This window comes from Micromonospora sp. C51 (assembly GCF_018070435.1).
Classification (GTDB): Bacteria; Actinomycetota; Actinomycetes; order Mycobacteriales; family Micromonosporaceae; genus Micromonospora; species Micromonospora sediminimaris.
The window spans coordinates 1-57271 of record NZ_JAGPXQ010000018.1; the positions used below are offsets into that span (position 1 = coordinate 1).

The following is a 57271-nucleotide window of genomic DNA, read 5'->3' on the forward strand; positions in this document are numbered from 1 at the left end:
CACCCACCCACCTCTGTTGATCATGAGGTTAGCGGCACTGTTGAAGATCAAAGCGGCCGCTAACCTCATGATCAACAGGGCTTTGGCAGCGGTCAGATCATGCGGGAGGACCAGAGGAGGCTGAACGCGCCGGCGCAGAGGGCCAGCAGCAACGCGATGCCGGCGTACCACTGGGTGATCTCTCTCGGTTCGGTGCGGAAGCCGATCGAGCTGCCCATGTCCTGGTAGACCTGCTTCAGCTCGTTGACCGTGGCCGCCTCGTAGAAGAACCCCTCAGTGGTCTCGGCCAACTCGGCCAGGGCGAGCCGGTCCACCGGTACCCGCTGCAACTGGCCACCGATGTCGACGTGCCCGGAGTCGGTGCCGAAGGCGATGGTGGAGACCGGCACGTTCGCCGCCTGCGCCGCGGCGGCCGCCTCCTCCACCGACCGCCCGGCCGTGCGGAATCCGTCGGAGAGCAGCACGATCCGGGCCGGCGGGATACCGGCCGCCCCGTCGGCCGGCACCGACCGGATCGCCTCCAGACAGGTGAAGACGGCCTCGCCGGTGGCCGTCGCCTCGGCCAGCACCAACCCCTCGATCGCACTGGTCACGGCCGGGCGGTCCTTCGTCGGCGGCACCAGCACGTTTGCCGACTTGGCGAACGAGACCAACCCCAGGTTGTACGTCTCGGGCAGCTCCGCCACGAACTGCATGGCCGCCTCCTGGGCCGCCTCCAGCCGGTTCGGTGGCACATCGTCGGCCTGCATGGACAACGACACGTCGATGGCCAGCATGATGGTGGCCCGCTCCAGCGGCTCCCGGGTGTCGACCGCGGGCCGGGCCAACGCACCGGCCAGCACCAGCAGGGCCAGCAGGAACGCGGTGGCCGGCAGGTGCCGGCGCCAGCCGAGGCCCTTCGGCGCCACGGTACGCAGCAGGTCCACGTTGGTGAACCGCAGCGCGTAGTCGCGCCGGCGCAGCTGCCGCCAGACGTACAGCGCGGCGAGGGCGAGCACCGGCAGCACGGCCAGCAGCCACCAGGGTTGCAGCAGTCGGATCATCTCGTCGTCCCTCGGGTGCGGGCATGCCGCTGGGCGGCCACGAAGCGCACCATGTCCAGCAGCCAGTCTCGGTCGGTACGCAGTCGCAGGTGAGCGGCGCCGGCGGCGCGCAACGCGGCGGAGATCTCCGCCCGCTGGGCCGCCGCGGCTGCCGCGTAACGGTGCCGCAGGCTCGGGTCGGCGGTCTGCACCTCGTGCAGTTCGCCGGTCTCCGGGTCGACCACCGGGAGCACCCCGACGTCGGGTAGTTCCAGCTCCCGCGGGTCGACCACCTCGATCGCGAGCAGGTCCTGTCGTACCCGCAGCTTGCGCAGCGGACGCGCCCACTGGGCCGGCGGGGCGAGGAAATCGGAGATGACCACGGCGACACCGCGCCGCCGGGGCGGGCGGTTGAGCATGTCGATGAGCGCCCCGAGGTCACCCCGGCCGGGCCGGATCTCGGTGCCGGCGATGGCCCGCAGCATGCCCTGGGCCTCCTTGCGTCCGGACCGGGCCGGCAGACGGACCAGTCGCCCCGGGCCGGCCGGGGGCGGCTCCCGCCGGCCACGGCGGGGCACCGGGACGTCGCCGCCGCTGCCGACGACCGCACCGATCCGGTTGCCACCCCGGACGGTCAGGTGCGTGATCGCGGCGGCCGCCGCGATCACCACGTCCCGCTTGAGCCACCGGCCGGTGCCGAAGTCCAGACTCGCCGACAGGTCCACCGCCAGCCACGTCTCCAGTTCACGGTCGGCCACGGTACGCCGCACGTGCGGGGTGGTGGTTCGGGCGGTCACCGGCCAGTCCATCCGGCGCACGTCGTCGCCGGGGCGGTACTCGCGCGACTCGCCGGCCTCGCTGCCCGGCCCGGGCAGCAGGCCGGCGTAGTCGCCCTGAAGGAGGCCGTCGAGTTTGCGGGTCACCAGCAGTTGCAACCGGGACAGCACGGCACCGGAACGGTTGGTGGCCGCCAGTGGATCCGGCTCACCGGGTCGAGGGGTGGTCGAGGTCACGGCCGCTGCCCGAGCCACCCCGAGGTAGGTGCCACCGCCCCGACGGGCGGGGTGGCCTGCTGCCGGGGCGCCACCGACGGCAGCGGGATGGTCGACATCACCCGGTGCACCACGTGGTCGGCCGGCACGTCGTCGGCGAGCGCGTCGTAACTGAGCACCAGCCGGTGCCGGAGGATGTCCGGCGCGATGTCCTGTACGTCCTGCGGCAGGGCGTAGTCGCGACCGCGGAGCAGGGCCAGCGCCCGGGTGGCCCGGACCAGCCCGAGCGAGGCCCGGGGGCTGGCACCGTACTGGATCAGTTGCGCGACGTCGGGCATGCCGTGTTCCGCCGGCGTACGGGTGGCCAGCACCAGCCGGACCGCGTAGTCGACCAGAGCGTTGTGGACGAAGACCTGGTCGGCCTTGTGTTGCAGGGCGATCAGATCCTCGGTGTCGAACACGGCGGTGGGCTCGGGCGGAGCGACGCCCATCCGGTAGACGATCTCCCGCTCCTCGGCGTCGGTCGGGTAACCCACGATGATCTTCATGAGGAAGCGGTCCCGCTGCGCCTCCGGCAGTGGGTACACCCCTTCCTGTTCGATCGGGTTCTGCGTCGCCATCACCAGGAACGGGTTCGGTACCCGGTGGCTCTCGCCGCCGATCGACACCTGCCGCTCGCTCATCACCTCCAGCAGCGCGGACTGCACCTTCGCCGGCGCCCGGTTGATCTCGTCGGCGAGCAGGAAGTTGACGAAGACCGGGCCCAGCTCGACGTCGAACTTCTCACTGGACTGCCGGTAGATCCTGGTGCCCATGATGTCCGCCGGCACCAGGTCCGGGGTGAACTGCACCCGGGCGAACGATCCGCCGACCACCCTGGCGAGGGTCTCCACCGCGAGGGTCTTGGCCACCCCCGGTACGCCCTCCAGCAGACAGTGCCCGCGGGCGAGCAACGCGACGAACATCCGCTCGACCATCCGGTCCTGCCCGACGATCACGCGCTTGATCTCGAACAGTGCCCGCTCCAGCAGGGAGGCGTCCTGCGCCGGCGTGGTCGGCGGTGCGGGCACCTGTGGTTGCGCCCCGTTCGGCGGCGGGGCGTCGGGCGTGGTCGGCTGGGCCACTGGTCCTCCACAGCGTGATCGGTCGTCGCGGCGTGTGCGGTACCAAGCCTCGCATGCCCGACTGAGTACCGACGGAGGGAGCGACCGATTTCCGCCACGCCGTTCCGGGACGGAGGAATCGCCGATCGCCAGTGGACAAAAGCCGCCCCGGCGTGTGTACCATTCATCCGTCGCCGGGCGGCTTCCCCCGTGGCCGCCCGGCGCTCACTCTTCCCCGCCGTCCTAGACTGAGCGGGATGACCCACCCCGACAGCCCCGCCGAAGCACTACCGTGTTCGGCCCGCGGGTGTCGTGCCGCGGCCCGATGGGCACTGCACTGGAACAATCCCCGCCTGCACGCGCCGGAGCGGCGCAAAACCTGGCTCGCCTGTGACGTGCACCGGTCGTCACTCGGCGACTTCCTCGGCGCACGGGCCTTTCTGCGCGAGGTCACCCCGCTGGCGGGATCGCCTACGCTCGAAGAGTGGACGCGTACAACGAAAAGCCGGCCCGGTGAGCGCGAGGAGTGAGCTTGCGAGCCCCGCAGTCGCGAACGAAAGGCTTGCACCGTGAGCGCGAGGAGTGAGCTTGCGAGCCCCACAGTCGCGAACGAAAGGTCGGCACTGTGAGTGATGACGCGCCTGAGGTCCGGCTGCCGGACGCGCCGACCAGCCCGCTCGAACCGTGGCCGGAAACCGTCAACTGGCAGTCGATCTCGACCGACCTGATCTGGGTGGAACTGCTGCGCCTGGCGGCCGGGGTGGCCGTCGTCTCGGCGGTGCTCGGTGTCGGTTGGGCGCTTACCGGTTCCTGGCCGTTCGGCTTGGCGCTCGGTGCCGTCGGGTTGTTCGCTCTGTGGCGGGTGGTGACCATCGTCCGGGCGGTACGGGCCTGGGGCTACGCCGAACGTGAGGACGACCTGCTGGTCCGGCACGGTCTGCTGGTCCGCCGGCTGTCCATCGTCCCGTACTCGCGGATGCAGTTCGTCGATGTGAGCGCCGGTCCGCTGGAACGGGCGTTCGATCTGGCGACAGTGCAGCTGCACACCGCAGCCGCGGCGAGCGATGCCCGGGTGCCGGGGCTGCGTCCGGCGGAGGCGTCCCGGCTGCGAGACCGCCTGACCGCGCTCGGCGAGGACCGGGCGGAAGGACTGTGAGCGGGTCGGCCGGTCCGGGTCCGGACCGGACCCCGCCCACCTCGGACGAGCGGCAGCACGTCGGAAACGCGGTGGGCGACCAAGCTCCCGGTCCGCCCGCCGGACGCGCTGTGCCGGCGATGCCCGCCGAGGCAGCATCGTCCGACCACGCTGTGCCGGCGGCCGAGGCACCACCACCGGGCGCGGGTCCACCGCCGGGCCCGTATCAGGTAGCCGGGCCGTCATCGCCGTCCGGTGCGCCGCAGCCGCCCGCCGGGTGGGTCGGTCCGCCGCCGCAGGATCCGTCGGCGCGGCAACGGCTGCATCCGTTGAGTCCCGCGCTGCACGGCGCCAAGTCGCTGGTCGTGGTCATCGCCGGGCTGTCCTGGTCGACCCTGTCCCGGGTCGGGTTCGGTTGGTTCGTCGCGATGGTGATCGTGCTCGCGCTCGGCGCGAGCGTGCTGGCCGTGGTCAGCTGGTACAACACCGGCTACCAGGTGGTGGGCCGGGAACTGCGCATCCACGAGGGGCTGCTCTGGCGGCGTACCCGGGCGATTCCGCTGGAACGGCTCCAGGCCGTCGAAGTGGTTCGGCCGCTGCTCGCGCAGCTCACCGGGCTGGCCGAGCTGCGCCTGGAGGTGGTCGGCGGCGGCAAGACCGAGGCGCCACTGGCGTACCTCAGTGTCACCGAGGCCGCGGCGCTGCGACAGCGCCTGCTGACCCTGGCCGGCCACCCCTCCGGTGCGGCGCCGGCGGGCCCGGCGCAGCCGGTGCCGGGCGGTGCCGAGCCACCTCCGCCACCCGGCCGTCCGCTGCACGCGGTGAGCAACCGGGACCTGCTGATCAGTCAGCTGCTGACCCCGCAGGCGTTTCTGCTGCCCTTCGGCGTGGCTTTCGTGGCGACGCAGTTCCTGTCCGAGGGGTCCTGGTCCTTCATCGCGGTGGCGAGCACGCTCACCGCGATGGCCGGGGTCCTGCTGCAACCCGTCCGACGGGTCCTCGACGACTGGCGGTTCCAGCTGGCCCGCGACGACGACCGGCTGCGCATCCGCAACGGCCTGCTGGAGACCAGGTCGCAGACCGTACCGTTGCACCGGGTGCAGACCGTACGGGTGACCTGGCCGTTGCTGTGGCGGATGAAGGGCTGGCTGCGGCTGCGGCTGGAGGTGGCCGGTTACGCCGCCGGCGAGGCCGACGAGCGCAACCGGCCGGACCGGCTGCTGCCCGTCGGAGACCAGCCGACCGGCGAGATGATCGTCGCCGAGGTGCTGCCCGGGGTCGCGCTGTCATCGTTGCCGCTGCGGCCACCACCGGCCCGGGCCCGCTGGGTCAACCCGCTGAGCCGCCAGGTGCTCGGCGCCGGCCTGACCGAGCAGGTGCTCGCCGTCCGTTCCGGCCTGCTCACCCGCCAGCTGACGATCGTGCCGTACGCCCGGTTGCAGAGCGTCCGGGTGGTGCAGGGGCCGGTGCAGCGCATGCTCGGGTTGGCCACCGTGCACGCCGACACCGCGGGTGGGGCCGGCGCGGCGGCGGCGGACCGGGACCTCGCCGACGCCTGGGCCTTGGCGGCGGAGTTGACCGCCCGGGGTCAGGCCGCCCGCCATGCGGGCTGACCTGACGCGGCGACGGAGTCAGCGGGGAGCGGGAACGGCGGAGGACGTCACGGGTGCCGGCTCGGCGGTCGAGGTGTCGGTCGGGGCGGCGCGGGCCTTTCGGCGGGCCCACCAGCGTTCGGCCCACCCGACCACCAGGAAGGTCATCCCGACGTACGCCCAACCGACCAGCACGTCGATCACGTAGTGCTCGCCGCTGTAGACCAGCGTGAAGGTCATCGCCAGCGGGTAGGCCAGCAGCAGCGGCCACCAGCGGCGCCGGACGTTACGCAGGAAGAACAGCACCACGAACAGGGCGAAGGCGGTGTGCAGCGACGGCATCGCGGCCACCGGGTTGGAGGCCAGCTGCCCGGCGTTGAGCAGGTTGCCCGCGCCGTGCATGCCGAACGCCTTCCAGCCCCGGGTGGAGATCCGGGCGACCTCCTCGATCAACCCGTTCTGCGCCGCCCACCACGGTGGCGCGGCCGGGTAGAGGAAGTAGGTGATCAGGCCGGTGGCGCAGAGGAAGAACCAGCGACGCATGAACGCCGCCCACCGGCTGCGCTCGACCATCCAGAGCACCGCCGCGGCGGCCAGCGCCGCCACGAAGTGCGAGAAGTACACCCAGCTGACCAGGACGTCCCACCAGCGCACCTCCGGCTGGTACAGGTGCTGCTGCAACCAGACGGTCGGCACCTGACCGTCCATGGCCCAGCCGAACATCAGACGGTCGGCCAGGATCAACTCGTAGGCGTGCGGCACGGTCCCGTCGTGGTAGGCGAACCCACGGGAGAGGTTGTAGGCGACCAGTAGCAGCACCACCGGCACCCAGTCCCGGGCGAAGCGTAGGTGGCTGCGCCAGGGGCGGGCGGAGTACCAGGCGATGGTGCCGGCCCAGATCCAGAAGAACGCGTACACCGGGTCGGTGGGCAGGCCGATGACGAGCCAGCCAGCCACGAAGGCGACGCCCCAGACCGACATCGCGATCACGCGGCGGCGCCCACCGTCGCGCGGGGTGGGCGGCTCGGTGGAGGCTGGGGGCTGGGGGTCGGTGACGGCAGACATCGCGGACAAGGTTAGCGGCGACCCGCGCCCGACCGGCGGCAGGAGCACCTGCGGTGCCGTGGCGGGCGTGGCGCATCTGCCCGGCCGCGTGGCCCGAGCCCCGCCGAGGACCTACGCTGTGGCCATGCAGGAGCTACCGGATCAAGCCCTGGCCCCGGGTCTGACCGCCCAGGTCGAGTTGACCGTCACCGACGCCGACACCGCCCAGGCGGTCGGCTCCGGCGACGTTCCGGTGCTCGGCACGCCACGGGTGCTCGCCCTGGCCGAAGCGGCGACGGTGGCTGCCACCGCCGGCCACCTGCCGAACGGCTCGACCACCGTGGGCACCCGGGTGGAGCTGGAGCACCGGGCCGCGACACCGGTGGGCCGCATGGTCGCGGCGCAGGCCCGGCTGACCGAGGTGGAGCGGCGGCGGCTGGTGTTCGAGATCACCGTCACCGAGGGCGGGCAGACCGTCGCCGAGGGGCGGGTGGAGCGGGCCCTGGTCGACCGGCACCGGTTCCTGGCACGCGCCGATAGGCCAGCATGACGACCACCGGCCGGTTCGTCGAGGTCGCCGACCGGGTGCTCGTGCTGCGTGAGCCGGTGCTCGCGGTCAACGTGACGTTGGTGCTGGGCGACGGCGCGGCGCTGCTGGTCGATACCCTCTCCACCGCCGGGCAGGCGACCGAACTGGCCGCCGCCGTACGCGCGGTCACCACCGATCCGCTCACGCTGGTGAACACCCACCACCACTACGACCACTGCTTCGGCAACGCCACGCTGGCCGGTGAACCGGCCCGCCCGGTCTGGGCGCACGAACTGGCCGCCGCGACCATCCGCGACGAGGCGGACCGGCTGCGCCGGGAGGCGTACGCGGAGTTGCATCCCACGCATCCGGAACTCGCCGCCGAGCTGGCCGACACCGCGCTGCTGGCGCCCACCCACACGGTGCGCACCGAGGCGATCCTCGATGTCGGTGGCCGACAGGTGGTGCTCCGCCATCCCGGGCGGGGGCACACCGACGCCGACCTCGTCGTCCAGGTGCCCGACGCCGACCTGCTGGTCGCCGGTGATCTTGTCGAGCAGGCCGGTCCCCCGGCGTTCGAGGACTCGTACCCGTTGCAGTGGCCGGACGCGCTGGCTGAGCTGTCGCGGTCGATCTCACCGGCGACAGTGGTCGTGCCCGGGCACGGCGAGCCGGTCGACGCGGAGTTCGTCCGGGCCCAGCACGCTCAGCTGGTGGAGCTGGCCTGGCTGATCCGGGCCGGGCACACCGGCGGCGCACCACCGGAGCGGGTGGCCGCCGACGCCCCGTTCCCGGCCCGTCACGCGCTGACCGCCGCCCGGCGCGGGTACGCCGAACTCGACGGCACCGCCTGACCTCGTTCCCACGATCGACGCCGCCGGTCGGCCGGCCGGTGGATCTTCCGGCCAGCCGGGCTGATGGTCAGTCACCGAAGCGTTGTCGCACCTCGGCGCGGGTGGGCATGGCGACCGCACCACCGGGACGTTCGCAGACCAGGCCGGCCACGCGCAGGGCGTAGCCGACCCGCTCGTGCCAGCCGGACGGTCCGACCGGCTCGCCGTCGGTCAGCAGGTCGGCGACGAGGGCGGCCATCACCGAGTCACCTCCGCCGGTGGCATCGACGGCGTCGACCTTCGGGGCGGGTACGCGTACCGGATCGGCGGCCGCGGCGGCGACCACCGCGCCGGCCGCGCCGAGGGTGACCACGACCGTGGCCGCGCCGAGTTCGCGCAGGTAGACCGCCACCGACTCGACCGGTTCACCTGGATAGAGCAGCTCCGCGTCGGCGGCGCTGAGCTTGACCAGGTGCGCCCCGGCGGCGAATTCGGCGACCACCTCGCGCAGCCCGGCCAGCGCCTGCGGGCCGGCCAGCAGCCGGGGTCGGACGTTCGGATCGAACACCCGCAGCCCCGGGGCAGCCGCCCAGGCCCGGCGGGCGGTGGCCAGCGTCGTCGGCGCCAGCAGCACGATCGAGCCGCAGTAGAGCACGTCGGCGCCCTCGACCAACGTGACGTCGAGTTCGTCGGGACCGAGCAGCGCGTAGGAGGGCGGCTCGCCGTAGAAGCGGAAGTCCGGTTCCGCGCCGGAGAAGGTGGCCACGGCCAGCGTGGTCGGCACCGCGGCGGTCACCGCGCCGGTCAGGCCCACCTGCTCGGCAGTGAGAAAGTCGCGGATCCGACCGGCGAGCACGTCGTCGCCGAGCGACCCGACGAACTGCACGGTGCCACCGAGCCGGGCGACACCGACGGCGACGTTCAGCGGTCCCCCGCCGATCGCCTGCCGGTAGACCGGCGCGCCGTCGCACTCGGTGTCCAGCAGGTCGACGAGCGCCTCGCCGAGCACCACCGCGTATCCCATCGTCAGGTCCTTCCGTCTGCCGTACGTGATGCCAGGCTGGCACAGCGGGTGTGTGCCGGGGCGTGGAAGCCACCGTATTGGCGCGACCTGGGGGCCGCGCACCGGGTCCGTTTCACACATCGAGGGGTGGCTATTGCGCGGAGCGGGCCGGCGTGGTGGGATGATGATGCCGGGTGGCGCGGGGCTGCGCGTCCACCGGTGCCGGGCTTCACATCGCGCGAGGGCATTCACGCGTCGACACTCCGCTGGCGACAGCGTGCCGGGCTGGGCCATCCGTCCCCATCCGCACGGTCGCCGCGTAGCCGCATTTTCGCCCGCAGCAGCGGGGGCGGCACCACACCCGCCACCCGCGCGTTCGGCGGGGCGCACCCACGTGGTGCGCTCCCGAGTCAGGAGAAACCCGTGCACCGTCCACGCTTGGCCGCGCTGCTAACCGCGGCCTTCACTCTTCTCGCGGGTGCGGTCGTCGTGACCGCCAGCCCCGAGCCGGCCGCCGCGCACGGCGCGGCGATGACGCCGGGCGCCCGCACCTTCCTGTGCTGGCGCGACGGCCTCACCCAGACCGGCGAGATCAGGCCGAACAACCCGGCCTGCGCTGCCGCCGTCGCGCAGAGCGGGACGAACTCGCTCTACAACTGGTTCAGCGTGCTGCGTTCGGACGCCGGCGGTCGCACCACCGGCTTCATCCCGGACGGCCAGCTGTGCAGCGGCGGGGCCACCGGCTTCCGCGGCTACGACCTGGCCCGCAACGACTGGCCGCTGACGCACCTGACGGCCGGCCGGTCGATCGAGTTCAAGTACAGCAACTGGGCCCACCACCCGGGCACGTTCTACTTCTACGTCACCCGGGACAGCTGGAGCCCCACCCGGGCGCTGGCCTGGAGTGACCTGGAGGCCCAGCCGTTCCTGACGGTGACCAACCCGCCGCAGCGCGGCGCGGTCGGCACCAACGACGGCCACTACTACTTCACCGGCAACCTGCCGTCGAACAAGAGCGGCCGGCACATCATCTACTCCCGGTGGGTCCGCTCGGACAGCCAGGAGAACTTCTTCGGCTGCTCCGACGTGGTGTTCGACGGCGGCAACGGTGAGGTGACCGGCATCGGCGGCAACCAGACCACGCCGCCGCCGAACCCGACCACCCCGCCGCCGAACCCCACCACCCCGCCGCCGAACCCGACCACGCCCCCGCCGAACCCGACCACCCCGCCGCCGGGCCCCGGTGGCTGCACCGCCACGGTCAAGGTGACCAGCAGTTGGTCCGGTGGGTTCCAGGGTGAGGTCGAGATCCGCAACACCGGCACCTCAGCGCTGAGCGGCTGGACCGCGAACTGGAGCTGGCCCGGTGGTCAGCAGATCAGCCAGGTTTGGAACGCCACCCAGACCACGTCCGGATCTTCGGTGACGGCCCGCAACGTGTCGTACAACGGCTCCGTCGCGGCCAACGGCAGCACGACGTTCGGCTTCCTCGCCAGCGGCAGTGGCGCGACGCCGACGGCGACCTGCGCCAGCAGCTGATCCAGCACCACGAAGAAGGGGGCCCTTCACGGGGCCCCCTTCCGCATGTCCGCGTCTGCCGTCAGCGCACCATGGAGCCGACGACGGGCTTGGTCAGCAGGGCCGACTGGTTGCGCTGGATGCCCGGGTCGAGGGTCTTCGCGACGAAGATCGCGTGCCAGATGCAGAAGATCAGCACCGTCCACACCTTGCGGGAGTGGTCGAACTCCTCCCGCTTGTGCTCTTCCAGCAGGCGCAGCGCGTACGACAGGTCGAGCAGGTCGCCGGCGCCGGAGGTGGACAGCACGTGCCGGGCCCACTCGTACATCTCGCCGCGCAGCCAGACCCGGGTCGGGGTGGGGAAGCCCAGCTTCTTGCGGTTGACGATGGCCGGCGGCACCACGCCCTGCAACGCCTGACGCATGGCGTACTTGGTGGCGTCGGAACGCGGCGGCAGCTTCAGCTCGACCGGGATCTTCGCCGCCACCTCGAACACCGCCCGGTCGAGGAAGGGCACCCGTACCTCCAGCGAGTGCGCCATGGAGATCCGGTCCGCCTTGACCAGGATGTCGCCGCGCAGCCAGGTGTAGAGATCGACGTACTGCATCTTGGTGACGTCGTCCAGCTCGGTGCACTCGGCGTAGATCGGCGCGGTCACGTCGGTGTAGCGCACCGAGGGGTCGTAGCGGCGCAGCAGTTGCTGCTTCTCCTCCTCGGTGAACATCCGGGCGTTGCCGTAGTAGCGCTCCTCGATCGGCGTGGTGCCGCGCTCCAGGAAGCTCTTGCCCTTGACGCCCTGCGGGATCGCCCGGGAAACCGCCCGCAGGCCCTTCTGCACCCCGTCGGGCAGCCCGTTGACGCCGCTCAGCGAGAGCGGCTCCCGGTAGATCGTGTAACCGCCGAAGAACTCGTCGGCGCCCTCGCCGGAGAGCACCACGGTGACGTGCTCGGCGGCCTTCTTGGCGACGAAGTAGAGCGGCACCAGCGCCGGGTCCGCGACCGGGTCGTCCAGGTGCCAGACGATCTTCGGTAGCGCCTCGATCATGTCCTGCGGCCCGATCTTGGTCGGGATGGTGGTCACGTCGAGGTGCCGGGCCGAGTCCTGGGCGACGTCGATCTCGGAGTAGCCCGGCACGTCGTAGCCGACGGTGAAGGTGAGGATGTTCGGGTTGAACTCCCGCGCCAGGGCGACCACCGCGGTGGAGTCGATGCCGCTGGACAGGAACGAACCGACCGGCACGTCGGAGCGCATGTGCATGCGTACGCTCTCGCGCAGCGTCTCGCGGATCTCCTGGTAGAGCTTCTGCTCATCGGAGACCGGCGCGGGCCGGAACACCGGCCGGTACCAGCGCCGTACGTCGATCCGCCCGCCCGGAGTCCAGGTGAGGTACTCCCCCGAGCCGATCCGGTTGATCCCCCGGTGCAGGGTGCCGGGCTCGGGTACGTACTGCAGGGTCAGGTAGTGGCTGAGGTTGGCCGGGTCCACCCCGGCGTCCCCGGCGTACGCCGACTGGGCGAAGGGCAGCAGGGCCTTCTTCTCCGAGGCGAGGTAGAGCCCGTCGGCGGTCTCCAGGTAGTGCAGCGGCTTGATGCCGTAGTAGTCGCGAGCACCGAACGCGCGACGTTCCTGCCGGTCCCAGATGACGAAGGCGAACATGCCCCGCAGCCGGGTGAGCACCTGCTCGCCCCAGTAGTGGTAACCAGCGACGATGACCTCGCCGTCACCGTTGGTGGCGAACCGGGCACCGAAGTCGCGGATCAACTCCTCGCGCAGCTCGATGTAGTTGTAGATCTCCCCGTTGAAGGTCAGCAGGTACCGCCCGTCGGCGTAGGGCAGCGGCTCGTGGCTGAGCGCGACGTCGATGATCGCCAACCGCTTGTGGGCGAACACCCCGTCCGCGTACCGGCCGGAGGCGTCGCCGACCACCTCGACCCCGGTCTCGTCCGGGCCGCGGTGGTGCAGGCATTCCAACGCTCCGGCGATGTTGTCGCGGTGGGCGGCGGCATCGCCGCGCGCACTGAAGAAAGCCAGGAGTCCGCACATGTCCGTCATCTTTCCACGCGTGCTGATCGGCCGTCGCGGCACTGTCGGGTCACCGGGACGCCCTACCGGCGGGTCGGCCACGACCGCCTTCGCGGTACCGTCGGGACCAGCAATGAGGCGAAGGGAGCGGGGCAATGACCGAGGAACGCACCGACGGTAAACCGACGGACGGCACCGAGTCGCACGACCCGGATTTCCCGCCCGCGTTCCTGTCGTTCATGCGGCAGGGCTGGCGGGACACCACCCTGCCGGTCGGCCCGCGGCCGGAGGTGCCGAACTACGCCAAGCGCCGAGCCGCTCTCTCGGCGGCCTTTCCGGGCGAGACGTTGGTGATTCCCACCGGCGGCGAGAAGGTACGCGCCAACGACACCGAGTACCGGTTCCGACCGGGCAGCGACTTCGCGTACCTGACCGGAGACCACGACCCGGACAGCGTGCTGGTGCTGCGGCCGACCGGCTCGGGCCACGACGCCACGCTCTACATGCGGCCCCGCTCCTCGCGGGAGAATGACGAGTTCTTCCGCAGCCGTCACGGCGAGCTGTGGGTGGGCCGGCGACACACCCTGACCGAGAAGTCCACCGAGCTGGGCCTGCCCACTGCCGACCTGACCGAGCTGGAGGCGGCGCTGGCCGGGCTGGCGCCCGCGCGTACCCGGGTGCTGCGCGGTTTCGACGCGCGGGTGGACACCGCGGTGCGGCCCTGGGACGGCCCGCGCGAGGAGGGGCAGCCGGCCCGCGACCGTGAGCTGGCAATCGCCGTCGCGGAGCTGAAGCTGGTCAAGGATGAGTGGGAGATCGCCCAGCTGCAGGAGGCCATCGACGCCACCGTACGCGGCTTCGAGGATGTGGCCCGGGTGCTGCCGGCCGACCGGGGCGTCTCCGAGCGGCTGTTGGAGGGGGTCTTCGCGCTGCGGGCCCGGCACGACGGCAACGACATCGGCTACGGCTCGATCGTCGGCGCCGGTGAGCACGCCACGATCCTGCACTGGGTACACAACCACGGCGTCACCCGTCCGGGTGAGCTGCTGCTGATGGACATGGGTGTGGAGGGACGCCACCTCTACACCGCCGACGTGACGCGGGTGCTGCCGGTCAGCGGGCGGTTCACCCCGTTGCAGCGCCAGCTCTACGACATCGTGTACGCCGCGCAGCAGGCCGGCATCGAGTTCATCAAGCCGGGGGTGGCGTTCAAGGACGTGCACCGCACCTGCATGCGGGTGCTCGCCGAAGGGCTGGCCGAGTTGGGGCTGTTGCCGGTGAGCGTGGACGAGGCGATGGACGACAACTCCACCGTCTACCGCCGGTGGACCCTGCACGGTTTCGGGCACATGCTCGGCATCGACGTGCACGACTGCACCAACGCCCGCAAGGAGATGTACCGCGACGGCACCCTGGGCGAGGGGTACGTGCTCACCGTCGAGCCCGGGCTGTACTTCCAGCCGGAGGACGAGCTGGTCCCGGAGGAGCTGCGCGGTATCGGCATCCGGATCGAGGACGATGTCCTGGTCACCACCGCCGGCGCGGTGAACCTGTCGGCGGGCCTGCCACGCCGGGCCGACGAGGTGGAGACCTGGCTGGCCGAGCAGCGCGAGGCCGGGCCGCGACTGCCCGGCTGACCGGAGCGCCGACTGATCGAGCGGCACGCGTAGGCCGCGTTCCCCAGGCTCGCCGAGTTGTGGAACCGGAACCAGGAGGGCGGGCCCCCGCCGAAGCGACCAGAGTGTCGTCGCTTCAGCGTGGGGCCCGCCCTCGTCTGTCCGGCGGATGAAGCGTTCGTCCTGGTCAACCGCTTTCAGCCAGATCTCGCGTGATCAGGCGCCGATGCCCGATCAGGTGCCAATGCGGGGTTATTTCGGGTTCATCCCTCTCGCGAGGAACATTCTCATACGGTGGTCATCAGAGGCTGCAACCCATTTGTAGCTGCTCGCACCCATTCGCTCGGTGCGAACCAGTCTGGTAGCAGGAAAGGGCGGAAGGCTCTGATGTCTGATGACGTGACCACTTCCTACGGTGGGCCGCCCCCGGCACCACCACCCCCGGCACCGCCGGGACTTCGACGACGAAAACTATGGCTCACCGCGGGCGTCGCCGGTCTGACCGGCGTGGTCGGTCTGGCCGCGCTGGGTGGGGTGGCCGCCCGCGACGACCGATCCGGCACGTCGGGCCGGACGGACGCGCAGTCCAACGCCCGGCAGAACGTCAGTGACGCCGGGACGGCCGACGCGACCGAGAACGGCGACACCAGGGACGAATCGGCCGGCGACCACGTCGGCCGCAAGGGTGCCGGGCGCAAGGACGGTGGCGGTGCCGACAAGGACAGGGTTGACGAGGTGCCCTGCGACACCGACAAGCTGATCCAGGCCATCGTGCACGCCAACCAGAACCACGGCGGCGTACTCGCCCTGGCCCGGCACTGCACGTACGAGCTGACCCGCAGCGATGACGGCAACGGGCTTCCGGTGATCACCAAACCGATCACCTTGAAGGGCGACGACAGCAAGATCGTGCGGGCCGCGACCGCCGAGCGGTTCCGCATCCTCAACGTCGGCCGAGGTGGTCACCTGACCCTGAAGGGTGTGACGGTCAAGGGCGGCCAGACCGCTCCGGGCATGACGATCGCGGCGCCGGTCACGGGACTGGAACTCGGCACCGTGAAGCCCGCCGGGACCGCACCGGCGGCCGGGGCCAAGGCCAAGGCGGCCAAGGCCGGGGCTAAGCCCACGACCGACGGCGCCAAGGCGGCCGGGGCAAAAGCGGCACCCGCGACGAAGCCGTCAGCGGCGGCCAGGGCCAAGGCCGCCGGGGCGGACGTCGCTCCGCCGAGCATCGCCGCCGACGGCGTCGACGGGGGTGGAATCCTGGTGCAGCAGGGCGGCACCGCAGACCTGGAGCACAGCCGGATCGTGCAGAACCAGGCGACCCGCAACGGCGGTGGCATCGCCAACTACGGCACCACCACGATCCGCCACAGCACCGTGGAACAGAACAGTGCCGGTAGCTTCGGCGGCGGCCTGTTCAGCACGGGCACGCTCCGGGTCGAAGAGTCGAAGATCGTGTACAACAACTCGGGTGCCGGGGGCGGCGGCGTCGCCAACGGTTCCACGCCCAACGGCTTCGCCGGCACGGGCGGCACGGTCTGGATCTGGAAGAGCACGATCAGCCACAACCGGACCGGAGTGCTCGGCGGCGGCGTCTTCGTCAACGGCGGCGACACCACCGCCGTCCAGAGCGAACTCACCGACAACACCAGCAGCCTCGACGGCGGCGGCCTGGTCGCTCTCGGCGACAGCCGGCTGAGCCTGGAACACACGCTGGTCGCCCGGAACTTCGCGAACGACGATGCCGGCGGCCTCGGGATCGCCGAGGATTCCACGGCGGTCATCGCCCACAGCGTCGTCAAGGAGAATGTGGCCGCCAACGGAGCTGCCGGCGGCCTGTTCAACGACGGCGCCTCGGTAACCCTGCGCGACTCCGAGCTGTGGGCCAACCAGGCCTCGGGTACGGCTGGTTTCGCGGGCGGCCTCGCCAACCAGGACGGGGTGACCACGCTGATCCGGACCAAGGTCGCCGACAACGTGGCCACCAACGCACCCGGCGGCATCTACACCGACAACGACCAGGTGGAGATCGACCGGAAGTCGGCGGTCACCGGCAACCGACCGACCAACTGCATCGGCAGCCCGGTCATCCCCGACCGCTGCTTCGGCTGATCCATCGCCGAGGCGAGCGACGAGCAACAGGACAGCACCACCACATAGAGGGGCTCCTCCGTGGCGCTCGGCGCTGCGGAGGAGCCCCACCTTATCCCGCTTCTTCCTCCTCCAGGGTCGTCAGCGCAGCTCAGAGCAGGTCCGGGCGGAAGGCACCCCGGAGTACCGATCAGCGCGGGCCTGGGGTAGCTGGCCACCGACGTACCTAATGTGGGGTTATTTCGGATAAGCACCTGAGGCGAGGAACATTCTCATACGGTGGTTCTGGGAGCTACAACCGATTTGTAGCAGGGGACGCTCGCCTGTGCGTGACGACCCTGTCTGGTACGACGAGAGGGCAGAGAGCTCCGATGTCCAACTACGTAGCTAAGAACAACGCCAGCGAGTCGGAGGCGACGCCCAAGCGGCGTCGTAAGCTCTGGCTCGCCAGTGGCGTCGCCGGGCTCACCGGCGTGGTCAGCATCGCCGCCGTCGGGGTCGCCACCGGCGCCGGCGCGGTTGGTACCGATGGTCTGCGCTGGTCCACCGCCCAGCAGGTCAGCAGGGACGGCGACCAGAACGCGGTCGCCCCCGAGGGGCACAAGGGCAAGAAGGAGGACCGGGCCGACAACGCCGCCGACGAGCGGGCCCGGCACGACCAGAAGCGGGACGACGAGAAGAGGGATCACGGCAAGGATGTGCCCTGCGACAGCGACAAGCTGATCCAGGCCCTGGTCTTCGCCAACGAGAACCACGGCGGCGTGCTGAACCTGGCCAAGGGGTGCACCTACTCCCTGACCCGTTCCGACTACGGCGACGGGACCGGCCCCAACGGTCTTCCGGTGATCACGGAGAACGTGGTGCTCAAGGGCCACGACACCAAGATCGTCCGGGACGCCACGGCCGAGGAGTTCCGGATCCTCAACGTCGGTCGCGGCGGAAACCTGACCGTCAAGGGCCTGACCATCAAGAACGGCCAGACCCGGGCGCTGCCGGTCAACGGCGACACGCCGGAAGCCGTCTGGTCGCGGTTCTCGAACTCGGTGGAGGCGACCAAGGCCGCCGAGGCGAAGCAGGAGTACCTGCCGTTGCTCCAGGCCAAGCCGAAGGGCATCGCGCTCAAGGCCAAGGCCGCGAGCGCGCCGTCGGTGCTGGCCGATCCGGAGTCCAACGACGGCGGTGGCGTGCTCGTGCAGCCCGGCGGCACCGCCTCCTTCGAGGAGACGCACATCGTCGCCAACCAGGCCGGCGGCGTCGGCGGTGGCCTGGCCAACTTCGGCAAGGCCAGCCTCTACCACACCACGGTCGCCGACAACACCGCCTTCCTCTACGGCGGCGGCATCTTCAACGCCGGTGTGCTGCGGGTGGCCGCGTCGACCGTGAAGAACAACGACGCGATCATCGGCGGTGGCGGCATCGCCAACGGCGCGGCGTTCATCTTCCGTCGGGACATCGACGGCGGTACCGCCTGGATCGAGAAGACCGAGATCACCAGCAACGAGGTGCTCGGCTTCGGCGGTGGCGTGCTCGACATCGAGGGCAACACGACCGTCCGGTACTCCAAGGTCACCGGGAACACCGCGGTCCTGGCCGGCGGCGGCGTCACCGCGGCCGGTGACGACAGCACCCTCGAACTGGCTCACGTCGAGGTCGCCAAGAACACCACGGTCGGTGTCGGCGGCGGCATGGCCCTCGGCTTCGGCGCGATCGCCAACGTCGAGGAAACCAAGATCGTCGAGAACAAGGCCGGATTCTTCGGCGGTGGCGTGTTCAACGGCACCGGTGAGGCGACCTTCCGGCACAGCGAGATCAGCGGCAACCGGGCAGTCGGCCCGCTGGGCGTCGGCGGCGGCATCTTCACCGTCGCCGGTGTGATCGACCTGGAGAAGACGAAGGTGGCGCACAACTTCGCCACTCTCACCGCTGGCGGCGTCTTCAGCTTCCTCGGTGAGGTGAACGTGGACGACAAGTCGGCCATCACGGCCAACAAGCCGACCAACTGCGCCGGCACCTTCACCCCGATCCCGAACTGCTTCGGCTGATCAACCGGGTGACCGGCTCCGCCGGACCGAGGTGAGGGACTTCGGCCCCGCCGGGACGATCCAGAAGGATCGGACCGGCGGGGCCGGAGCGTGTCGCGCGTCGTGTCTCCGGGTGCACTACCGCTGGACGAACACCGCCACGCTGCGTCCCGGCACGGTGAACGTGCCACTGGAGCGGTCGAAGGCCGCGGTACGCAACACCGGGTCGGCCGAGGAGCGCAACACCGGATGCAGCGTCACGTCCGCCCCGCGCAGTCCGGTCACCCGCTGCGTGGCAGCCTCCGGGGTGGCGTTGAAGACCACCGTCACCGACTTCCACGCCCCGCCGAGCCCACGGGCGTCGAGGGTCATGGTGAGCACACCCGGGGTCTCGTCCGCGCCGGACAGCGGGAAGGCGACCCGCTGCTGCACCTGCTTCGCGGTGGGCAGCCCGAAGACCGGCGACGAGGCTCGGATCCGCAGCAGTTCGGCGTAGCGGGCGTCGGTCAACTCGACCGCCGCGCAGTCCGGCACCAGCTTCGGATCGGCCAGCAGCGGCTTCGCGTACGGCCACTTGTCCCGGTTGTCCTCGGCCGGCGGCAGCCCGATGCCGAAGCCGTTGCCCTGGGCGCAGTCCCACCGGATCTGGTTGAACCAGTCCCCCGAGTTGTACGAGTTGCGGTCCAGCGACTTCGACCGCAACCGCTCGGTGCCGGTGGTGACGAATCCGGTGCCCTGGCCCATCACCACCGTGCTCAGCGCCAGCACCTGCATCCGGGCCCGATCCGTCGCCGAGGTGGTCTGCGGCAGCTTGTACGCCAGCGCGTCGTACAGGATCTCGTTGTCGTGCGCGTCGACGTAGGTGACCGCCTCCCCGGGCGCGTCGGTGTAGCCGGCCGGCGAGCCGTTGTAATCCACGTCGGCGCCGGTGACCTGCCGGCCCGCCGAGTCGACGAACCGGTAGCCACGCAGGTTGCCGGTCAGCCCCACCTTGACCAGGTCGTGCTGACGCAGCAGCCGGGCCCGCTGTTCCTCAGCCGAGCCGTTGACCGGGTCGCCATTGGGATCGGTGAACAGGCCGGAGGCGAAGCCCTGCTGGCGCGGGTTCTCGTCGAACGGGCCGCCGCCGCGTACCGCGTCGCGCAGCCGGTCGTTGAACGTGCCGATCCCGGTACCGGCCATGTTGGCCTGCGTCGCCTGCACGAACCGGGCGTCGTCGGCCACCTCGCCGAAGTTCCAGCCCTCGCCGTAGAGCAGGACGTTCTTCCCGTCCACTCCGTCCCGGGCCATCGTCAGCTTGTCCAGTGCGGCGCGTACGGCCAGGATGTTCGCCTTCGGGTGGTGGCCCATCAGGTCGAACCGGAACCCGTCCACCTTGTACGCCTTGGCCCAGGTGACAAGCGAGTCCACCACCAGCTTGCCCATCATGGCGTGCTCGGGCGCGGTGTTGGCGCAGCAGGTCGAGGTGGCCACGGTGCCGTCGTCGAGCAGCCGGTGGTAGTAGCCGGGGACGATCTGGTCCAGCACCGACTTCGGGTCGGTGCCGGCGGCCGAGGTGTGGTTGTAGACCACGTCCATGACCACCCGCAGGCCCGCGCCGTTGACCCCGGCCACCATCTGCCGGAACTCGGTGCTGCGCCGGGCGCCCTCGGGGTCGACCGCGTACCCGCCCTCCGGGACGGTGTAGTGCAGCGGGTCGTACCCCCAGTTGTAGCCGTCGGTCTCCTTCACCGCGGCCACGCACTCCTGCTGCCGCTCCGAGTCCGGCGGCAGGGCCGCCAGGTCGCAGTCCGGCTGCCGCTGGTCGGCCCGGCGTTCGGGGATGGTGGCGAAGTCGAACGCGGGCAGCAGGTGCAGGTGGGTCACCCCGGCGTCGCTGATCGCCGTCAGGTGCCGCATGCCGGCGGTGGCCGGGTCGGTGAAGGCGAGGAAGGTACCCCGGTGCTGCGGCGGCACGGTGTCGTCGGCGATGGAGAAGTCCCGCACCGACAACTCGGAGATCTGCACCTTGGCCGAGGGCACCGCAGCCGGCTTGCGCAGTCGCGCCCAACCCGCCGGAGCGAGCTTCGGGTCGGCGAGGTCGACGAGCTGGCTGTGCGTGGAGTCCGCCGCCAGCGCCACCGAGTACGGGTCGGTGACCGACGCGGTGACGAGCTGCTGCGCTGCCGGCTGCCACGCCTGCACCCGGTAGCGGTAGTACTTGCCGCTCCAGGAGCGCTGCCCGCGTACCGACCAGACGCCGGTGCGGTCGTCGCGACGCATCGTCACCTGTCGCGCGGTGGCCGTCGGCGAGTCGTACAGCTCCAGCGACACCGTCCGGGCGGTGGGCGCCCAGACCGACAGGGTCGGCACGCCGCCGGTGAACGTGGCACCGAGCCGGGCGGAGGTGGCCCGCGCGTAGACGTCGTCGAGCACCCCCGGGATCTGCACGCCGGTGGCACCGAGCAGGGTGCCGTCGGCGGCCCGCTCGGTCACCAGCAGCTGCCCGCGCAGCGCCGCCGGCACCTTGGCCAGGTCGCGTCGGTCCAGGGTGAAGGCGCGGTGGTCCCACAGGTGCGGGAAGGTCGCGCGCTGAGCCTCCGTCAGCCCGTTGCGCTGGGCGGCCAACGGCAGCGAGGTGTACGTCCCGACCAGCTCGCCGTCCACCACGCGTACCCCGCCGGCCGCTGCGGTCACCAGGGCGTACGCCCGACCGTCGGTGGGACCGGCGCGCCAGGCGACGGTGGACCTGTCGATCCAGTGCGCCCGCTGCTTGGTGATGTCGGTGTCCCTGCCGGTGCCGGTGGCCGTCGCCGGCAGCAGCCGGCCCGGTGTGGCGGCGAGCAGCCACACCTCCCGTCCGGCGTCGGCGAAGTCGAGTCGCTGGTCCTGCGGCAGGTCCTTCTCGTCGCCGCGGTGGATGATGTAGCTGAGCCCGGTCGCGCCCTCGGCCAGCGGCACCCGGAACTCTGCGCCGAAGGAGTCGACCCGGGTCGGCGGCATCGGCTTCGCCCAGTCGGTGGGGGTGGCCGCGCCGTCCCACAGGTGCAGGCCCCAGCCGTCGTAGTCGCCGTCCGGCCGGTGGTAGTGGATGACCGCCGTACCCTCCTCCACCGGCGGGGCCGGTTCGCCCGCGGCCTCCTCCCGGGTCAGGTATGTCGCCGGGTCGCCCTGCTTGACCCAGACCTCGCCGGTCTGCGTCACGTCGACGGTCCGGTCGTTGTCGACGTCCTTGTTGCCATCGGCGTCGACCACCAGGAAGCCGACCGACTTGGCCCCCGGCTTGAGTTTCACCCAGGCGAACCGCCCGTACGCGTCGGTGCCGGCGAACGGCTGCCCCTGCGGCCACTCCGTGGCGTACTCCGGGTCGATGTCACCCCAGGCGTACAGCCCCCAGTCGTCGTAGTCGCCGTCCGGGCGCTGGTGATGGACCACCAGCCAGTCCCGCGACGAGCCGGATTCGTCGGGGGTGCCGACGGTGGCGGTGGCGCGGGCGGACGCGGTGCGACCCCGACCGTCGCGGACCACCGCCTTGTATTCGATCTTCGTGCCGGCGGCCAGACCGGTCAGGTCGTGGTGCACGGTGTAGGGCGCGCGATGAGCCGAGCCGAGCAGCGTCCATTTGCCGCCGGCCACCCGGGCCGCCATCGTGACGTGGGCCAGCGGGTCGCCGGTGACCTGGGCGGTCACCTCGGCCCGAGTGGCCGGCGACCCCTCCGGGGCGGTGATGGTGATGCCCGGCCTGGTGTCGGGCAGCGCAACCGGCTTGCCGGCCCGGTGCACCACCGCTGACAGGGGCGGCACGGTCAGGGTCAGCTTCCCGTCGCCTGCGGCCACCGGGCGGGCGGTGGCGCCGTGAATGCCGGTGAAGGTGGCGCCGGCCGACCAGGTGTCCACGGTGACAGTCTGCGCGGTCGTGGCGTTGTTGACCGCCACCAGGTACTCGGTGCGGTGGTCCGGATCGAACCGGGAGAAGGCGAAGACGCCGGGGCCGTCGGCCGCGTACCGGGTGACCTGCACTCCGTCGCGCAGGGCAGGGTGGGCCTGGCGCAACCGGCCCAGGTCGGCGATGCTGCGGTAGAGCGGGTGCGTCCGGTCGAACTGGTCGACCGCGTGGGTGCGGTCGGTGCCGAGCAGATCGTCGTCGAGGTAGTCCGCGGTACGCGAGGCGAACATCGGCTGCCGGGCGTCCTTGTCACCGCCGCCGCCGGTGAAGCCCTGCTCGTCGCCGGAGTAGATCACCGGCTGACCGCGGGTGAGGAACATCAGCTCGTGGGCGAGTTGGTCCCGGCGCAGGTGGGTGGCCGGGTCGGTGGGACCGTTGGCGATGAACGACCCGATCCGGCCCATGTCGTGGTTGCCGAGGAAGGTGGTCAGTCGGCCGGCGTGGGTGTCCCGGGCGGCGTAGAGGTCGTCGCGGGCGTAGAGGTCGGCCAGCGCCCTGGCCGATCCGTCGTTCGCGGTGTAGCCGCGCGCCGCCTCCTGGAAGCCGAAGTCCAACGTGGCGGGCAGCCCGCCCTGCCGCACGTAGCTGGAGGCGATCTCCGGGTCCGCGCTGTACACCTCGCCGAACATGAAGAAATCCTTCTTGCCGGCCCGGGCCGCCGCCTGCTGCACGCCTTGGCTGAACTGCGGCCAGAAGTCCATGTTGACGTGCTTGACCGTGTCCAGTCGGAAGCCGTCGACACCGGTCGACCGCACCCAGTCGGCGTAGATCTTCGTCATGCCGCGAACCACCTCGGGCCGCTCGGTCCACAGGTCGTCGAGACCGAAGAAGTCGCCGTACTCGCTGTTCTCTCCGGCGAAGGTCGAGTCACCACGGTTGTGGTACACGGTGGGATCGTTCAGCCATGCCGGGACCTTGACCTTCGCGTCGGCCCGGGTCTCGAAGGTCGGGGTGTACGGGAAGGAGTCCCGGTCGACCTTTGGGAAGTCTCGGCTGCCGTCGGCGAAGTTGCGATCCTCGAACGGCCGGCCCTGCGCGTCGCGGTAGGGCGCGGTCGCCTTGTCGACGTAGGTGTACGTGTCCTCTTCGTAGGCGATGACGTCGGCGGTGTGGTTGACGATGACGTCGAGGTAGACCTTGATGCCACGCCGGTGGGCGAGCTGGACCAGCTTCTTCAGGTCGGCCGGGCTACCGAAGTGGGGGTCGACCTGGGTGAAGTCGGTGATCCAGTAGCCGTGGTAGCCGGCCGACACGTCGTCGCCTTCGCCCTGCACCGGCCGGTTCTTGAAGACCGGCGCGAGCCAGATGGCGGTGGTGCCCAGCCCCTCGATGTAGTCGAGTCGCTCGGTCAGTCCCTTGAGGTCACCGCCCTGGTAGAACCCCTTGTCCGTCGGGTCGTACCCGGTACGCAGCCGGTCGCCGACCAGGCCGCCCCGGTCGTTGCGCGGGTCTCCGTTGGCGAATCGGTCCGGCAGCACGAAGTAGAACTGCTCGGCCTCAACCTGGCTACGGCCGGCGGCGAGCAGGGCGGTGGCGGAGGGTTCGGCGTGCCAGGTGACGGCGCCGGTGGCGCTCGGTGCCCCGGTGCCGACGGGCCGGCCGGCCGCGGCGGCGGGGGTCACCGCGACAGGCGTGCCGACCAGGGTGACGGTGAGCAGGAAGACAAGGGCGAGCAGGAATGTGCGGGGTGTCGGCGGGGGCTTCATCGACGGCCTTCCTCTGGTCGCTGATTGGCCCGCACGCTAGCCCTTGCCGAAAGATTCTGCAATACCTTGCAAACAGACCTGCAACAAGGCAGACACTTGCGCAAGACCGGCAGACCCGTCCCCGTTGGAGGCTAACGGCTGCGGCAGGTGCGTCCGGAGACGCGGCAACTCGCGGGCCGGGAATCGGCCGACTCGATGTGGAAGCGCAGGTACACCGATGATCCGCCAACCAGGTCGGGCCCGCTGCGATAGGTCAACGTCCCGTCCGCACCGCTGAACGTCCCCTGTGGAACACCCTCCAGCCAGGCGGTCACCACCCGCCCGCCCGGGTAGGCCACCCGCGCCACCCAGTCCAGGTCATGGTGGGAGGTGTTGCGGATCGACACCTCGGCGATGAAGCCGCCGTGGAACGTGTGCAAGACCCGGTAGCGGGCCTCGATCGGCGCGGGCGGCGGTGCCGGCGTACGGGACGGTGCGACCGATGGCGGCGCGGCCGGCGGCGGCGTCGTACGTGCCGCGCTGGGGGTCGGGCTCGGTGGATCGGTCCGGCGTGGGGAAAGCCCCGGCACCGCCACCGACGGTGGCGCCGACACCTCTCGACCTGCCGACGAGGCGCGCTCGGGTATCGGCGCGGCGGCGACCGGTGGCTGTCCCGGCGGCACCGGCTGGAAGTCCGGCCCGGGGCCCCGGTACGCACCGACCGCGATGACGAGCAGCACCACCATGATGACGACGCCGATCGACACCAGAATCCACGGCGAGGAAGCCACGGCGGTGGAGCCGTGCGGCGGAAACTGACGGGGAGCGCGACGCGTACCGGACATGTCTCTCCTCAGCGGGCAGCCCGGCAAGCGTAACGATCTTCAGCCGCGCCGGAAAGTGCCCGACGAATCACCAGTTGTCCTAACCGATCCCGCAGCCGGTTCCGTTGACCGTGCACCGGCTCGGATACTCCCCGCCCCCGGTACGCGTGAACCGCAGTTGCACCGACTGCTGGGCCCCGGCGGCGAGCTGACCGGTTCCGCCGAGCAGATACCAGCCAGGGCCCCTGATGGTCACCGATACCCCCGGGCCGCTGGAGGCCCGGATTCCGGTGACACCGCCGCTGAAACGCAACTCCACCTGCCAGTCGTCCGACCCGCTGGTGCCGTTGCTGACCACCAACTGGGCCTCGAAGTGATCCGCGTCGCCGCTGTCGAGCACCCGGTAGCTGGCGGTGACCGCCCCACCCCCGTCGGCCGGCGCCGCCGGGGCGGACGCGCTCGGCGACCCGCTGGCCTCCGGCCGCGCGGACGATCCGGTACGCGACGGATCGGTCGGCGGTGCCGGTGACCCGGACCGCGTGGGTGAGCCGGACGGTGTGACCGGGGCCGTCGCGGTGGGGCCGGTCGAGGTCGTCGACGGTGCCGTGGGCGCTGCCTCTCCGCTCTCGACGGCAGCTGTCGGCAGGCCCATCGGCGGGCCCGGCGTCCATGCCGATGGACGCTCGGGACCGCGGAACGACAGCAGCGCGACCACGAGCAGCACCGCCAGCACCGCGACGCCGACCAGCACCACCACCCAGGGCGCGGAGGCGATCATCCTGGGCAGGGCGTACCCACCGACTCCCCCACTGGCGGCGTCAACGTTCCGGTCACCGGTGGTATCACCACCCTGGTCACCGGTGGCATCGTCGTTGGCATCACCGGACGGCTGCACTGACATTGAGGTCCCCACTCGTCGTCGCCGACGGGCCAGCCTAGTCACGCCGGGCCGGGGCGCGAAACGGGCCGGTGACAAAGCCGCCCGACCCGCCCGACGCACCCGACACATCGACGCGCCGCACCTGGCCGGTCGGCGGCCGGGGCCGTACCGCTGGCTCAGCCCGTCCGCACGACAGTGCAGATCGCTGGCCCCTCCTCGGTGCTGCGCAGCAGGTAGCGGTACCGTTCGCCGGGCACCTGCCGGCCCTGGCTGTCCAGGAACTCCCAGCGCACCGCGACCTCCACGAGCAGGGCGGAAATCTGCTGCACCTGCTCGATGTCGGCGTGCGCCGCGACCAACTCACGCTCGGCGTAGTCCGGCGCGGCACCCACGAAGGACAGTGCGACGGCGGCCGGGGAGTTGAACGAGAAGCTGTAGGTGTCGGCCACCACCAGCCCGGGCAGGGCGTAGCAGCCGGCGATGGCCGGCAGGTCACCGGCGGTCAACGCCACGCCGTACCGGTCGAAGAAGTCGGTCAGCAGGTCGAGATCGGTGGAAGCAGTCACGCCGCAAGCAATTGCCGGGGGGTGCCTCGACGAAACCTCAACGGGGTGGGATCCGCACCTCGATCTCGCTGCCCAGCCGGGCACCCCCGTGCAGCCCCAGGTCGTCCCCGCTCCAGAACCGACCCGGGTCGTACCAGTTGGGCCGGCGTCCGACCGGCAGCAGACCCATCGCCTCGTAGGTGACCGCCACAACCTCCGCGCAGTACGCGGTTTCCAGGTCCAGATCCCGCGCTGCCGGAACGCGTCGCCGGGAGGCCGGCAGTGGCAACCGCGGCGACGGTACCCGCCCGCGCATCCAGCGCCAGGCCAGCTGGGCGGTGGACGGAAACGGTGTGCCGTCCAGCCGGGCGATGGTCCGCAGCACCGACCGCTCCATCTCCGCGTCGGCCGGCGGCTCGAGCTGGCGCAGCCAACCACGCTGGCCGTACCGGTTGGCCCAGACACAGGCCGCGTCCCGCAGGTCGTGCAACTGCACACCACGTTGGTGGGTACCGCTCCACAGGTCCGGTAGCGACCGACCCAGCTCGGCGTGCCACATCAGCGGTGGCATGTCGTCCAGCACCACCGCCATGCCCACATGGTTGACCGGGCTGTTGGTGGTCAACTGAATGGCCCGGTCAGGCACGCTGCGGCCACGGAAGACCCACAGATCGCCGGTACGGGTCAGCTCCACCGCCTCGTCCAGGCTGATGCTCATAGGGGACTACCCTAAGCGGATGCGGCGACGGATGCGGTGGTGGAAGGTCCTCGGGTTGGCCGGTCTGGCCGGTGTCGCGGCCTCCGGCGTGGTGATCGCCCGGGCGGAACGGCGGCGGCGCGCGTACACCCCGGAGGAGATCCGGGCCCGGTTGCGCGACCGGCACGCGGAGGCCAGCTCGAACTCCCCGGCCGACGAGGCCGGCTGAGTCGCCCTCAGTCCACGTCGATGTGGTTGCGGTCCCAACGGCCGCCGACCGGTTGGCTGTCCAGCCGCATCGCTCCCTCGGCGTTGCCGGCGAGGTCGTTGTCCTCGACCCGGCAGGAGACGCATGCCCCCTGATCACTGATCCACATGCCGTAACTCTGCGTCTGGTCGTCGCGGTTGTCCCAGATCCGGTTGCCGCGCACCATCGCCGACTCGAAGTGGGCGTTCACCGTGAAGCCGGCCCGTACCGGCGCCGCCGCCGGCAACTCATAACGTGCGCCAGGTGGTGGCACGTCCTCGTTCCAGGCGATCGCCGCATCCGGCCGCAGATCCGCCAGGTCCAGTTCCATCTCGGTGTTGCCGACCACCAGCGCCAGTCGGGACCCCACCTGGAGCAGCTTTCCGCGATGCCCGTCGGGTGCCCATGCCGCCGTCCGGTCCGACACCGCACGCCGGCCGTACCGCACCGACTCACCGGAGCCGGTGGCCGCCGGGGCGCACTGCCGCCCGTTGCTCCGGATCCGGTTGTTCGTCACCGCGGCGTCGACCATCGGCCGGTCCACCCGGATTCCGTCCAAACCGTTGTCCCAGAACTCGTTGCTGTCGATCACCACGTCCGAGGCCGGGCCTTCATAGCCGTCGCCCAGGCTGTGCTGGTGGTACCCGTACCAACCGTTGCCGCTGATCCGGTTGCCCCGGATCGTGTACGGCCCGGGGGTGTTGCCCATGCTGATCCCGTCGCGGACATTGCGGTCGATCACGCAGTCGCTGAGGATGCCACCTCGACCGGCGATGCCCGCCGTGCCATTGGCGGAGACGTCGAAACCGGCCTCCAGGTTCCCGGTGAGCGTGCAGGCGGAGACGATCAGGCCGTCGGCGCCCCAGTCCGAGATGCCGAACCGGTTGGCCTGGCTGTGACAGCCGATGATGCGGTACCCGCGCGGCGGCGTCCAGTACGGCTTCTGCAGTTCCAGGAAGATCCCGTTGGTGCCGTTGCCGAGGGTGGTGCAGTTGCTGATGGTGCACCGTTCCACCGCACCCCAGCCGCCGATGCCGATGCCGATGCCCGCGCCGCCCATCTCCTCACCGTTGTCCAGCCGACCACAGCCGACCACCACCACGCCGTCGATCAGACTGTCCTGAAGGAAGTCACAGCCGAGTCCGGTGGCGCCGGTGTGGTGGATGTACAGATTGCGGAAGACGCCCCGCACGACGTACTGCAGGCCGAGCCCTTTGGCCAGGTAGCTGTACTCCGCCATGGCCACGCCCGAGCCGTCGATCTCGAAGTCGGCGAAGGTGCAGTCGGCGATGTGCCGGTCCCGGTCGGCACCGTGCTGCACCGTGGTCCAGAAGGCAAGCGGTGTCGGGTCTGCCCGGTTACCTTCGTTGCTCAGCACGAACCGGGTGGCTCCAGGCCCCGCGCCGATAAGTGACACGCCGCTGCGCCAGATCGTGCCCGTGTCCCTGATCGAGTAGATGCCCGGCGGGCAGTAGATGACCCGCGCTCTGCTGTCGGCGGCGTACCCCTCACCCAGGCGGTCGACCAGCGCAGACAGCGCAGGCTGGTCGTTGGTGACCCCATCACCCCGAAGTCCGAAGTCAAGCGCGTCGCACCACAGCGGCGCCCCGGCGACCGGCGACAGACGTTCCCGGATGGCGACGGACCGGTCCTGCTGCCGCACGGCCTCTCCCCTCGGTCGTGACCTCCTGACCGCCGCCGCTTTCCCCTTCCCCCCGCCCGAAAACGCCCCGCCATGCCCACCCCGGGCCCCGGCTCAGGCAGGCGGGGCCGGCCGATGTGGCAACCATCGACCGTATGTCCGTTATTACACGGTTTGCGGTGACCCGGCTCACGTCTCGGACGGAATCGCGGACCCGGTCCGGTGGTTATACATGGCGTAACCACGAGCGCCCCCGAGCGCCGCACCCGGGCCCGGTCGGAATGACCTCCCGCCGCCGGGCGTTACACCCCCGGGACGCCGAAGGGCAGCCGCCTCCGCCGCGAGGATCCCCCGGAATGACCCCGGCCCACCCGGCGTTACACCCTCCCGGACATGCCGTCCCGAGCACCGAACGCCGGACGAGCGCGTAGCACGCCTTCCCCTTTCAACGCGAGGCTTGCCCGCTTCCCCCATCGCGGGCGCAGCCGCGCGCACCCCCGACCGAAAGGTGTGAAACTCATGGCTACCACCATCCTGCGCAAGACCGCTCTGACCATCGCCGCGGCCGCCGCCACCGCCGGTGGCATCGCCGGCCCCGCCGTGGCCGCCCAGGCCGCCCCCGCGACCAAGCCGGTCGTGCAGGTGCAGGCCGAGCGCAAGCCCGGCGGCGAGCGTCAGCTCGACGTGCGCTACCAGGCCCAGGACACCTTCTACTACTGTGGCCCCGCCGCCACCCGCAACGCCCTGTCCGTGCAGGGTAAGAACATCGACCAGCACGACATGGCCGAGCGGATGGGCACCACCGAGGCCGGCACCAACTCCATCAACGACATCACCCCGGTGCTGAACAAGGAGACCGGCAAGGACGTCTACCGGTCCGTCGAGATCGCCGGCGCCAAGGCCGACACCAAGCAGGCCGACAAGCTGCGCGAGGACGTGATTCGCACGGTCGACAACGGTCGGGCCGTGGTGGCCAACATCGCCGGCACCGCCACCGACACCGACGGCACCGCCCACAGCTTCGAGGGTGGCCACTACATCAGCGTCGTCGGCTACCGGGACGGTGGCGAGCAGGTGAAGATCGCCGACTCGGCCGACCCGAACCAGGCCTCCTACTGGCTGACCACCGAGGACCTGGCCAACTGGATCGCCACCCGCGGCTACGCCACCTCCTGACCAACCGAAAACACCACGAAGGGCCGACCCCACCCGGGGTCGGCCCTTCGTCGTCCCCACACCACACCACCCCTGCCCTGCCCCGCCCCACCCGGCTCCGCCGGATGCGACAACATCGGGGATGTTGCTGTGTCACGCCACGGCCAGGCGGCAACATCACCGATGTTGCTCCCTGACCACGCCCCGGCGCTCAGACACGGTCAGGGAGTGGTGGGGGTGAGGAACTCCAGGCGGTTGCCGTGGGCGTCGTGGGTGTGGAAGCGTCGCAGGCCGGGCAGGTCTTCGTCGCCCCAGGTGACCGGATGGCCCGCGGCGACCAGCCGGGCGGCGAGGGCGTCGAGATCGGGCCGCAGCAGGGCGGGGTGTGCCTTACGCGCCGGGCGGAAGTCGTCCTCCACACCGAGGTGCAGTTCGGCACCGTACCCCTGGAACCAGCAACCACCGCGGGCCGCGAGGGCGGGCGGCTTGGGTAGCTCGGTGAGGCCGAGGATGCCGACGTAGAAGGCCCGCGACAGGTCCTCCGAGCCCGGCGGGCAGGCCAGCTGTACGTGGTGGATCATGTCCGCACCTCCCGTCCTCACGATGACACCGGGTTGCGTGAATAGCAAGACGGACGTACGGTTTTATTGACGGCGAGAATCGGCGGTAAGTGTTGCCTAACCACGGCAGCACTCCGACCGGTGCGAAAGACTGCTCAGGACTACTCACGGTCGCTGGTGTGAAGGAGTACGACGTGGCGAGCCTCGACACCTTCGGTGCGAAGACCCAGCTACGCGTCGGAGACGCGAGCTACGAGATTTTCAAGATCAGCAAGGTGGAGGGCCAGGAACGGCTCCCCTACAGCCTGAAGATCCTGCTGGAAAACCTGCTGCGGACCGAGGACGGCGCGAACATCACCGCCGAGCACATCCGCCAGCTCGGTGCGTGGGACCCGACCGCGGACCCGAACGTCGAGATCCAGTTCACCCCGGCACGGGTGCTGATGCAGGACTTCACCGGCGTACCCTGCGTGGTCGATCTGGCGACCATGCGTGAGGCCGTCCGCGACCTCGGCGGCGACCCGACCAAGGTGAACCCCCTCGCCCCCGCCGAGCTGGTCATCGACCACTCGGTCATCGCCGACCTGTTCGGTCGCGAGGACGCCTTCGAGCGCAACGTCGAGTTGGAGTACACCCGCAACAAGGAGCGCTACCAGTTCCTGCGCTGGGGCCAGAGCGCGTTCAACGAGTTCAAGGTGGTCCCGCCCGGCACCGGCATCGTGCACCAGGTCAACATCGAGTACCTGGCCCGCACCGTGATGGAGCGCGGCGGCCAGGCGTACCCGGACACGGTCGTCGGCACCGACTCGCACACCACCATGGTCAACGGCCTGGGCGTGCTGGGCTGGGGTGTCGGCGGCATCGAGGCCGAGGCCGCCATGCTCGGCCAGCCGGTCAGCATGCTGATCCCGCGGGTCGTCGGGTTCAAGCTCTCCGGCGAGATGCCGGCTGGCACCACCGCCACCGACCTGGTCCTGACCATCACCGAGATGCTGCGCAAGCACGGCGTGGTCGGCAAGTTCGTCGAGTTCTACGGCCCCGGCGTGAGCGCGGTGCCGCTGGCCAACCGGGCCACCATCGGCAACATGTCCCCGGAGTACGGCTCCACCGTCGCGATCTTCCCGATCGACGCTGAGACCGTCCGCTACCTGGAGCTGACCGGCCGCGACGCGCAGCAGGTCGCGCTGGTCGAGGCGTACGCCAAGGAGCAGGGCCTCTGGCACGACCCGGACCACGAGCCGGTCTACTCCGAGCAGCTGGAACTCGACCTGGGCACCATCGAGCCCTCCCTCGCCGGGCCGAAGCGCCCGCAGGACCGGGTGCCGCTCGGCAACGCCAAGACCCTGTTCCGCTCGGCGCTCACCGACTACGTGTCCGCCGACGAGACCGGCGGCGACCCGGGCCGCAAGCCGGGCGTCCCGCAGCAGGAGCAGCCGTACGGCGTGACCGGCCACGCCGACGAGGCCAGCGCCGAGTCGTTCCCGGCCAGCGACTCCCCGGCCAACGGGATCGACGACCCGGCCGACGCGCCCCGTGAGCTGGTCAACTCCGCGGTGGGCTCTGGCGGACGGGCCAGCAACCCGATCCGGGTCACCGGCGCCGACGGCACCGAGTTCGAGCTGGACCACGGCGCCGTGGTGATCGCCGCGATCACCTCCTGCACCAACACCTCCAACCCGCAGGTGATGATCGGCGCGGCGCTGCTCGCCCGCAACGCCGTGGACAAGGGCCTGAACCGCAAGCCGTGGGTGAAGACCACCCTCGCGCCCGGCTCCAAGGTCGTGATGGACTACTACGAGCGGGCCGGTCTCACGCCGTACCTGGAGAAGCTCGGCTTCCACCTGGTCGGCTACGGCTGCACCACCTGCATCGGCAACTCCGGCCCGCTGCCGGAGGAGATCTCCGCGGCGGTGAACGAGGCCGACCTCGCCGTCGTCTCGGTGCTCTCCGGCAACCGGAACTTCGAGGGCCGGATCAACCCGGACGTGAAGATGAACTACCTGGCCTCCCCGCCGCTGGTGGTGGCGTACGCCCTGGCCGGCACGATGGACATCGACCTGGCCAACGAGCCGCTCGGTGAGGACAGCGAAGGCAACCCGGTCTTCCTGCGCGACATCTGGCCGAGCACCACCGAGATCCAGGACGTCATCGCCTCCGCGATCGGCGCCACCGGCTTCAGCGCCGCGTACGCCGACGTCTTCGCCGGTGACGAGCGCTGGCAGTCCCTGCCGACCCCGACCGGAGACACCTTCGCCTGGGACGGCGACTCCACCTACGTCCGCAAGCCCCCGTACTTCGAGGGCATGGGGCGCCTGCCGGCGCCTGTTTCCGACATCGGTCCGGCTCGGGTACTGGCCAAGCTCGGCGACTCGGTGACCACCGACCACATCTCGCCGGCCGGATCCATCAAGGCCGACTCCCCCGCCGGGCAGTACCTCGCCGAGCACGGCGTGCCGCGCCACGAGTTCAACTCCTACGGCTCCCGCCGGGGCAACCACGAGGTGATGATCCGGGGCACCTTCGCCAACATCCGGCTGCGCAACCAGCTCGTCCCCGGGGTGGAGGGCGGCTTCACGGTCAACCACCTGACCGGGGAGCAGACCTCGATCTACGACGCCTCCATGGCCTACCAGGAGGCGGGCGTGCCGCTGGTCATCCTGGCCGGCAAGGAGTACGGTTCCGGCTCGTCGCGGGACTGGGCGGCCAAGGGCACCATGCTGCTCGGGGTGCAGGCGGTCATCGCCGAGTCGTACGAGCGGATCCACCGTTCCAACCTGATCGGGATGGGCGTGCTGCCGTTGCAGTTCCCCGCCGGGGAGAACGCCGAGTCGCTGGGGCTGACCGGCACCGAGACGTTCACCATCACCGGGGTGACCGCGCTCAACGACGGCGACACTCCGCGCACGGTGAAGGTCACCACCGACGGCGGTGTGGAGTTCGACGCGGTGGTGCGGATCGACACCCCGGGTGAGGCGGACTACTACCGGCACGGCGGCATCCTGCAGTACGTGCTGCGGCGCATGATCGCCAACTGACCGCGATGCCATGAGGGCTCCCACCCGTCGGGGTGGGAGCCCTCACGTCGTGTGGTGTCCCGTCAGTCGGCGCGCCGTGCCTCCCGAATCTTCATGGCGTGCTCCACCAGCGTGATGAGCACCTGCTTCACCGACTCCCGCTGCCGGGCGTCGCAGAGCAGCACCGGCACCTCGGGATCGAGGTTCAGCGCCGCCTGCACCTCGTCGAGCCGGTACTGGCGGGCTCCCTCGAAGCAGTTGACCGCGACGAGGAACGGCGTCCCCCGACCCTCGAAGTAGTCGATGGAGGGGAAGCAGTCGGCCAGCCGACGGGTGTCGGCGAGCACCACCGCGCCGATCGCGCCGAGCGCCAACTCGTCCCAGACAAACCAGAACCGGTCCTGACCCGGGGTGCCGAAGAGGTACAGCACCAGGTCGTCGCTGATGGTGATCCGGCCGAAGTCCATCGCGACGGTGGTGGTCCGCTTCGTCTCGACGCCTTCCAGGTCGTCGATGCCCACTCCCGATTCGGTAAGCACCTCCTCGGTCCGCAGCGGACGCGTCTCGCTTACCGCGCCGACCAACGTGGTCTTACCCACCCCGAACCCGCCGGCGATCAGTATTTTGATCGCTGTGGGCAGAGCCGCCGTGTCCGACGGCCGCTCAGCATGCCCGTAGTCCATTGATAACCGCCTCGAAGATGCTGTGTGCCGACGATCGCCAGGTGCAACGGGCCCAGGCCGGCGGGCCGGTGACCGGGCGGGCCCGGCCGCCGGTCACCGCGTTCCCTCCACCGTCATCCGGCCTACTGTTCCCCGTTGGCCTGCTCGGCTGGCCGTGACGGCGAGGCGACATACCTGCCGACCCGGGTGATCAGCATGGCCATTTCGTACGCGATCAGCCCGACGTCGGCGTCCTCACTGGCCAGCACCGCCAGACAGGCGTTACGCCCGGCGGCTGTGACGAACAGGAACGACGACTGCATCTCGATGATCGTCTGCTGCACCTGCCCGCCGCCGAAACGCTTGCCGGCGCCGCGGGCCAGGCTCTGGATGCCGGCCGCCATCGCCGCCAGGTGCTCACCGTCGTCGCGGCTGAGCCCCTGCGAGGAGGCCATCAGCAGACCGTCGGCGGACAGCGCGACCGCGTGTTCGGCCTGCTTGACCCGGCCAACCAGATCATCCAGCAACCACGTCAGGTCGGCACTCGAAGCCGTCTTCTGCGCCACTTCGTCGTCCTCTTCTCCCCCGGCTCATCGCCGCGCTCACTTGGGCCTGACCGTTCTCCCCGGCTCGCCGGGCAGCGCACCTCGGTCAGGTCGCCTGTTGATCGGCGTCCTCGGGCTCATCGTCGGGCCCGGACCGACCGCCAGCACCGAGCAGCCGTGCGGCATCGGAACGTCCGCGCCGGGTGCCGGTCTGGTACGAACTCATCATGCGCCGCACCTGTTCGGGCTCGCGGACCACGTCCTCGTCCGCTTGCACCGCCTCGGGCTCGGCCCGCAACGCCGGAGCCAGGCTCGCCTGGCGTACCCGGACCGGCAGGCCCGACTCGGTGCGGGTCGGCTCGATCTCGGCAGGCATGGGGCCGCCCGGGGTCACCGGCTCGGCCGGCTGACCGGCGGCGGGGCCTTCACCGCTTCCGGTGCCGGGATCGCTTGTCCGGTGCGGCGGCCACGGTGGGCCGTCGCCGGACGGTGACGTGACCGGCAGTCCGATCGGAATTGTCGGTCCGTCCCAGGCAACGGAGCGCCCGGCACGGGACCGAGACATGCTCGGCAGCCCGGCACCGTCGGCACCGTCACCGCCGCTTGAGTGCACAATCTCCGCCGGTGTCTCCCGGCCGGTACCGATCGCGCCACCGTCGCCGGTGGGCTGTGCCGCGGCGTCCGCGGGTCGTCCCCCCGTCATGCTCGGCTCAGCCTCGTCAACGATCAGATCGCTCGGGATCAACACCACGGCGGTCGTCCCGCCGTACGCCGACTCCTTGAGCCGGACCCGCACGCCGTGCCGGTCGGTCAGCCGGCTCACCAGGTAGAGGCCCAGCCGGGACGTGTCGGCGAGGTCCAGCTCGGAACGGTCCCCGATGCGGTGGTTGGCGGCGGCGAGGTCCTCCTCGGTCATGCCCAGACCACGGTCCTCGATCTCGATGGCGAAGCCGTTGGCGACCAGTTCTCCGCGTACCTCGACGTTGGTGTGTGGCGGAGAGAACGACAGTCCGTTCTCGATCAGTTCGGCGAGCAGGTGGATGACGTCACCTACGGCCCGCCCGGCCAGCGACACACCGCCGATCGAGAGCAGGGTGACCCGGGTGTAGTCCTCGACCTCACCGACCGCACCCCGGACCACGTCCACCATCGGGACGCTGCGGCGCCACGCCCGGCCGGGGGTCGCGCCGGAGAGCACGATGAGGTTTTCCGCGTGACGTCGTACCCGGGTGGCCAGGTGGTCGACGCGGAACAGGTCTGCCAGTTCCTCGGCGTCCCGCTCGCGGCGTTCCATCGCGTCGAGCAGGGTGAGCTGGCGGTGCACCACGGCCTGGGTACGCCGGGCCAGGCTCAGGGACACCTCGCGCGCGGACCCACGCAGCTCGGCCTGCTCGACCGCGGTGCGGACGGCACCCTCCTGCACCACGTTGAAGGCCCGACCCACCTGGCCGAACTCGTCGTCATCGAAGCGCAGCGCTGGCATCTCCTTGGCGACGTCCACCTGCTCACCGCGCCCGAGCCGCTCCGCCACACTCGGCAACCGTTCGTTGGCGAGTCGGAACGCCGCATCGCGCAGTCGTTGCAGCTGCTGTGCCAGCGCCCGTGCCGTGGTGATCGAGACGACCACCGAGGCGATGACCGCGAGCAGGCCGAGACCCGCGACGAGGACCAGCCGGACGATGACACCGATCGCGACCGGCGTGGCCCGCTTGACGATGTCGTCACCGCCAGCCAGCACCACGTCACCGATCTCGATCAGCGCCGGAGCGGTGGTGTCGGACCAGTCCGAGGTCGAGAACGGCAGTCGGTAGGTGGTGCCGTTGCCGGTCATCACCTGGGATTCCAGGTCGGCCAGTCGCCGGAAGCTCGCCCCGGTGACCATCTGCTCGTAGCGGCGCTGATCAGCTTCGGGCAGCCGGACGATCGCCTGCTCGGCGACGAACTGACGGGCACCGACGACCCGGGTGAACTCGGCCCGCTCGACCGAGGTGATCCGGCCTGCGGCGAGCACGCCGGCCAGCATGGCGTCCTCCTGGGACAACAGCTCCCGGGCACGGTCGAGCCGGATCAGTTGTGTGGTGTCCTCGGCGATCTGCTCGTCGTCGAGATTGCCGAGTTCGTCGTACACCTGGTAGATCGACTCGATCAGCTCGGTGAACCTCGCACCGGCGTCGCCGCGGCCGATGTTGCGCCCGTCGACGGCAGTACGCGTGTCGGGCAGCGCGGCCAATCGCCGCTCCAGCTCCGCGATACGGTCGTGCAGCGCATCGCTGCCGAACACGCCGACCTGCCAGTCGTCGGTCGACTCGACGAACTCGGCGGCCAGTCGGTCGGTACGGGCACGCAGCCGCGTCAGCTCGTCAAGCTGCGCCTCCCGCGGGCGTCCGAGATAGACCAGCGAGGTGCGCCGTTCCAGCTGCAACTGCAACAGCAGCGGCTCGGTGGGATCGAACACCTGCGCGTCGAGCGCCTGCACACCGAACAGGTTCGCTCCATCGCGGACGGTAACCCAGGCGGCGAAGCTCCAGAGCGCCACCAGCGCGGCCAGCAGGGCCACCACCTTGGCACGCAGCTTCGTACTGCGGGAACCCATCACACCGTCCCTGGCCCTGAGCTAGTTGACCGGTCAGTCAGGAGCGAGCCACACAGCACACCGGCCCCGGCGCAACCTAACAACGTCACCGCAGCAACTCAAGCGCTGGTGATCATGTGCTGGTCGACCCGGGTCACCCCGACCGCGGGGTACCCGGTCCGGCGGCCAGAGCGCCGGCCGCCGGGCCGGCCGCACCGTCGCCCGCACGATGAGCGGCGGTGGGCGGCTGCCGGGGCGCATCGGCCGCTCTGTGCGATTCGCCGACGGGAATGCGAGCCGTGGTCGGCCCCGCTGTGCCAGGCTCAGGGACATGGACGACAAGACCATCCTGAGCCGGATCTCGGATCTGGTTGACGAGGAGCACCGGCTGCGCGCACAGGCGCAGGCCCACGAGACGGGCACCGACGACGACGCCCGCACCCGCCTGCGGGAGCTGGAGGAGTCCCTCGACCAGTGCTGGGATCTGCTGCGCCGCCGCCGTGCCGCTCGGCAGGCCCATGGCGATCCTGAGGCCCAGGGCGCCCGCCCGACGTCCGAGGTCGAGCGCTATCTGCAGTGAATCCCGCTCGCCCACGCCTCGCGACGGGCTCCGGGTGGCGGTGGCCACCACCCGGAGCCCGTCGGTCAGGCCAGACCGGCCTCGCGGCACAGCAGTTCGGTGAGCACCGTCGGGTCCACGAGGTCCGCTGGCAGTCCCCGGGCGGCGAACCAGGCGGCGACGATCCGGACATCGCGGGCCAGGAACTCCCGCCCCTGCGGGTTCACCACCACGTCGACCACCTGCGGAAGGTCGATCAGCGCCAGCCGCCCCGCGTGCACCAGCAGGTTGTACGGCGACAGGTCGCCGTGCGCGTACCCGGCCCGGGCCAGGACGACAAGTGCGTCGACCAGTTGCCCCCACAGCTCACGTAGTTCGGCCGGTGCTGGGCGCAACTCGGCCAGCCGGGGTGCGGCGCGTCCCTCCTCGGCGTCGCCGAGGAACTCCAGCATCAGCTCGGTGCCCCGCAACTGCACCGGGTACGGCACGGTGATGGTGCCGTAGCGCTGGCCGATCTCCCAGAGCCGGCTCAGGGCGGCGAACTCCGCCGCCGCCCACTGTCCGGCGATCATCTGCCGGCCGAACGCGGTCCGGCCGGTCATCGCCCGCATCTCACGTGACCGGCGCACCCGGCGCCCTTCGAGGTAACCCGCGTCCCGGTGAAACAGCCGGTGCCGAGGATCCCGGTATCGTTTCGCCGCCAGCAGGCAGGACCGGTCGGTGCCGGGGAGACCCCGGCGCACCAGGTGAACGTCGGCCTCCTTGCCGGTCTTGAGCACACCGAGCTCGGTGTCCTTCGCCGCCAGCTCGGTGACCAGCCAGTGCGGGTGGGGCTGCGGGCCGTGCAGCGCATCGTCCCAGGAGGACCACGTTTCGTCGGTACCCGGGTCGGGCTCGTCGGGGTCGGTGGGAGCGGGGCCGGTCGCCCGGCCGCGCTTCAGGAAGTGCGGTTCGTCGTCGTCGAAGCGGCGTCGGCCGCGGGTTCGGCGCTCGGGCGCCGGAAAGTCGTGATCGCGCATGGCGCTGGTAATCCCTTGGTCGAGGTGTGGGGAGGCAGGAAGTGACCTGCGAAGACGGCCATGACCGACCCCCTTTCCTCGACCGGGCGCACGCCCGGAGTGCACGATGCGTGGACCATGCTCGTGGGCGGGTCCGACCGGGTCAACCGAATTAGCGCGACTCAGGCACCCATGATCTCGGCGATGGCGGCGATCACGGTGTCCACCGTCGCCGTGGGTGCGAACCGGGCGTCGGTCCAGGGTCGCCCCCGGTGCAGCCAGATGCTGGGCAGGCCGACGGCGGTGGCTCCGCCGATGTCCGCCTCCGGGCCGTCCCCGACCACCCAGGCGCCGCGGAGCGGCATTCTGGCCCGCTGCGCGGCGAGCGCGAAGATGCGGGGGTTGGGCTTGCTGACCCCGGCATCTTCGGAGATCACCCAGTCGGCGATGTACCGGTCCAACCCGGTGCGGCGGATCTTGGTGTCCTGCTGCCGAACCGCGCCGTTGGTCACCACGACCGGCATCCAGCCGGCGTCGTCGGCGATCCGTAGGGCGCACGCCACCAGCGGGTCCAGCCGGGTGAACTCGACCACCCCGTCGTGCAGTTCCTCCACCAGGTCGATGGAGGGGATCCGCAACCGATAGCGGTCCCGGATCGCGTCCGCCACGTCCCAGCGGTCCGTCAATCCGTCGGCGTCGATTGATAGCAACCACTCGATGTCGTGCGGCGGCGCCCCGATGCCGTCGAGGAAGCGCTCTGCCCAGGTGCGGAACGGCCCGGCCCGATCGAGCAGGGTGTTGTCCAGGTCCAGCAGGAGCAGCGGCACTCGGGCACCTTACGGGAATCGGGTACCTCGCCGACAGGGCGGAAGGTTACGCGGTGGTGTCGGTCCGGAACAGCCGTCGCATGCGGCCGACCACCCAGGAAGCAAGCCGTACGTACGGTTTGCGTCAGTCGAGGGGAACTGACACGATCGACACGTGCCCAGAGTAAGCCAGGATCAGCTCGACGCCCGCCGCCAGGAAATCCTCGCCGCCGCGCGAGCCTGCTTCGCCCGGCACGGCTACGAGGGCGCGACCGTGCGACGCCTGGAGGAGGCCACCGGCCTCTCCCGTGGCGCCATCTTCCACCACTTCCGGGACAAGGACTCCCTCTTCCTCGCCGTCGCCGAGGACGACGCGGCCACGATGGTGGAGACGGTGGCCCGCAACGGGCTGGTCCAGGTCATGCGTGACCTGCTCGCCCGGGCGGTCTCCCCGGACACCACCGGCTGGCTGGGCAGCCAACTGGAGGTGTCGCGACGCCTGCGTACCGACCCGACCTTCGCCACCCGCTGGGCACAGCGGTCGGCCGCCATCGCCGAGGCGACCCGGGACCGGCTGGCCCGTCAACGGGAAGCCGGCGTACTCCGCGAGGACATTCCCATCGACGTGCTGGCCCGTTTCCTCGAGCTCGCCTACGACGGGCTGGTGCTGCACCTGGCCATGGGCCGACCCGCCGGTGACCTGGGCGCGGTGCTCGACCTGGTCGAGGAAGCGGTGCGCCGACGCTGAACCCGTCAGGTAACGAGAAGATAACTCGGCCGTACGGGCAGCCGGATGCTGGCATCGCCGCTCCACAATGAAGCCGCGTTCCCTCGCGTGACAGGAGCAGGCCATGACGGGTTTCGCGGTCGATTACGACACCTGGGGAGTTCCCGGTCCCACCTTCATCACGCTCTACCTGGTGGCCACGGTGATCGCCGTCACCGTCGTGCTGATCCGCCGCCGGGCGTTGCTGGGCGGCCGTGCCGCTCCCCCCGCCGACCAGCTGAACCCACAGCAGGTCGCCTACCTCAACGGCGGCGACGACTTCGCCGTCTGGACCTCGCTGGGCACGCTGCGCAGCCAGGGCGCGATCGGCGTCCACCCGGACCGTCGGCTGACCGCCGACGGTCCGCTGCCGCCCGCCGCCACCCCACTCGACCGGGCCATCCACTACGCCGCGACGCAGCGCACCCCGGCTCGGGAGGTACGACGCACCGAGTGGGTCGAGCGGGCCCTCACCGAACTGCGCGACGGGCTCGACAAGCGCGGTCTCGCGATCGGCCCGGACCGACGGGCGGCCCTACGCCACGCTCCGCTGCTGCTGGTCGCACTGCTGGCGCTCGGTGTCGCCCGGATCGTCGCCGGGCTCGCCAACGATCGCCCGGTCTGGTACCTGGTGCTCACCGTCGTCGCGCTCGGCGCACTGACCACCGTGCTGCTCGTCCGGGTGCCCCGCCGTACCCGGGCAGCCGAGGCCGCCCTGCGGACACTACGCCAGCGCAACCGGCACCTCGCACCCACCGCGAACCCGGCGTACGCCACCTATGGAGCGGCGGGAGCCGCCATGGCGGTGGCCCTGTACGGCACCGCGTCGCTCTGGGCACTCGATCCGACCTTCGCCCAGCAGGCCGAGATCCAACGCCAAGCCGTGGCCGGCGGCGCGACGTCCACCGGCGGGTGTGGCGGCGGGAGCACCGCGGGAGCAGGCGACGGCGGCTGCGGTGGAGGTGGGGGCTGTGGTGGCGGCGGGTGCGGCGGATGAACACCCCGCGTGGTGTGGGGATCGGCTGGCGCCCGGAAATCGCCGGGTTCGTCGCCGAGCTGCCCGGCCTGCGCTTCGTCGAGGTGATCGCCGAGTCGGTACCGGCCGCCGGACCACCCCCGGACGACCTGATCGAGCTGCGCGACCGCGGCGTCACCGTGGTGCCGCACGGCGTGCGGCTCTCCCTCGGCGGCGCGGAACCGGTCGATCCGACCCGGGTCGCCCACCTGGCGGCCGTCGCGCAGCAGCTGGCGGCTCCCCTGGTCAGTGAGCACATCGCTTTCGTCCGGGCTGGCGGCCTGGAGGCCGGCCACCTGCTACCCCTGCCCCGCACCCACGAAGCGGTCGACGCGATCTGCGCCAACGTCGCCCGCGCCCAGGCGGACCTGCCGGTGCCGCTCGCGCTGGAACCGATCGCCGCCCTGTTCGACTGGCCGGACGACGAACTCGACGAGGCGGCGTTTCTCAACGAGATCCTCGACCGCACCGGAGCCCTGCTGCTGCTCGACGTCGCCAACGTGTATGCCAACGCCCGCAACCGCGGCACCGACCCGCTCGCGCTGCTGGACCGACTGCCGCTGGAACGGGTCGCGTACCTGCACGTCGCGGGCGGCGCCGAGGGTGGTGGCTTCTACCACGACACGCACACCGATCCGGTCGGGCGGGAGGTGTTGGAGTTGCTCGCCGAGCTGTGCGCCCGGCACCGCCCACCGGCGGCCCTGCTGGAACGCGACGGACACTACCCGCCGGCGGCCGAGCTGCGCACCGAACTGGACGCCGTCGCCGCCGCCTGCGGCTTTCCGGTGGTGACGTGACGCCGACCGGGGCGGGGCCGGCCGGTCCGGCCGGAAAACCGGTCGGATCGCTCGCCTCGCGACAGGCGGAACTGGTCGCGGCCCTGGTGGCCGGCGGTCCGCCGCCGCCCGGCTTCGCAACCGGTCCGTTGGCCGCCGCCCGTGCCGCGTTGCTGCGCAAGCGGGCCGGCGAGGTCGCCCGACACTGGCCGTTGCTCGCCGCCGGGCTCGGCCCCACCTGGCCGACGGTGTTCGTCGAGTGGGCGGCCGACCGACCCACCGGCGGCGGGTTACGCGACGGCTGGGACCTGGCCCGTGCACTGCACGCCCGCGCCGCCCTGCCGGCACTCGGCGCCGAGGAACTGGCCGTCCGGGAGGCGCAGTTCCGCTACGACGGGCAGCGGGCACCGCGCCGCCGCCGGGCACCCGCCGTCGGCCGGGTCGGCGGCGTGCTCGCCCTTCAGGTCGCCGGCCGGGTACGCCTGCTGCGCCCGGCCCGCCCCTGAACCTGACCCACGACCGGGGCTGTTTCCGGCCCGGCGGGCTGGGGCAGGATCGTCGGCATGGATCTCGGACTGACCGATCGGGTGTACGTGCTCACCGGCGCCTCCCGTGGGCTTGGTTATGCCACCGCGCAGTGCCTGGTGGCCGATGGTGCCCGGGTGGTGCTCTCCGCCCGGCACGCCGACGCGGTGGAGGCCGCCGTGGCCAGCCTCGGCGGTCCCGACCGGGCCGTCGGCGTCACCGCCGACCTGGCGGACCCGGCGACCCCCGAACGGCTGCTGACCACCGCACAGCACCACTTCGGCCGCGTCGACGGTGCCCTGGTCTCCGTCGGCGGACCGCCCGCCGGCAGCGCCGCGTCGGTCGACGACGAGCAGTGGCGGCAGTCCTTCGAGACGGTCTTCCTCGGTAGCGTCCGCACCGTACGAACGGTCGCCGCCGCCCTGCCCGACGGTGGCGCCATCGCGCTGGTGCTCTCCACCTCGGCGCGCGGCCCGGTACCCGGACTGGGCATCTCCAACGGCCTGCGGCCGGGTCTGGCCGGCGTTGCCAAGGATGTCGCCGACGAGTACGGCCCCCGGGGCGTACGGGTGGTCGGGCTGCTGCCGGGACGGATCCTGACCGACCGCAACCGGGAACTCTTCGCCGCCTCCGGCGACCCGGAACGGGCCCGGACCGAGGTGGAGGCCGCCATCCCGCTGCGCCGCATCGGTGACCCCGCAGAATTCGGCCGGGTCGCCGCCTTCGTGCTCTCCCCCGCGGCCAGCTACCTCACCGGCGTCACCGTTCCGGTCGACGGCGGCGCGCTGCGCGGCCTGTGACCGCCGGGCAGCCACCCCGCCGCGACCGGCGGGCCGCCCACGGCCGGCCGGGGCGGGACGAGCCCCAGCCACGCCGGTACCCACGACCGAGCCGGGAGGAGTTGGCCGCCGCAGCCGACAAGACCATCCCGGACATCATCGGCGTCGGGCTGGATGTGCTCTTTGTCGGGATCAACCCGGGACTCTGGTCGGCCGCGACCGGGTGGCACTTCGCCCGCCCCGGCAACCGGTTCTGGCCGGCGCTGCACCGGGGTGGCTTCACCCCCCGACTGCTGCACCCCAGCGAGCAGGACGAACTGCCGGCCCTCGGGCTCGGGATCACCAACATGGTGGCCCGGGCCAGCGCCCGAGCCGACGAGCTGACCGCCGCCGAACTGGTCGACGGCGCACGGCAGCTCACCGACAAGGTGGCCCGTTACCGGCCGCGCTGGGTCGCGGTGGTCGGGGTGACGGCATACCGGATCGGCTTTGCCCGACCGAAGGCGAGGTTCGGGCCGCAACCGGAGCAGCTGGCCGATGCCCGGCTGTGGGTGCTGCCCAACCCCAGCGGCCTGAACGCCCACTACACCCCGCAGACCCTCGGTGCCGCCTTCGCCGAACTCCACTCGGCCACCCTCGACCGAGCAGGAGACACGCCCTAGTTGGCGGCGGCGGGCGGCATGGCCTCGTCGGCGATGTACTCCCGGGAGGGGATGACCACCGGCTCGGGCCCGGTGGCGTCGGCGTACGGCGTGGGTGAGTCCGCCACCGCGAACTGGGTGCGGTACAGCTCGGCGTAGAGACCGCCGACCGCGACCAGCTCGTCGTGGCGGCCCCGCTCCACGATGCGACCATCGTCGAGGACCAGGATCTGGTCGGCGTCCCGGACGGTGGAGAGCCGGTGGGCGATCACCAGGGCGGTACGCCCGGTCAACGCCACCGAGAGCGCCCGTTGCACCGCCGCCTCGCTCTCCGAATCCAGGTGTGCGGTCGCCTCGTCGAGAATCACGATCGACGGTGCCTTGAGCAGCAGCCGGGCGATGGCGATGCGCTGCTTCTCGCCGCCGGAGAAGCGGTATCCGCGCTCACCTACGGTGGTCTCGAGCCCGTCCGGCAGCGACCTGACCAGGTCGGCCACCTGCGCCCCGGCCAACGCCGCCCACAGCTCGTCGTCGGTGGCATCCGGCTTCGCGTAGCGCAGATTTTCCGCGATGGTCTCGTGGAACAGGTGCGAATCCTGGGTGACCACCCCGATCTCGTCGCGCAGCGAGTCGAGCCGGGCGTCCCGGACGTCGACTCCGCCGACCAGCACCTGCCCGTCGGTCACGTCGTAGATGCGGGAGATCAGCATGGACAGCGTGGACTTGCCGGCGCCGGAGGGCCCGACCAGGGCCACCATCTGCCCCGGCTCGACGCTGAACGAGACGCCCTTGAGCACCGGTTCGTTGACCGTACGATCCAGCGCGGCGACCTCCTCCAGCGACGCGAGGGAGATCTCGGCGGCGCTCGGGTAGCGGAACCGGACATCGCGGAACTCGACTGTCCCCGCGCCCTCGGGGATCCGCACCGCGGCGGGTCGCTCCTTGATGCCGGGTTGCAGGTCGAGCACCTCGAAGACCCGGTCGAACGAGACCAGCGCGCTCATCACATCCACCCGGACGTTGCTCAGCGCGGTGAGCGGGCCGTAGAGGCGGGTGAGCAGCAGCGCGAGGGTCACCACGGTGCCGGCGCTGACCTGGCCGCTGACCGCGAGCCAGCCGCCCAGGCCGTAGGTCAGGGCCTGGGCCAGCGAGGCCACCAGCAGCATGGCCACGAAGAAGGTCCGCGAGTACATCGCGGAGGTGATGCCGATGTCGCGGACCCGTTCGGCGCGGGCGGCGAAGCGGGCCGCCTCGGCGTCGGGTCGGCCGAAGAGCTTAACCAGCAATGCCCCGGCGACCCCGAACCGCTCGGTCATCGTCGCGTTCATCTTGGCGTCGAGGTCGTACGACTCACGGGTGATCTCGGCCAGCCGCCGGCCCACCCGACGCGCCGGGATGATGAACACGGGCAGCAGCACCAGCGACAGCGCCGTGATCTGCCAGGAGAGGGTGAGCATCACCGCGGCGGTGAGGACCAGCTGGATCACGTTGCTGACCACGCCCGACAGCGTCGAGGTGAACGCCCGCTGGGCACCCATCACGTCGTTGTTGAGCCGGCTGACCAGCGCGCCGGTCTGGGTCCGGGTGAAGAACTGCAACGGCATCCGCTGCACGTGGTCGTAGACGCGGGTACGCAGGTCGAGGATGATGCCCTCGCCGATGCGGGCCGAATACCACCGTTGGGCCAGCGACAGGAGAGCGTCGGCGACCGCGAGCGCGGCGATGAACATGGCCAGCCGGATCACCAGCGCGCCGGCCTCGGCGCCACCCCGGGTGATCGCGTCGATCACGTCGCCGGCCAGCAGCGGGGTCGCCACCCCGATCACCGCGGCGACGATCACGGTGAGCAGGAAGACGACGATGTCGCGTCGATAGGGGTGGGCGAAGGCGACGATCCGGCGGGCGACACCGCGCTTCAGCCGGTGCGCGGCGATGTCGTCCTGGCTGCGCATCGAGCGGAGCATGCTCCAACCGCCCATGCCACCAGCGGCCATGTGGTTGGACACGCTCACCTCCGGATCAGGACGTCGTACACCGTCGGGTCAATTCTCCCGACGCCTACGACAACCACACGAGTAACCCGGATCTTCCCGAGCGGTCCTTACTATTCCCCCCGGCCGGCGAGATCCCGTAGCCGTCGCGTCTGCGCCTCCCGCTCGGCGCGCTGCTGCTCGGCGTGGGTACGCCCGGCAGCCCCGGCGAGCAACGCCTTGATCTCCACGACGGCGTCCCGGTTGGGGGCGAGCAGCCCGGCGGTCAGGTCACGCACCGCGTCGTCCAATTCCGCAGCCGCCACGACCAGGGTGGCCAGGCCGATCCGGTCGGCCTCGGCGGCGTCCATCCGCCGCCCGGTGGTGCAGATCTCCAGGGCGCGAGCGTAGCCGACCAACTCGACCAGGCGCTTGGTGCCGGCCAGGTCAGGGACCAGGCCCAGCGTCACCTCGGCCATGGAGAACGTCGCGTCCTCGGCCAGCACCCGCAGGTCGCAGGCGAGGGCGAGTTGGAAACCGGCGCCGATGGCGTGCCCCTGGACGGCGGCGATCGAGATGACGTCCGGGCGGTGCAGCCAGGTGAATCCGCCCTGGTACTCAGCGATCTTGTCGGCGCACTCCCGCTCCGGCAGGGTGGTCAGCTCGGCGAAGGAGCCGGGCCCGGAGGCACCGGCGACGGCCAGGTCGAGACCGGCGGAGAAGGCACGCCCCTCGCCGCGTACCACGACCACCCGCACGTCACCGGGAAGCTCCCGGGAGAAGTCGCTCATCGCGCGCCACATCGCCGGGGTCTGCGCGTTGAGCACGTCGGGCCGGCACAGGGTGACCGTGGCGACCGGCCCGTCGCATTCCAGCCGGACCCCGGTCGCCTCGGCGGTCACCGGGCGGCCCGGGTCGCGGTGGTGGTGGTGGTGGCGGTGCTGCTGGACGACGCTGACGGGCGGGTCACGCCTTCTTGCGGCGCCGGGCGCCGCCGCGCTGCCGCAGCTGCACCCCGGACTCGGTGAGTACGCGGTGGATGAACCCGTACGATCGCCCGGTCGAGGCCGCGAGCGCCCGGATGCTCTCGCCCCCGGTGTACCGCTTGACGAGGTCCTTCGCGAGCGTCTGACGCTCGGCTCCGACGATCCGGCGACCCTTCTCAGTGCTGGTGGCTGTGCCAGTGGCTGCCATGCTGTGTCCTCACGTCCCAGACTGTGCGGTTCGGATACGGTCCCACCTATTAGACCGTCTCGAACGATCATGCGCCAGATATCAACTATTCGCCAACCGACACGCTATGCAATGTCAGGTTCCCGATAGGTGATGCCGCACGGGGCTCAGGCCAGCTCGACCAGTTCCAGCAGGTCGTCGCTCCAGGCATCCTCGTCACCGTCCGGCAGCAGGATCGCCCGGTCCGGCTTGAGCGCGAGCACCGCGCCCGGGTCGTGCGTGACCAGCACGATCGCGCCGGGATAGCGGGCGATGGCGTCGAGCACCTGCTCCCGGCTGACCGGGTCGAGGTTGTTTGTCGGCTCGTCGAGCAGCAGCACGTTGGCGCCCGAGCAGACCAGGGTGGACAGGGCCAGCCGGGTCTTCTCCCCGCCGGAGAGCACGCCGGCGGGCTTGTCGACGTCCTCGCCGGAGAAGAGGAACGCCCCCAGGATCTTCCGCAGTTCGGTGTCGGTCTGCTCGACCGCCGCCGCCCGCATGTTCTCCAGCACGGTCCGTTCCACATCGAGCGTCTCGTGCTCCTGAGCGTAGTAGCCCAGTCGCAGCCCGTGACCGGGGCGCACCTCGCCGGTGTCCGGCTCCAGCAGGCCGCCGAGCATCCGCAGCAGGGTGGTCTTGCCGGCGCCGTTGAGCCCGAGGATGGCCACCCGGGAACCTCGGTCCACCGCCACGTTCACATCGGTGAAGATCTCCAACGAGCCGTACGACTTGGACAGGCCGGTCGCGGTCAGCGGGGTCTTGCCGCACGGCGCCGGTGCGGGGAAGCGCACCTTGGCCACCTTGTCGGCGACGCGGACCTCCTCCAGGCCGGACATCAGCCGTTCGGCGCGGCGGGCCATGTTCTGCGCGGCGACCGTCTTGGTGGCCTTGGCCCGCATCTTGTCGGCCTGGGCCATCAGCGCGCCGGCCTTCTTCTCGGCGTTGGCCCGCTCCCGGCGGCGGCGACGTTCGTCGGTCTCCCGCGCCTCCAGGTACGCCTTCCAGCCCAGGTTGTAGACGTCCACCACGCTGCGGGTGGCGTCCAGGAACCACACCTTGTTGACCACCGACTCCAGCAGGTCGCCGTCGTGGGAGATCACGATCAGGCCGCCCTTGTGGTTGGCCAGGAAACCCCGCAGCCAGGTGATCGAGTCGGCGTCGAGGTGGTTGGTGGGCTCGTCCAGCAGCAGAATCCCGCCGCCGTTCTCGCCCGCGTCCCGGAACAGGATCCGGGCCAGCTCGATCCGGCGACGCTGACCGCCGGAAAGGGTGCCGATGGTCTGCGCCAGGGCGCGATCGGGCAGCCCCAGGTTGGCGCAGATGCGGGCCGCCTCGGCCTCCGCCGCGTACCCGCCGAGCGCGGCGAACTGGTCCTCCAGCGCGCCGTAGCGGCGCACCAGGCGCTCGTCGGCATCCTCGGCGAGCCGCGCCTCCAACTCCTTCATCCCGGCCATCAGCGCATCCAGCCCGCGGGCGGACAGCACCCGGTCGCGGCCGGTGACGTCCAGGTCACCGGTACGCGGGTCCTGCGGGAGGTAGCCGACGGCGCTGCGCCGGTCGACCTGCCCGGCGTACGGCTGGCCCTCCCCGGCGAGCACCTTCAGCGTGGTGGTCTTTCCGGCGCCGTTGCGCCCGACCAGGCCGATCCGGTCACCGGGCTGCACCCGCAGCGTGGTGTCGGACAGCAGGATCCGGGCTCCGGCGCGCAGTTCCAGGCCGGTGGCAGTGATCATTTCCAGGTACTCGCTCTCGGGATCCGAAGGGCTGACTCAGGGCACACGAAAGCGCCGGCGGATCCTGGTGACCCGTCGGCGCGGGGCGTTCAGCCTTCGCAGCGCAGCACGGCGTCAAGTGTACCGGGCCCTGGCCGGCGCCCCACGCGGATTACCGACCAAGATCGTCGGGTACCGGATCGCCGACCGGACCCGGTTCCGGCCCACGAGCCACTGACTGATCGGGGTCACCCATGGAGCTGAACGAGAACGCACGGATCGACACCAGCCAGGTGGAGGACCGGCGAGGCAGCGGCGGAGGCGGCGGGATGGGCATCCCCATTCCGATCGGCGGCGGGCGCGGCGGCATCGTCGGCATCGTCATCGCCGTGCTGGTGGCCCTCGTCGGCGGCGGCTTCGGCCTGAACGCCATGACCGGTGGCGACCAGCAGGGCGACAACGCCGCGTTGGAGCAGCGCTGCGCCGCCGAGAACGCTCTGGAGCAGCTCGACTGCCGCAACACGCTCTACGTCAACTCGATCCAGGCGTACTGGCGCACCGCCCTGCCGCAGGCCCTCGGCGAGCAGTACCGCCCGACCCGCACCGTCTTCTTCAGCCAGGCCGTGAACACCGCCTGCGGCCAGGCCGACTCCGGCGTCGGCCCGTTCTACTGCCCGGCCGACTCGCTGGTCTACATCGACCTCTCCTTCTACGAGGTACTCGCCACCCAACTGGGTGCCGAGGGCGAGTTCGCCCAGCCGTACGTGCTGGCCCACGAGTACGGCCACCACGTGCAGAACCTGCTCGGCACCAACGAGCAGGTGCGCCGCCAGCAGCAACGCGACCCGGGCAACGCCAACGACCTGTCGGTACGCCTGGAGTTGCAGGCCGACTGCTACGCGGGCGCATGGGCGAAGAACGCCACCGGCACCGCCGACGAGAGCGGCCAGAAGATCTTCACCAGCATCACCGAGCAGGACATCGCCGAGGCCATCGACACGGCCGAGGCGATCGGTGACGACGCCATCTCCAAGCGCGCCGACCGGCCGGTCAACCCGGAGGAGTTCACCCACGGCTCGTCCGCCGACCGCAAGCGGTGGTTCAACCAGGGCTACGAGAGCGGCGACCCGGCCTCCTGCGACACGTTCAGCGGCGCGGTCTGACGAACCGGGCCCGGTCACCGGTGACCGGGCCCGCAGCCGCACGACGCGCCCCGTCCGCCGGGCCGGGTGCTAGCGGCCGGCTTCCGGCTGCGGTTCGCGAACCAGAATGCGAACCGCCCGGGCGGCGGTCACCGCGGCCAGCAGCACCGCGTGCCGAGGTTCGGGGACGTCGAGCAGGCGGTCGGCGCGCAGCGCGGCCAGCGGGGCGAGTCGACGGTCGGCCAGCACGGTGTCCACGGCCCGCCGGTCCCCACCGGCGACCAACGCGTCCAGCCGGTCGACCGTCGGCAGCAGCAGCCGGACGGCCAACTCGACAGCGTCGGCCAGCGCCGCCTTGGTCTGGTTGTCCCGGCGGCGCGCGAAACGCTGCTGGGACCAGCCGCCGGCGGCGGTGCGCCCCTGCACGTAGCGGGTGTCCACCTTGTGCACCGGCAGCCGCTCCCCCTCGGCGATGCCCACCGCCACCGCGCCCTTACGGACCAGCAGCAGCCCGAGCCGGCGCGGCACGGTGACCGCCGCCACGAAACCCGCCAGATCGGTGGCGGGCGACGAACCCGGGGGCGCGTGCAGTTCCGCGGTGGCACCGTCCGGAGCGGACAGCAGCAGGCCGTACTCCTGCACGCCGACGGTGGGCGGGCCGTGTCGGTCGGCGAAACCGGCGACCCAGCGGGCGGCCCGGCCCGGATCGACCTCCACCCACCGGCCGCCCCCGGCGGCGGGTCGGCTGCTCATCACCCGACCGTACGGCACGGCCAGCTCGGGTCAGCCACCGAGGAGCATGGCGACGGCCAGCACGGTGATGATGGCGCTGGACAACAGGGCGGTGACCAGGCGACCACGGTCGCTGGTCAGCACCTGCCCGATCAGCGAGCCGCCCCCGGCGATCAGCAGCTGCCAACTGGCCGAGGCGATGAACACCCCGAGGGTGAAGACCACCGCGACGGCCGTACCGGAGCCACCCAGGTCCGCCCGGCCGAGCACCAGGGCCGTGAAATAGACGACGGTCGCCGGGTTGAGCAGGGTCAGCGCGAGGATCCCGACAAACGCCCGGGGCGGCGTGTCCAGTCCACGCCGCGCCAACGGTTGACCCGGCCCCGGCGTGGCGTCGTGCGCCGGTGGCCGCTCCGGAGAACTGCGGGTGCCACGCGCCCGCAGGGCCCGCCAGGCGCCGTGGGCGGCGAGGGCGAGCAGCACCGCCGCGCCGACCAGGCGCAGCGGCCCGGCGAGCGGAGCGAGCCAGCCCGCGACCACCGCGCCACCGAGCGCCGCGCCACCGGCGTACAGCCCGTCGGCGGTCGCCACCCCGAGCGCGGCGGCCGAACCGACCCGGAACGAGGTCCGCGCGGTGAGCCCGAGAATGAGCACGGCGATCGCACCGACCGGGACGGCCACGCCGTAGCCGGCGACCAGACCGGCGAGGAACGCGCCGGTCACGACAGACGCCGTGCCGAGACGCGGCCCGGCGCCAGCCGCTGTCGGCGCCCGGCGGTGGCCACGGCGACAGGACTCAGCTTCATCGGGTACGCCTCACTCACCGCGTCATCCTGCGACGGCATCGCCCATGCTCGCCACGAATTATCGGACCGGGCCGAGTTGCGGTATGTCGGTCGGTCGAAGGCAGCCTGACGGCGCGCATTGCGGTATCCCGTGGTCGGGAGTACGGCCCCGGCCGAGAACAAGACGACGTCGGGCGCGGCATCCGCTGGATGCCGCGCCCGAGGCGGAACTGTTGGGCCTGCCCGGAGGAGCTGTCAGACGTTGAAGCCGAGGGAGCGGAGCTGGTCGCGGCCCTCGTCGGTGATCTTGTCGGGTCCCCACGGGGGAAGCCAGACCCAGTTGATCCGGATGTCGTCGACCAGACCACCGCCGGGCCCGGTGGTCAGCGCCTGGCGGGCCTGGTCCTCGATCACGTCGGTTAGCGGGCAGGCCGCCGAGGTCAAGGTCATGTCCAGGGTGGCAACGTTCTGGTCGTCGACGTGTACGCCGTACACCAGGCCGAGGTCGACCACGTTGATGCCCAGCTCCGGGTCGACGACGTCCTTCATCGCCTCCTCGATGTCGGCGACGGCGGCCTTGCCGCCGTTCGGCGCGACGTTGCCGTCAGCCACCGGGCCGGTCGCCGTGCCTTCGCCGGCCGCCGAGGTCGCCTCGGTCGCGGTGTTCTCGCTCATGCCTTCACCTCCGTCGGGCTCGCGCCCACACCGGCGCGTGCCGCAGCGTCCTTGAACGCCATCCACGGCAACAGCGCGCACTTGACCCGGGCGGGATAGCGGGCAACGCCCTCGAACGCCACCCCGTCCCCGAGCACGTCCTCGTCCGGCGTGACCTGGCCACGACCGGACATCAGCGCCAGAAACGCCTCGTGCACCTCGAACGCCTCCGCCGCGGCCCGCCCGGTCAGCAGCTCGTGCAGCACGCTGGCGGACGCCTGGCTGATCGAACAACCCATCCCGTCGTACGACACGTCGTGCAGCGTCGCTCCGTCGGTGGCCACCCGGACGGTGACCTCGTCCCCGCAGGTCGGGTTGACGTGGTGCGCCTCGCCGACCCGGTCGGCCGGATCGGCGGCGTCGCGCAACCCACGACCGTGCGGGTGCTTGTAGTGATCCAGGATGATCTCCTGGTAGAGCTGGTCGAGCTGCATCAGCAGAACACCTTCCGCACCTGTTCCAGGCCTGCCACCAGCGCGTCGATCTCCTCGGTCGTCGTGTAGAGGTAGAACGAGGCCCGGGTGGTGGCCGGCACCCCGAATCGGGTGCAGACCGGGCGGGCGCAGTGATGGCCCACCCGCACCTGCACGCCGAGGGAGTCGAGCACCTGACCCACGTCGTGCGGGTGCACGTCGCCGAGGGCGAACGAGATGGTGCCGCCCCGGCCGACCGGCACCTCCGGGCCGAAGATCCGCAGGCCGGGCACGGTGCCCAGGGCGTCCAGCGCGTACGCGGTCAACTGCTTCTCGTGCCACTGGATCGCCCGCATGCCGATGCCGGAGAGATAGTCCACTGCCGCGCCGAGCGCGACCGCCTCGGCGATCGGCGGGGTACCGGCCTCGAACCGGGCCGGCGGCGCGGCGTAAGTGGAGCCGCCCATCGTCACCGTCTCGATCATCGAACCGCCGCCGAACACCGGCGGCATCGCCGCCAGCAGCTCCGCGCGGCCCCAGAGCACGCCGATGCCGGTCGGGCCGCACATCTTGTGCCCGGTGAAGACGATGAAGTCCGCGTCCAGGTCGACCACGTCGATCGGCATGTGCGGCACCGACTGCGAGCAGTCCAGCAGCAGCAGCGCCCCCACCTCGCGGACCCGGGCGGTGATCCGGGAGGTGGCGTTGACGGTGCCCAGGATGTTGGACATGTGCACCAGCGAGACGATCTTCGTCCGCTCGTTGACCAGGTCGGTCAGGCCCGACTCGTCCAGCCGGCCGTTGTCGGTGACCGGGAACCAGCGCAGCGTCGCGCCGGTGCGCTCGGCCAGCAACTGCCACGGGACGATGTTCGAGTGGTGCTCCATCTCGGAAATGACGATCTCGTCACCCGGCCCGAGCCGGAGCCGAGGGTCGGCGTCGGAACGCAGCGAGGCGTTGGAGAACGCGTACGCCACGATGTTGATCGCTTCGGTGGAGTTCTTGGTGAAGACCACCTCGTCGACGCTCGGCGCGTTGATGAACGCGGCGACCTTCGCCCGGGCCCCCTCGTACGCCTCGGTCGCCTCGGTGCCGAGCGTGTGCACCGAGCGGGACACGTTGGCGTTGTGCCGGGCGTAGTGCTCGGCCAGCACGTCGAGCACCTGACGCGGCTTGTGCGAGGTGTTGGCGCTGTCCAGGTAGACCAGCGGATGCCCGTTGACCTCCCGATCGAGGATCGGGAAGTCGGCGCGTACCGCCGCCACGTCGTAGCGGGGCACGTCCTCGAACTGCGGCATCCCCGGCGGGATCGCGATGGTGGTCATCGTGGTGACCGCCCCTTCCTTCGGGGTCAGACCCGCGCCGGACCGGCCCCGGCCGCGTACCGCTCGTAGCCGGACTCCTCAAGCTTGTCGGCCAGTTCCGGGCCGCCCTGCTCGACGATCCGACCGGCGACGAAGACGTGCACGAAGTCGGGCTTGATGTAGCGCAGGATCCGGGTGTAGTGGGTGATCAGCAGCAGGCCGGTGTCGCCGGTGTCGCGCACCCGGTTCACGCCCTCACTCACCACGCGCAGCGCGTCCACGTCGAGGCCGGAGTCGGTCTCGTCGAGGATGGCCATCTTCGGCTTGAGCAGCTCCAGCTGCACGATCTCGTGGCGCTTCTTCTCACCGCCGGAGAAGCCCTCGTTGACGTTGCGCTGGGCGAAGGCCGGGTCCATGTGCAGCCGCTCCATGGCACCGCGCAGCTCGCCGCCCCAGGTGCGCAGCTTCGGCGCCTCGCCGTCGATGGCGGTCTTGGCGGTACGCAGGAAGTTCGCCACCGACACGCCGGGCACCTCGACCGGGTACTGCATGGCGAGGAAGAGGCCAGCGCGGGCCCGCTCGTCGACGGACATTTCCAGGACGTCCTCGCCGTCCAGGGTCACCGAGCCGCCGGTGATCTCGTACTTCGGGTGGCCGGCGACCGAGTACGCCAGGGTCGACTTGCCGGAGCCGTTCGGGCCCATGATCGCGTGGGTCTCCCCCGACTTCACGGTCAGGTCGACACCGTGCAGGATCGGCTTGAGCTCACCCTCGGGCAGCTTCACCGACACCTGTAGGTCGCGGATCTCCAGGGTGCTCATTATCGGGTCACTCCATTGCTCGGCGTCAGACTGACGTAGATGTCACCGTCGCGGACTTCGACGGGGTAGACGGGTACGGGTTCGGTGGCGGGCAGCCCGGTCGGCTCGCCGGTGCGCAGATCGAAACGGGAGCCGTGCAGCCAGCACTCCAGCGTGCAGCCTTCGACCTCGCCCTCGGAGAGCGCCACGGCCGCGTGCGAGCACTCGTCGAACACGGCGTAGAACTGGTCATCCTCGCCGTGCACGAGCGCGATCTGGGTGCCGTCGACGTCCGCGCTGATCGCGGTGCCCTTCGGCACGTCCTCGATGGCGCAGATGCGGATCATCAGGCGCCCGCCTTCGTCAGCCGCGCCTCGATAGCGTCCCCCAGCCGCTCACGCAGGGACTCCACCGGGATCTTGTTCAGCAGCTCGGCGAAGAAGCCGCGCACCACCAGCCGGCGCGCCTCGGCCTCCGGGATGCCCCGGGCCATCAGGTAGAACAACTGCTCGTCGTCGAAGCGGCCGGTGGCGCTGGCGTGACCGGCACCGGCGATCTCGCCGGTCTCGATCTCCAGGTTCGGCACGGAGTCGGCCCGGGCACCGTCGGTGAGCAGCAGGTTCCGGTTGATCTCGTACGTGTCGGTGCCGGTCGCCTCGGCCCGGATCAGCACGTCGCCGACCCAGACGGTACGGGCGCTCTCCCCCTGCAACGCGCCCCGGTAGCCGACGTAGCTGCGGCAGTCCGGCACGGTGTGGTCGACCAGCTGGCGGTGCTCCTGGTGCTGGCCGGAGTCGGCGAAGTAGACGCCGTACAGCTCGGCCTCGCCACCGCGGTCGGTGTACTCGACGGTGGTGTACTGCCGGACCAGATCGCCGCCGAGGGTGACCTGGACGTGCAGCACCCGCGCGTCGCGCCCCAGCCGCACCTTGAGGTGCTGCGCCTGCACCGCGTCGTCGGCCCAGTCGGCGACGGTGACCAGGGTGAGCTTCGCCCCGTCGCCCACCGACACCTCGACGTTGTCCGCCAGGGTGGCCGAGCCGACGTGCTCCAGTACCAGGATCGCCTCGGCGAACCGGCCCACCTCGACGACCGTGTGCCCGAAGGCCAGGCCCTCGACGCCCGCACCGACCGCCCGGAGAATGGCCGGACCGCTGATCACCGCGTCCTGCGCCACCCGGACCAGTAGCGCCTGCTCCGCCCCGCCGTAGGCCAGCGCGCTGACCCGGTCGAACGGGGTGAGCACGCTGCCGACCCGTGGGTCGTCGCGGCCGACCCGCTCCACGGACACGCCCTCGGGCAGGTCGGCGTACTCGTGCCGGACCGTGCCGGTGGCGGTCGGGTCGTCACCGGCCAGCCCACGCAGCCGCTTGAGCGGGGTGAAGCGCCACTCCTCCTCCAGGCCGGTCAGGGCCGGGAAGTCGGCGACATCGTACGAACGCAGCGCCTGCGACTTGGTGCTGGGCGGCGCGGAAGCCTGGGTAGTCATCTCGTCCTTGTTTGTGTCTACGACGACGGTGTCCGGTGCTCTGGTGGCGGCCAGGGTCAGCCGACCGCGCCCTCCATCTGCAGCTCGATCAGCCGGTTGAGCTCCAGGGCGTACTCCATGGGCAGTTCCTTGGCGATCGGCTCGATGAAGCCGCGCACGATCATCGCCATCGCCTCGTCCTCGCTCAGGCCCCGGCTCATCAGGTAGAAGAGCTGGTCATCGCTGACCTTGGAGACGGTCGCCTCGTGCCCCATCGACACGTCGTCCTCGCGGATGTCGACGTAGGGGTAGGTGTCGGAGCGGGAGATGGTGTCCACCAGCAGGGCGTCGCACTTGACCGTGCTGGCGCTGCTGTGCGAGCCCTCCAGCACCTGCACCAGACCCCGGTACGAGGTCCGGCCGCCACCCCGGGCGATCGACTTCGACACGATGGTGCTGCTGGTGTGCGGTGCCGCGTGGACCATCTTGGCGCCGGCGTCCTGGTGCTGCCCCTCGCCGGCCATCGCCACCGAGAGCACCTCGCCCTTGGCGTGCTCACCGGTCATGTAGACCGCCGGGTACTTCATGGTGACCTTGGAGCCGATGTTGCCGTCGATCCACTCCATGGTCCCGCCCTCGTGGCACACGGCGCGCTTGGTGACCAGGTTGTAGACGT

At 71.0% G+C, this 57271-nt stretch carries 51 protein-coding genes (1 of these 51 cut by a window edge); 20 read left to right on the top strand and 31 right to left on the bottom strand.

The annotated features are described in order from the left end of the window. Positions 1–92: 92 nt before the first annotated feature. The 3 genes from KBX50_RS18665 to KBX50_RS18675 are packed head-to-tail and all read right to left on the bottom strand — an operon-like array spanning position 93 to position 3138. Complete coding sequence (locus KBX50_RS18665; RefSeq protein WP_093407400.1) at positions 93–1043, bottom strand: VWA domain-containing protein; 951 nt, start codon at positions 1041–1043, stop codon at positions 93–95. Further along, positions 1040–2053 (bottom strand): DUF58 domain-containing protein, encoded by a 1014-nt coding sequence (locus KBX50_RS18670; RefSeq protein ID WP_210938400.1) that lies wholly within the window; start codon positions 2051–2053, stop codon positions 1040–1042. The genes KBX50_RS18665 and KBX50_RS18670 overlap by 4 nt, the downstream gene beginning before the upstream one ends. Then, positions 2032–3138: a MoxR family ATPase gene (locus tag KBX50_RS18675; RefSeq protein WP_210938402.1), complete on the bottom strand. Its 1107-nt coding sequence runs from the start codon at positions 3136–3138 to the stop codon at positions 2032–2034. The genes KBX50_RS18670 and KBX50_RS18675 overlap by 22 nt, the downstream gene beginning before the upstream one ends. A gap of 236 nt (positions 3139–3374) precedes the next feature. Between KBX50_RS18675 and KBX50_RS18680 the strand changes: the two genes are divergently transcribed. The 3 genes from KBX50_RS18680 (at position 3375) to KBX50_RS18690 (ending at position 5865) form a co-directional block, all read left to right on the top strand. Continuing rightward, the gene (locus KBX50_RS18680; RefSeq protein ID WP_210938404.1) at positions 3375–3647 is read left to right on the top strand and encodes a hypothetical protein; all 273 of its coding nucleotides are present in this window, start codon (positions 3375–3377) and stop codon (positions 3645–3647) included. A gap of 95 nt (positions 3648–3742) precedes the next feature. Beyond that, entirely contained in the window at positions 3743–4273 is a 531-nt protein-coding gene (locus tag KBX50_RS18685) for a PH domain-containing protein (protein WP_210938406.1), read from the top strand. A gap of 119 nt (positions 4274–4392) precedes the next feature. Then, positions 4393–5865 carry a PH domain-containing protein gene (locus tag KBX50_RS18690; protein ID WP_210938534.1) on the top strand — a complete coding sequence of 491 codons (1473 nt, stop codon included), beginning with the start codon at positions 4393–4395 and terminating at the stop codon, positions 5863–5865. Between the two features lie 18 nt (positions 5866–5883). Here KBX50_RS18690 and KBX50_RS18695 read toward each other — a convergent pair whose 3' ends face one another. Next, positions 5884–6909, bottom strand: coding sequence for a phosphatase PAP2 family protein (locus KBX50_RS18695; protein ID WP_210938408.1), 1026 nt, complete (start codon positions 6907–6909; stop codon positions 5884–5886). A 124-nt stretch (positions 6910–7033) separates the two neighbouring features. Here KBX50_RS18695 and KBX50_RS18700 point away from each other — a divergent pair, with 124 nt between their 5' ends. Both KBX50_RS18700 and KBX50_RS18705 read left to right on the top strand, forming a co-directional pair. Further along, entirely contained in the window at positions 7034–7438 is a 405-nt protein-coding gene (locus KBX50_RS18700) for a thioesterase family protein (RefSeq protein WP_210938409.1), read from the top strand. After that, a complete protein-coding gene (locus tag KBX50_RS18705; RefSeq protein ID WP_210938410.1) occupies positions 7435–8271 on the top strand; it encodes an MBL fold metallo-hydrolase in 837 nt (278 codons plus the stop codon). The genes KBX50_RS18700 and KBX50_RS18705 overlap by 4 nt, the downstream gene beginning before the upstream one ends. A 67-nt stretch (positions 8272–8338) precedes the next feature. Here KBX50_RS18705 and KBX50_RS18710 read toward each other — a convergent pair whose 3' ends face one another. Next, the gene (locus KBX50_RS18710; protein ID WP_210938411.1) at positions 8339–9274 is read right to left on the bottom strand and encodes a PfkB family carbohydrate kinase; all 936 of its coding nucleotides are present in this window, start codon (positions 9272–9274) and stop codon (positions 8339–8341) included. Between the two features lie 402 nt (positions 9275–9676). Between KBX50_RS18710 and KBX50_RS18715 the strand changes: the two genes are divergently transcribed. Beyond that, a complete protein-coding gene (locus tag KBX50_RS18715; protein WP_210938412.1) occupies positions 9677–10792 on the top strand; it encodes a lytic polysaccharide monooxygenase in 1116 nt (371 codons plus the stop codon). Between the two features lie 61 nt (positions 10793–10853). Here the strand turns inward: KBX50_RS18715 and asnB are convergent, their stop codons facing one another. Then, positions 10854–12815, bottom strand: a complete 1962-nt coding sequence (gene asnB, locus KBX50_RS18720; RefSeq protein ID WP_210938413.1) for an asparagine synthase (glutamine-hydrolyzing) — start codon at positions 12813–12815, stop codon at positions 10854–10856. Positions 12816–12949: 134 nt separating this feature from the next. On the opposite strand from asnB, the gene KBX50_RS18725 reads away from it, so the two are divergent. The 3 genes from KBX50_RS18725 to KBX50_RS18735 all read left to right on the top strand — a co-directional run bounded on the left by KBX50_RS18725 (position 12950) and on the right by KBX50_RS18735 (position 18546). Then, complete coding sequence (locus tag KBX50_RS18725) at positions 12950–14431, top strand: aminopeptidase P family protein (protein WP_210938414.1); 1482 nt, start codon at positions 12950–12952, stop codon at positions 14429–14431. Between the two features lie 366 nt (positions 14432–14797). After that, positions 14798–16525, top strand: a complete 1728-nt coding sequence (locus tag KBX50_RS18730) for a right-handed parallel beta-helix repeat-containing protein (protein ID WP_210938416.1) — start codon at positions 14798–14800, stop codon at positions 16523–16525. Positions 16526–16875: 350 nt separating this feature from the next. After that, on the top strand, positions 16876–18546 hold the full coding sequence (locus KBX50_RS18735) for a hypothetical protein (protein WP_210938419.1): 1671 nt from the start codon (positions 16876–16878) through the stop codon (positions 18544–18546). A gap of 117 nt (positions 18547–18663) precedes the next feature. On the opposite strand, the gene pulA is transcribed toward KBX50_RS18735, so the two are convergent. From pulA to KBX50_RS18760, 5 genes are all read right to left on the bottom strand, one after another. Further along, positions 18664–24156: a pullulanase-type alpha-1,6-glucosidase gene (gene pulA / locus KBX50_RS18740; protein ID WP_210938420.1), complete on the bottom strand. Its 5493-nt coding sequence runs from the start codon at positions 24154–24156 to the stop codon at positions 18664–18666. Between the two features lie 131 nt (positions 24157–24287). After that, positions 24288–24980 (bottom strand): cellulose binding domain-containing protein, encoded by a 693-nt coding sequence (locus KBX50_RS18745; RefSeq protein ID WP_210938421.1) that lies wholly within the window; start codon positions 24978–24980, stop codon positions 24288–24290. Between the two features lie 79 nt (positions 24981–25059). Further along, positions 25060–25860 (bottom strand): hypothetical protein, encoded by an 801-nt coding sequence (locus KBX50_RS18750; RefSeq protein WP_210938422.1) that lies wholly within the window; start codon positions 25858–25860, stop codon positions 25060–25062. A 155-nt stretch (positions 25861–26015) separates the two neighbouring features. Beyond that, complete coding sequence (locus KBX50_RS18755; RefSeq protein ID WP_093407440.1) at positions 26016–26405, bottom strand: hypothetical protein; 390 nt, start codon at positions 26403–26405, stop codon at positions 26016–26018. Positions 26406–26442: 37 nt separating this feature from the next. Beyond that, positions 26443–27102, bottom strand: a complete 660-nt coding sequence (locus KBX50_RS18760; RefSeq protein WP_210938423.1) for a hypothetical protein — start codon at positions 27100–27102, stop codon at positions 26443–26445. Between the two features lie 19 nt (positions 27103–27121). Here KBX50_RS18760 and KBX50_RS18765 point away from each other — a divergent pair, with 19 nt between their 5' ends. After that, positions 27122–27310: a hypothetical protein gene (locus KBX50_RS18765; RefSeq protein ID WP_170863509.1), complete on the top strand. Its 189-nt coding sequence runs from the start codon at positions 27122–27124 to the stop codon at positions 27308–27310. Positions 27311–27317: 7 nt separating this feature from the next. On the opposite strand, the gene KBX50_RS18770 is transcribed toward KBX50_RS18765, so the two are convergent. Beyond that, entirely contained in the window at positions 27318–28991 is a 1674-nt protein-coding gene (locus tag KBX50_RS18770) for a right-handed parallel beta-helix repeat-containing protein (protein ID WP_210938424.1), read from the bottom strand. Positions 28992–29489: 498 nt separating this feature from the next. On the opposite strand from KBX50_RS18770, the gene KBX50_RS18775 reads away from it, so the two are divergent. Next, positions 29490–30146, top strand: coding sequence for a C39 family peptidase (locus tag KBX50_RS18775; RefSeq protein ID WP_210938425.1), 657 nt, complete (start codon positions 29490–29492; stop codon positions 30144–30146). A 200-nt stretch (positions 30147–30346) separates the two neighbouring features. On the opposite strand, the gene KBX50_RS18780 is transcribed toward KBX50_RS18775, so the two are convergent. After that, a complete protein-coding gene (locus tag KBX50_RS18780; RefSeq protein ID WP_210938426.1) occupies positions 30347–30706 on the bottom strand; it encodes a glyoxalase in 360 nt (119 codons plus the stop codon). Between the two features lie 158 nt (positions 30707–30864). On the opposite strand from KBX50_RS18780, the gene KBX50_RS18785 reads away from it, so the two are divergent. Next, entirely contained in the window at positions 30865–33720 is a 2856-nt protein-coding gene (locus KBX50_RS18785; protein ID WP_210938428.1) for an aconitate hydratase, read from the top strand. Between the two features lie 62 nt (positions 33721–33782). Here KBX50_RS18785 and KBX50_RS18790 read toward each other — a convergent pair whose 3' ends face one another. From KBX50_RS18790 to KBX50_RS18800, 3 genes are all read right to left on the bottom strand, one after another. Further along, positions 33783–34382 carry an ATP/GTP-binding protein gene (locus KBX50_RS18790; RefSeq protein WP_210938430.1) on the bottom strand — a complete coding sequence of 200 codons (600 nt, stop codon included), beginning with the start codon at positions 34380–34382 and terminating at the stop codon, positions 33783–33785. Positions 34383–34504: 122 nt separating this feature from the next. Continuing rightward, positions 34505–34927: a roadblock/LC7 domain-containing protein gene (locus KBX50_RS18795; RefSeq protein ID WP_210938432.1), complete on the bottom strand. Its 423-nt coding sequence runs from the start codon at positions 34925–34927 to the stop codon at positions 34505–34507. A gap of 85 nt (positions 34928–35012) precedes the next feature. Then, positions 35013–37499 (bottom strand): nitrate- and nitrite sensing domain-containing protein, encoded by a 2487-nt coding sequence (locus KBX50_RS18800; protein ID WP_210938434.1) that lies wholly within the window; start codon positions 37497–37499, stop codon positions 35013–35015. 310 nt (positions 37500–37809) lie between these two features. Between KBX50_RS18800 and KBX50_RS18805 the strand changes: the two genes are divergently transcribed. Continuing rightward, entirely contained in the window at positions 37810–38058 is a 249-nt protein-coding gene (locus KBX50_RS18805) for a DUF2630 family protein (protein ID WP_210938436.1), read from the top strand. A gap of 65 nt (positions 38059–38123) precedes the next feature. Here KBX50_RS18805 and KBX50_RS18810 read toward each other — a convergent pair whose 3' ends face one another. Then, the gene (locus KBX50_RS18810; protein WP_210938438.1) at positions 38124–39056 is read right to left on the bottom strand and encodes a serine protein kinase RIO; all 933 of its coding nucleotides are present in this window, start codon (positions 39054–39056) and stop codon (positions 38124–38126) included. 161 nt (positions 39057–39217) lie between these two features. Then, the gene (locus tag KBX50_RS18815) at positions 39218–39862 is read right to left on the bottom strand and encodes an HAD family hydrolase (RefSeq protein ID WP_210938439.1); all 645 of its coding nucleotides are present in this window, start codon (positions 39860–39862) and stop codon (positions 39218–39220) included. 154 nt (positions 39863–40016) lie between these two features. On the opposite strand from KBX50_RS18815, the gene KBX50_RS18820 reads away from it, so the two are divergent. The 6 genes from KBX50_RS18820 to mug all read left to right on the top strand — a co-directional run bounded on the left by KBX50_RS18820 (position 40017) and on the right by mug (position 44364). Further along, entirely contained in the window at positions 40017–40589 is a 573-nt protein-coding gene (locus KBX50_RS18820) for a TetR/AcrR family transcriptional regulator (RefSeq protein WP_093401424.1), read from the top strand. A gap of 103 nt (positions 40590–40692) precedes the next feature. Further along, complete coding sequence (locus KBX50_RS18825; RefSeq protein ID WP_210938440.1) at positions 40693–41604, top strand: TIGR04222 domain-containing membrane protein; 912 nt, start codon at positions 40693–40695, stop codon at positions 41602–41604. Then, positions 41601–42419, top strand: a complete 819-nt coding sequence (locus KBX50_RS18830) for a DUF692 domain-containing protein (protein WP_210938441.1) — start codon at positions 41601–41603, stop codon at positions 42417–42419. The genes KBX50_RS18825 and KBX50_RS18830 overlap by 4 nt, the downstream gene beginning before the upstream one ends. Next, complete coding sequence (locus tag KBX50_RS18835) at positions 42416–42904, top strand: hypothetical protein (RefSeq protein ID WP_210938442.1); 489 nt, start codon at positions 42416–42418, stop codon at positions 42902–42904. The genes KBX50_RS18830 and KBX50_RS18835 overlap by 4 nt, the downstream gene beginning before the upstream one ends. Before the next feature lie 57 nt (positions 42905–42961). Further along, a complete protein-coding gene (locus KBX50_RS18840; RefSeq protein WP_210938443.1) occupies positions 42962–43723 on the top strand; it encodes an SDR family oxidoreductase in 762 nt (253 codons plus the stop codon). After that, positions 43720–44364, top strand: a complete 645-nt coding sequence (gene mug, locus KBX50_RS18845) for a G/U mismatch-specific DNA glycosylase (RefSeq protein ID WP_210938445.1) — start codon at positions 43720–43722, stop codon at positions 44362–44364. The genes KBX50_RS18840 and mug overlap by 4 nt, the downstream gene beginning before the upstream one ends. Here the strand turns inward: mug and KBX50_RS18850 are convergent. From KBX50_RS18850 to KBX50_RS18865, 4 genes are all read right to left on the bottom strand, one after another. After that, entirely contained in the window at positions 44361–46337 is a 1977-nt protein-coding gene (locus KBX50_RS18850) for an ABC transporter ATP-binding protein (protein ID WP_210938536.1), read from the bottom strand. The genes mug and KBX50_RS18850 overlap by 4 nt on opposite strands. Before the next feature lie 110 nt (positions 46338–46447). Then, positions 46448–47215 carry an enoyl-CoA hydratase/isomerase family protein gene (locus KBX50_RS18855; protein WP_210938448.1) on the bottom strand — a complete coding sequence of 256 codons (768 nt, stop codon included), beginning with the start codon at positions 47213–47215 and terminating at the stop codon, positions 46448–46450. Between the two features lie 64 nt (positions 47216–47279). Then, on the bottom strand, positions 47280–47507 hold the full coding sequence (locus KBX50_RS18860) for a helix-turn-helix domain-containing protein (protein WP_007072022.1): 228 nt from the start codon (positions 47505–47507) through the stop codon (positions 47280–47282). A gap of 146 nt (positions 47508–47653) precedes the next feature. Then, positions 47654–49258 carry an ABC-F family ATP-binding cassette domain-containing protein gene (locus tag KBX50_RS18865; RefSeq protein ID WP_210827542.1) on the bottom strand — a complete coding sequence of 535 codons (1605 nt, stop codon included), beginning with the start codon at positions 49256–49258 and terminating at the stop codon, positions 47654–47656. A gap of 233 nt (positions 49259–49491) precedes the next feature. On the opposite strand from KBX50_RS18865, the gene KBX50_RS18870 reads away from it, so the two are divergent. Next, positions 49492–50400, top strand: coding sequence for a neutral zinc metallopeptidase (locus KBX50_RS18870; protein WP_210938450.1), 909 nt, complete (start codon positions 49492–49494; stop codon positions 50398–50400). Positions 50401–50469: 69 nt separating this feature from the next. Here KBX50_RS18870 and KBX50_RS18875 read toward each other — a convergent pair whose 3' ends face one another. The 9 genes from KBX50_RS18875 to sufB form a co-directional block, all read right to left on the bottom strand. Next, positions 50470–51132: an acVLRF1 family peptidyl-tRNA hydrolase gene (locus KBX50_RS18875; protein ID WP_210938451.1), complete on the bottom strand. Its 663-nt coding sequence runs from the start codon at positions 51130–51132 to the stop codon at positions 50470–50472. Positions 51133–51162: 30 nt separating this feature from the next. Continuing rightward, positions 51163–51834 (bottom strand): LysE family transporter, encoded by a 672-nt coding sequence (locus KBX50_RS18880; protein ID WP_210938453.1) that lies wholly within the window; start codon positions 51832–51834, stop codon positions 51163–51165. Positions 51835–52151: 317 nt separating this feature from the next. Next, positions 52152–52571, bottom strand: coding sequence for a metal-sulfur cluster assembly factor (locus tag KBX50_RS18885; protein ID WP_210938456.1), 420 nt, complete (start codon positions 52569–52571; stop codon positions 52152–52154). Next, the gene (sufU, locus tag KBX50_RS18890) at positions 52568–53044 is read right to left on the bottom strand and encodes a Fe-S cluster assembly sulfur transfer protein SufU (protein WP_210938458.1); all 477 of its coding nucleotides are present in this window, start codon (positions 53042–53044) and stop codon (positions 52568–52570) included. The genes KBX50_RS18885 and sufU overlap by 4 nt, the downstream gene beginning before the upstream one ends. Then, positions 53044–54348, bottom strand: coding sequence for a cysteine desulfurase (locus KBX50_RS18895; RefSeq protein ID WP_210938460.1), 1305 nt, complete (start codon positions 54346–54348; stop codon positions 53044–53046). Before KBX50_RS18895 ends, sufU begins: the two co-directional genes overlap by 1 nt. Before the next feature lie 26 nt (positions 54349–54374). After that, positions 54375–55148 (bottom strand): Fe-S cluster assembly ATPase SufC, encoded by a 774-nt coding sequence (gene sufC / locus KBX50_RS18900; protein ID WP_093401436.1) that lies wholly within the window; start codon positions 55146–55148, stop codon positions 54375–54377. Further along, entirely contained in the window at positions 55148–55474 is a 327-nt protein-coding gene (locus KBX50_RS18905) for a non-heme iron oxygenase ferredoxin subunit (protein ID WP_210938462.1), read from the bottom strand. The genes sufC and KBX50_RS18905 overlap by 1 nt, the downstream gene beginning before the upstream one ends. Next, complete coding sequence (gene sufD, locus KBX50_RS18910) at positions 55474–56616, bottom strand: Fe-S cluster assembly protein SufD (RefSeq protein WP_210938464.1); 1143 nt, start codon at positions 56614–56616, stop codon at positions 55474–55476. The genes KBX50_RS18905 and sufD overlap by 1 nt, the downstream gene beginning before the upstream one ends. Positions 56617–56672: 56 nt before the next feature. Beyond that, on the bottom strand, positions 56673–57271 hold the end of the coding sequence (sufB, locus tag KBX50_RS18915) for a Fe-S cluster assembly protein SufB (RefSeq protein WP_210938466.1). It continues 832 nt past the right edge of the window; 599 of the gene's 1431 nt are visible here — the last part of the coding sequence; the start codon falls outside the window, past its right edge; the stop codon is at positions 56673–56675.

Coding starts and splice junctions, on each gene's coding strand:
- KBX50_RS18780 (WP_210938426.1), bottom strand. CDS start 30,706: ATGATCCACCACGTACAGCTGGCCTGCCCGCCGGGCTCGGAGGACCTG.
- KBX50_RS18690 (WP_210938534.1), top strand. CDS start 4,393: ATGCCCGCCGAGGCAGCATCGTCCGACCACGCTGTGCCGGCGGCCGAG.
- KBX50_RS18745 (WP_210938421.1), bottom strand. CDS start 24,980: ATGTCCGGTACGCGTCGCGCTCCCCGTCAGTTTCCGCCGCACGGCTCC.
- KBX50_RS18790 (WP_210938430.1), bottom strand. CDS start 34,382: ATGGACTACGGGCATGCTGAGCGGCCGTCGGACACGGCGGCTCTGCCC.
- KBX50_RS18775 (WP_210938425.1), top strand. CDS start 29,490: ATGGCTACCACCATCCTGCGCAAGACCGCTCTGACCATCGCCGCGGCC.
- sufU (WP_210938458.1), bottom strand. CDS start 53,044: ATGCAGCTCGACCAGCTCTACCAGGAGATCATCCTGGATCACTACAAG.
- KBX50_RS18860 (WP_007072022.1), bottom strand. CDS start 47,507: ATGGCAGCCACTGGCACAGCCACCAGCACTGAGAAGGGTCGCCGGATC.
- KBX50_RS18875 (WP_210938451.1), bottom strand. CDS start 51,132: ATGAGCAGCCGACCCGCCGCCGGGGGCGGCCGGTGGGTGGAGGTCGAT.
- KBX50_RS18870 (WP_210938450.1), top strand. CDS start 49,492: ATGGAGCTGAACGAGAACGCACGGATCGACACCAGCCAGGTGGAGGAC.
- KBX50_RS18865 (WP_210827542.1), bottom strand. CDS start 49,258: ATGATCACTGCCACCGGCCTGGAACTGCGCGCCGGAGCCCGGATCCTG.
- KBX50_RS18895 (WP_210938460.1), bottom strand. CDS start 54,348: ATGACCACCATCGCGATCCCGCCGGGGATGCCGCAGTTCGAGGACGTG.
- KBX50_RS18665 (WP_093407400.1), bottom strand. CDS start 1,043: ATGATCCGACTGCTGCAACCCTGGTGGCTGCTGGCCGTGCTGCCGGTG.
- KBX50_RS18710 (WP_210938411.1), bottom strand. CDS start 9,274: ATGGGATACGCGGTGGTGCTCGGCGAGGCGCTCGTCGACCTGCTGGAC.
- KBX50_RS18760 (WP_210938423.1), bottom strand. CDS start 27,102: ATGAGCATCAGCCTGGACGAGGCGGTGGAGCTGACCCGTACCGGCGAT.
- KBX50_RS18765 (WP_170863509.1), top strand. CDS start 27,122: ATGCGGCGACGGATGCGGTGGTGGAAGGTCCTCGGGTTGGCCGGTCTG.
- KBX50_RS18850 (WP_210938536.1), bottom strand. CDS start 46,337: ATGGCCGCTGGTGGCATGGGCGGTTGGAGCATGCTCCGCTCGATGCGC.
- KBX50_RS18840 (WP_210938443.1), top strand. CDS start 42,962: ATGGATCTCGGACTGACCGATCGGGTGTACGTGCTCACCGGCGCCTCC.
- KBX50_RS18725 (WP_210938414.1), top strand. CDS start 12,950: ATGACCGAGGAACGCACCGACGGTAAACCGACGGACGGCACCGAGTCG.
- sufC (WP_093401436.1), bottom strand. CDS start 55,148: ATGAGCACCCTGGAGATCCGCGACCTACAGGTGTCGGTGAAGCTGCCC.
- KBX50_RS18730 (WP_210938416.1), top strand. CDS start 14,798: ATGTCTGATGACGTGACCACTTCCTACGGTGGGCCGCCCCCGGCACCA.
- KBX50_RS18735 (WP_210938419.1), top strand. CDS start 16,876: ATGTCCAACTACGTAGCTAAGAACAACGCCAGCGAGTCGGAGGCGACG.
- sufD (WP_210938464.1), bottom strand. CDS start 56,616: ATGACTACCCAGGCTTCCGCGCCGCCCAGCACCAAGTCGCAGGCGCTG.
- KBX50_RS18905 (WP_210938462.1), bottom strand. CDS start 55,474: ATGATCCGCATCTGCGCCATCGAGGACGTGCCGAAGGGCACCGCGATC.
- KBX50_RS18705 (WP_210938410.1), top strand. CDS start 7,435: ATGACGACCACCGGCCGGTTCGTCGAGGTCGCCGACCGGGTGCTCGTG.
- KBX50_RS18805 (WP_210938436.1), top strand. CDS start 37,810: ATGGACGACAAGACCATCCTGAGCCGGATCTCGGATCTGGTTGACGAG.
- KBX50_RS18810 (WP_210938438.1), bottom strand. CDS start 39,056: ATGCGCGATCACGACTTTCCGGCGCCCGAGCGCCGAACCCGCGGCCGA.
- KBX50_RS18750 (WP_210938422.1), bottom strand. CDS start 25,860: ATGTCAGTGCAGCCGTCCGGTGATGCCAACGACGATGCCACCGGTGAC.
- KBX50_RS18830 (WP_210938441.1), top strand. CDS start 41,601: ATGAACACCCCGCGTGGTGTGGGGATCGGCTGGCGCCCGGAAATCGCC.
- KBX50_RS18700 (WP_210938409.1), top strand. CDS start 7,034: ATGCAGGAGCTACCGGATCAAGCCCTGGCCCCGGGTCTGACCGCCCAG.
- KBX50_RS18885 (WP_210938456.1), bottom strand. CDS start 52,571: ATGAGCGAGAACACCGCGACCGAGGCGACCTCGGCGGCCGGCGAAGGC.
- KBX50_RS18800 (WP_210938434.1), bottom strand. CDS start 37,499: ATGGGTTCCCGCAGTACGAAGCTGCGTGCCAAGGTGGTGGCCCTGCTG.
- KBX50_RS18825 (WP_210938440.1), top strand. CDS start 40,693: ATGACGGGTTTCGCGGTCGATTACGACACCTGGGGAGTTCCCGGTCCC.
- KBX50_RS18695 (WP_210938408.1), bottom strand. CDS start 6,909: ATGTCTGCCGTCACCGACCCCCAGCCCCCAGCCTCCACCGAGCCGCCC.
- pulA (WP_210938420.1), bottom strand. CDS start 24,156: ATGAAGCCCCCGCCGACACCCCGCACATTCCTGCTCGCCCTTGTCTTC.
- asnB (WP_210938413.1), bottom strand. CDS start 12,815: ATGTGCGGACTCCTGGCTTTCTTCAGTGCGCGCGGCGATGCCGCCGCC.
- KBX50_RS18680 (WP_210938404.1), top strand. CDS start 3,375: ATGACCCACCCCGACAGCCCCGCCGAAGCACTACCGTGTTCGGCCCGC.